Here is a 52990-nt window from a genome sequence, read left to right as displayed (position 1 = left end):
TATGACAAAATTGCCACTAAGCATAAGAGAATGGCAATGTCCTGACTGTGAAACAGTGCATGATCGTGATTTGAATGCAAGCTTGAATATACGCAATTTCGCTTTAGCTGATGCACTAGGACATAGTGCTGTATAAAGAGTTCCTGTACCGCCATACTGTCAGCGCAGTGCGGTATCGAAAGGTGCAATCTCTAAGATTGCATGGGTCGCAAAGATTCCCCCACCATAGCTCTTAGCTTGGTGGTGGGAGTATGTCAACTTGTCTGAGTGGGCACTGAAAAATAAAGGATTAATCTTTTATTTTATGATTCTGCTGGGCATCGTTGGGATATTTTCTTATTCCAAATTGTCGCAGAGTGAAGACCCGCCATTTACCTTTAAAGTCATGGTGATTCAGACCTATTGGCCTGGTGCAACAGCCAAAGAAGTTTCGCTACAGGTCACCGATCGGATTGAAAAAGAACTGATGACCACGGGGCAGTATGAACGCATTATGGCATATTCACGTCCGGGTGAATCCATGGTGACCTTTGTGGCCAAGGACAGTTTACGTTCGCAGCAAGTCCCCGATGTTTGGTACACCGTGCGTAAAAAGGTCAATGATATTCGCCATCAATTACCATCTGGTGTGCAAGGTCCTTTCTTTAATGATGAGTTTGGTGACACCTTCGGTAATATCTATGTGCTGACCGGCAAAGACTTTGACTATGCCACCATGAAGGAATATGCCGACCGTTTACAGCTCCAGTTACAACGGGTCAAAGACGTTGCGAAAGTGGATTTGATTGGTCTACAAGATCAAAAAGTTTGGATTGAAATTTCCAACACCAAAGCTACGCAAATGGGCATACCTGTGACGGCGATTCAACAAGCCTTGCAGCAGCAAAATACGGTTGCCAGTGCCGGCTTTTTTGAAACCAATTCAGACCGGATTCAAGTGCGTGTCAGTGGTAATTTACAAAACATTGATGAACTGCGTCAGATGCCCTTATTGGTGAATGGACGAACGATTCAATTGGGTGATGTGGCAGATGTACATCGTGGCTTTAGTGATCCACCGCAGCCTCGTATGCGTTTTATGGGCGAAAATGGTTTAGGCATTGCCGTGTCGATGCGTAAAGGTGGCGACATTCTGGCTTTGGGTAAAAACCTAGAAACAGAATTTGCCCGCCTGCAAAAAACCTTGCCCTTGGGTATGGAACTAAAAAAAGTGTCGGATCAGCCTGTAGCCGTGAAGCGCAGCGTCAATGAGTTTATGAAAGTCCTCGCTGAGGCGGTGATTATCGTACTGTTAGTGAGTTTCTTCTCTTTGGGTTTCCGTACAGGTCTTGTCGTTGCATTTTCCATTCCATTGGTCTTGGCTATGACCTTTGCCGGTATGCAGATGTTTGATGTCGGTTTGCACAAGATTTCTTTGGGAGCATTGATTCTCGCACTCGGTTTATTGGTGGATGATGCGATTATTGCCGTCGAAATGATGGCGATCAAAATGGAGCAGGGCTATAGCCGGTTACAAGCCGCTGGACATGCATGGCGGACCACTGCATTTCCAATGCTGACAGGCACACTGATTACTGCGGCTGGCTTTTTGCCGATTGCCACAGCCGCATCGAGCACAGGCGAATATACCCGCTCGATTTTCCAAGTGGTCACTATTGCATTGGTGGTGTCATGGTTTGCAGCAGTGCTGTTTGTACCCTATTTGGGGGATAAATTACTACCCGACTTCAACAAAGACTTGGTACAAAAAGCCCCTTGGTATCAGCGCCTGTGGGCACGTTTGCGCAAACAACCTGAACCTCAGCCGATGGTGCATCATGCCGGCGAACATCACGATCCTTATCAGTCGCCGTTTTATCAACGTTTCCGTGGGTGGGTCGACACTTGTGTGACCTATCGTAAGACGGTGATTGCAGCGACGGTTGGCATCTTTGTGTTATCGATTTTAATGTTTAAAACTGTACCACAGCAGTTCTTCCCACCGTCAAACCGTGCTGAAATTTTAGTGGATTTAAAGCTCGAGGAAGGTGCATCTCTGAAAGCCACAGAAGCGGCCGTAAAAAAAGTCGAAGCGTTCTTGTCGAAAAAACAAGGCATTGATAATTTTGTGGCTTATGTGGGGACAGGTTCACCGCGGTTTTATTTACCTCTAGATCAGCAGTTACCCCAAGCCAGTTTTGCTCAGTTTGTGGTATTGGCTTCATCTTTAGATGATCGCAATGAAATTCGTCAGTCATTAGCAGAAGAAATCCGTAAGCTCTTACCTGAAGTACGTACTCGCGTTTCACTTTTAGAAAATGGCCCACCTGTGGGTTATCCATTGCAGTTCCGCGTGTCGGGTGAAGATCTGAGCTTGGTGCGTGAGTGGGCACAACGGGTGTCTGCAAAAGTCAGTGAAAACCCGAACACCACCAATGTGCATTTGGATTGGGGTGAACCAAGCAAAGTCATTAAACTGGACATCGACCAAGATCGCGCACGTCAAATGGGGGTCTCCAGTCTAGATCTGTCCAATTTCCTGAATAGTTCAATCAGTGGTGCAGTGATTAATCAGTATCGTGAGAAACGAGAGCTGATTGAAATTCGGATGCGTGGTGATCAAGCCGAGCGATTGGATGTCGGTTCTCTCAGCAGTTTGGCTGTACCGACCAGCAATGGTGGTTCAGTGCCATTGGCGCAGATTGCGAAAATTGAGTATAGCTTTGAAGAAGGTTTGATTTGGCATCGTAACCGTTTACCGACCATTACTGTGCGCGCGGATATTCGCAGTAAATTGCAACCTGCAACGGTGGTGGGTGAGTTAAAAGATTCATTTGATCAGTTACGTGCAGAGATGCCGAATGGATATCTCCTCGAAGTAGGCGGTACTGTGGAAGAGTCAGCACGTGGTCAAACTTCTGTAAATGCGGGCATGCCATTATTCCTCGCAGTTGTCATGACTTTGTTGATGATTCAATTACGCAGCATGTCACGGGCGATGATCGTATTTTTAACTGCACCTTTGGGCATTATTGGCGTGGTGTTATTCCTGTTATTGTTCAATAAACCCTTTGGTTTTGTGGCAATGCTCGGCACGATTGCACTGTCAGGAATGATTATGCGCAATTCGCTGATTTTGATTGATCAGATTGAACAAGATATTCAGTCTGGGGAGTCGGCTTGGGATGCGATTATCAATGCGACGGTACGTCGTTGCCGTCCAATTGTGCTGACTGCATTGGCCGCTGTATTGGCGATGATTCCACTTTCTCGCAGTATTTTCTTCGGTCCAATGGCCGTGGCGATTATGGGTGGATTGATCGTGGCGACCCAGCTGACCTTGTTCTTTTTACCTGCGTTATATGCACAGTGGTTTAAAGTGAAAAAAACTCAGCAGAATCCTTAAAAGTGTCATAATATTGGGTGCGAAATATTGAATTTTTCTCTATAGTAGCACCTGATCTACAAAGACATTTTTAAAAAGTAAAACAACCACAAGTGCAGCGCGGCATATTGTGGTGTACGGGGTTGAATCACAGATGACAGCAGAGAGTTTAGCTAAGTATCGCCGTTATGTTGCGATTTCTTATGTCTTCATGTTTTTCGCTTTATTTACCCTGATTAGTGGTGTATTTGCCTACGGCTTTGCACGCAAAGTGACTCAAATCGATTCTGCAGAAATTTGGCTCCAAGCTCAAGCGCTTTGGGTCATGCGCACCGTTGTGATTTATTCGATGATGGCCATTTTTGCCGCACTGTGGTTTATTCCTTTATTCTTCTATTATTGGGACACCTATCTTTGGGTGACTGCATGCACAGTAATTGGTGTGGTCTTTGCTGCAATTGCCTTTTTGTATTTATTAAATGCATGGATCCAAGGTCTATCTAAATTCGTTAAAAATAAAGCTGTTTTCTAAGTCGATTTATTTTTTTCCTGCCTACCCCTTGAAAAAATGGTTTGATTCCCCAATTTCAGACCACAGTTAAGTATTAAATTAAATTCCGTGAGGAGCATCGCCAGACATGGCTAAACGTGATTATTATGAGGTTTTAGGTGTATCTAAAACCGCAAGTGATGATGAAATTAAAAAAGCCTACCGTAAGTTGGCGATGAAGTATCACCCTGACCGTAATCCAGATAACCCAGAAGCTGAAGAAAAATTCAAAGAAGCTGCAGAAGCATATGAAGTTTTATCGGACAGCGAAAAACGTAGTATGTATGACCGTATGGGACATCAAGCTTTTGAAGGCGGCATGGGCGGCGGCGGTGGCTTCGGTGGCGGTTTTAGCGCAGAAGATATCTTTAGTCAGTTTGGTGACATATTCGGTGGCGCATTTGGCGGTGGTGGCCGTGGTGGTCAGCAACGTGCACGCCGTGGTTCAGACTTACGCTATGTTATGGAGCTTACCCTTGAGGAAGCTGTAAAAGGCGTGAAAAAAACCATTACCTTTACTGCGCCAGCGCCATGTGATGCCTGTGATGGTAAAGGATCTAAAAATCCAAACGACGTCGAAACCTGTAAAACTTGTCATGGTGCAGGTCAAGTGCGTATGCAACAGGGCTTCTTCTCTGTGCAGCAAACCTGTAGCACATGTCGTGGTCAAGGTAAAATTATTAAGAACCCATGTAATAAATGTCATGGTTCAGGGGTTTCTGACCGTCAGCAAACTTTAGAGGTGACCATTCCTGCAGGTGTGGACAATGGCGACCGCGTACGTTTAAGTGGCAAAGGCGAGGCGATCCGTGATGGCCAAGCAGGCGACTTATATGTAGAAGTGGTGGTACGTGAACACGAAATCTTCCAACGTGATGGCGCTGACCTATATATGGATGTGCCTGTAAGCATTGCAGATGCTGCATTGGGTAAAGAAATTCAAATTCCGACACTCGATGGTCGTGTGAGCTTGAAAGTACCTGAAGGGACTCAAACTGGTAAATTGTTCCGCTTACGTGGTAAAGGTGTGAAGCCTGTACGTACCAGCATGACCGGTGACTTACTCTGCCGTATCGTGGTGGAAACGCCTGTGAACTTAACGGCTCGTCAACGTGAATTGTTGAAAGAGTTACAAGACACGATGGATGGCGATGACAATAAATCATCTCCGAAGAAAAAATCATTCTTCGACCGTTTGTTTGATTAATTGAAATGATTTGCTTGAGTTCGCTGTGATGTGAACTCAGGTATAAAAAAGCCTGCATAATTGCAGGCTTTTTTATTGAGCGTTTTAAGGTTTCGGCTGTGCTGTAGGCGGTAATAAACTCTCATAGCTCATGTCGAGCCTATAGATATTTTTAAGACGCTGTAGCTGATGACGTGCTTCAGCCTCACGACCATTAAATGCCAATAAACGTGCATATTTAATGATGTGGTATTTCGCTGGATAGCTGCGAACCAATTTTTCAGTATCCTGAATGGTTTGTTCAGAAACGATGGAATATGGATTTAAACGAATAATCGCTACCCGATGTCTAAATTCCGTGAGTAAATAGATCGGCGCATGGTTGGTGATTTTCTCCGGTGTTTTTTCATATTTTGATGCCTGACCCAGCTGAATCGCTGCATTGGCATAATCGCGATAAATCACCGTAATCAGCACGGCGCCAATCACGAAAACAATGCGGATAAACCACGGAGACAGACTCAATGTAGCCGTCTCTGGCTTCGCTGCTTGAAGAATGCCGATAATAAAACCCGCAGGCAGTAAGAAGTATGCGTAGTTTTGCGGAAACTCCAACATGGCATGAATAACGAAGACACCGACCATCAATAGGCCAATCACAGATAATGCAGACTTGGCTAACTTCTGTAATTGGATGCCCCAATAAGCGAAATAGGCCAAGAACGGCACACCAATAATGGCGCCATTCCACAATAAGAAATCCAAAATAAAATTGTGTGAGCTACGAATCCATACAGGCCCTTGTACCGTGTCAGAGATCGAGACAAAAGCGCTACTGGTTTGATGCCAACCATAGCCAAACCAAGGCTGTGCAGCCACGGCATGCGCCATTTGTTGCCAAATGGCTAAACGAGACATATCGCCACCAGCACGTTTGACCACGTCACGACTTTCTTGAATATTCATGTCGGATATTTGGCTCATGATTTGACTTAATTTTGGCATCAATACAATCAGTGCCACAAAGCCGATAAACCATGCCAAGCTGTAAAACCAGCGAAGACGGATATAATCTTTGTACTGTGCATAAGCCAAATAGATTAGGACGCAGATACTTGCCACCCAAGAGGTGCGAGATTGGCTGAGCGCGACCCCAATTAAAATAGGAATTGCACAAGCGACCAAATAGCGGGTTTTAACTTTTTGCTGTTCATAAACATATAAGCAGGCTAACAAGGACATGAGCAGAAACGTGGCCATGTTATTTGGCTGAGCAAAGTTTGCAAATGGGCGCGTAGTTCCACTAATTTTCATCACAAAAGGAAGAAACGAGTCGAAATCTAACCACTGACATATTGCGATGAGCCCTGTCATGACCCCAGAAGCAACAAAGGTATAGCTCAGGAATAGGAAGGTTCTTTCGCGTTTTTCCGTACCTTGAGATAGGCTAAAACCAAGATTGATACACAGCCAAAAGCTGAATACAAACAGCATACAGAGCAAGGCGATACTAAAATAATACACCTGCCCAAAAGCCAATTGGACGAAGGGAATCAGCGCTAAGAGCAACAGGGGCAAGGAAATTTTTGCCACCATGAGCTTTTCTTTAAAGAACGTTGCCGCTAAAGCAAACAGGGCAAAGAAGGTATAAAGCTCACCGGTATATGTGGCCCAAGGTCGGTAATGAATCGGAATCAGCCATGCCAGTGCAATACAGACTGCCGCACAAAGATACAATAGGGTTTTCATGAATATTCAAGATCAATAGAACGCGCCTATCATACCGTGAAAATGCTCAAACTTGGTGAGGGAATAGTCAGCGTCTGTCGTAGAGCTTGATTTGCAAAAGTCTTTCGGAAAATGCAGGATTTTTTTGTTTGTAACTTAGCCTGCGCATGGAGTTTTGATATAGTAAGACCAATTTCGAATCAACATTAGGAAAATGTTATGTCAGCAGCTCCACGTATTGGTATCTTGGGCGCAGGCGGTCGTATGGGACGCATCTTAATTCAGGCGGTTCAGCAAGCTGGCTATCAATTGGCTGCTGCGGTAGAACGTCCTGAAAGTAGCTTAGTCGGTGCGGATGCCGGTGAACTTGCAGGGATTGGCGCGGTTGGCGTAAAGGTTGTCGGTAACCTTGCTGAGGTTTTAAAAGATTGTGATGTCGTGATCGACTTTACTGCTCCTGCAGCAACGGCACAGCATCTTAAACTTTGCCGTGAAGCAGGCGTTGCGATTGTCATTGGTACCACAGGTATGAATGATGAGCAAAAAGCTTATCTCGATGAAACAGCTACAGAGACTCCAGTGGTCTATGCAGCGAACTATTCTGTCGGTGTAAACGTTTCAATTAAACTTCTAGAACTCGCATCAAAAGTGTTTGGCGATACTGTGGATATTGAAGTGATTGAAGCTCATCATCGTCATAAAGTTGATGCACCATCAGGTACAGCGCTAATGTGGGGCGAAGCCATTGCCGGTGCTTTAGGACGTGACTTAAAACAAGATGCTGTGTATTGCCGTGAAGGTCATACGGGTCCACGTGAACGTCAAACCATTGGCTTCCAAACGATTCGTGGTGGTGACATTGTGGGTGAACATACTGCGATGTTTATTGCGGATGGCGAACGTGTTGAAATTACCCATAAAGCGACTAACCGTATGAACTTTGCCTCTGGTGCAGTACGTGCAGCTGCATGGGTAGTTGGCCGTGAAGCACGTAAGTACGATATGAAAGATGTACTGGGTTTTAACGATATTGACGTATAAAAGCGCGTTAAAATCCGTTATAACAACAGCATAAAATTAAAATAAGACGATCAATGGAATGAAAAAAGTCATCTTTATGGCCTGTGCTGTCGCATTCACTGCGGCAGTACAAGCGAAAACTATGGATAATGCCAAACTCACGATTAATAAAAATAATATTAAAGTTTGGACCTACCAAAATGCTCAAAATCCTGTCTTTCAATACAAAGCTGAAACCAGTTTTGATGTACCCATTGAAAAAGCGGTTTCCCTGATTTTAGATGTGGAAAATGCAGTGAATTGGGTCCCTTATATGGGCAGTGTCAAAGTATTATCCCGCGATGACCAGAAAGGTGAATTCAGTTTATATATGGTGTTGGATTTTCCTTTTCCCTTGAAAGACCGTGATTTGGTGGTACAAGGCAAAATGCGTAAAGATGCACAAGGCATTATTAGCATCCAAAATAAAGCGGTGAAAAAAGGTTATCCGATCAATCCCAATTATGTACGCCTAACCGACTATGAGGGCGATTGGACCTTCCAGCGTTTAGGCAATCAAAAGGTCAAAGTTTCGACCTATGGCTACGCCAATCCGGAAGGTTCCATTCCGCTCAGTTTCGTGAATATGTTCGTGCAGCAACAGCCTTATCAAATGCTACAAAAAATGAAAGTGCAGCTGGGTAAAAGCAAAACTGTTGAGACCTTTCCCGAAATTTTAAAATAAGCACCAGTAATGATTCAGTTCAATATGAACGATCAATGACTTCGCTACTCAGGCAGGCGAAATGCAGTCAACTGCTGCATGTGTTGTGTTTCTGGAAGTTCGATACTGAGTAAGGTCTGTTCTGGAAATTGATGCGGATGTAACTTGATTTGAAATTGCCGCGCAGTCAATTGTTCACAGGCAAAGCGAAGTTTGGCTTGCTGCGGCATGATATTCATGCCGTTTTCAGATTTGGCTTTATAAATATATAGCTGCTGATGTAACCCGCCGCTAGTGATCGGTTGGATCTGCTCAAGTTCATATTGCGTCAGTTTTTGGGCACTCAAAAAACCTTGAATTAAAGATTTACAGATAAAATTTTGTTGGCTTTGAGCTTGAGTGTGCTGCTCGGGTTGGCACGCCATAAGCGTGAGTGTACTGATGATGATTAAACCCGCTCGAAACTGCGTGAAGTCATTCATTTAATTGTCCCCCTATCGTTATTTTTGAGATATCAACCTGATGCATTCAGCTTAAATCTGTTAACTTAATGGGTACAGATACAAGAATGATTAAAAAAAGGGTACAGATGGCTTTTCAATATCAGCAGCTTGCGCAGCAGTTGGCACAGAAAATTTATAGTGGTGAATTGGCCGCAGGGCAGCGTCTGTATGCGCTACGTCAATTTTCACAGCAGCATCAGATCAGTTTAAATACTGCGAAACGCTGCTATGAATTACTTGAAGCCAAAGGCCTGATTTATGTCAAAGAAAAGTCTGGTTATTTTGTGAAATCCTCACAGAAAGCCCAGCAAATTGCCGTGCCGAATCATCCTGATTTTGATTCCCGACCTCGTGAAATTTCGAATTTAGAATTGCAAATTCAGATCCATGAAGCATCTGCAAATAGTCGCCTGATTCATTTGGGTTCAATTCAGTTGTCCCCCAATTTTGTTCCTGTTGAAGCAATCAGACGTTCAATCCAAAGGGCATTAAAGCATTGTAAACCAGAAGATTTTTTATATAACAATCGGCAAGGTCATCCACAATTGCGTGAAGCTTTGTCGGCACATTGGGCTGAAGATGGTTTTTACATGCCTAAGGATGATATTTACATCAGCAATGGTTGTATGCCTGCTTTGTCAGTGATGTTGCAAAATCTAAGTGCGGAAGGGGAGAGTGTCATTGTTCCGACGCCGAACTATAACGGGCAATTGCAATTATTGGCTTTATTGAAGCGGAAAATTGTTGAAATTCCTGCCAATACGGAAGGTTTTGATTTAGATCGTTTAGAGCAGGCGATGCGGGATTCAGGCGCGAAAGTATGCTTATTGACTGCAAATTTTCAAAATCCTTTGGGTTTTTGTTTAAGTAATGAAGATAAGGAACGAATTGCACAACTGGCTGAAAAATATCAATGTTATGTGATTGAAGATGATATTTATGCTGAGTGTAGTTTCAATGCAAAGCGACCATTGCCTATCAAATATTGGGATCGGGCGGGCTATGTGATCTATTGTGCGTCGATTTCAAAATCTTTATCGCCTTCTTATCGGGTGGGGTGGTTTTGTCTTCCACCACATTTGCAACATTTGCGTCCCAAATTACTTTTGCAAAATGATTCGGTGAATACGCCTTTGCAGTTAGGACTTGCCGATTTGATTTTTAGTCGTGCGTATCGCCAACATCTTGCTGAATTGCGTCCTAAATTAATGGTGCAAGTCGAGCAGTATCGTCAGTATATTTACGATGCTTTTCAAGGGGTTGATATCCGTCTAAATCGACCTCAAGGCAGTTATGCTCTGTGGTTGCAGATGCCTGAACAAATAGACAGTTTGGCGCTGTATTACCATGCGCAAAAACATGGCATCAATATTGTGCCAGGTTTAATTTTTGGTGAGGACAATCGTTATAACAATTGTATTCGCCTAAATGCAGGGCATGAGCTATCGACAGAAATTCAGCAGGCCATTTTATTGCTTGCAGATTGGGTGCGTAAGGAATGCAGAAACACAAATGTCATCTAGATTAATGAGTCCATAAAGCATACAAAAAAAGCCTGCATGCAGCAGGCTTTTTGGGCTTAGATTTTTGCCGTTAAAAATCAGCTTTCAACACGATACGATAACGCACGTTTCCTGAATGCAAACGTTCAATCGCTTCATTCACCTGAGACATTGGATACATTTCAATTTGAGGTGCAATATTTTGACGTGCGGCGAATCGAAGTAATTCACGCAGTGCTGCAGGAGAGCCTGTTGATGAGCCAGTGACAGATTTAGCACCACTGATCAGCATACCTGCGGGGATTTGCATCGGCTCAAGTGCTAGGCCGAGCATGTGAACGCTTCCATTCGGTGCCAAAGTCGAAAGGTAGGCTTGCCAATCCAACGTCACATTGACCGTGCTTAAAATCAAATTGAACTTACCACGTTGTGCTTTAATCGCGGCAAGATCACGACTATTCACCACATGGTCAGCCCCCATAGCTTTAAGTTCATCAGTTTTATCTAAGTTTGAACTGAATGCGGTAATTTCACAGCCCCAAGCTTTGAGCAATTTAATCGCCATATGACCTAAACCACCAATGCCGATCACGGCAACATGGTGAATGGCCTGAATTTGGTGCTGTAAAATGGGATCAAATACCGTAATCCCGCCGCAGAGCAGAGGGCCAGCACTGGTTGGGTCGAGATCATCCGGAAGGGGAATAACCCATTGCCAGCCTGCACGCACTTTGTTGGCAAAGCCACCTGCATGACCGACGATTGTCGCCGTCTTGGTTCCAGTACATTGCACTTGGCGACCATCGATACACGAGTCACAGTGTTGACAACTTTCTGCTGTCCAGCCTATGCCCACACGTTGTCCGATTTTCAGTCCTTTGGCTTCGCTGCCGAGTTGGGTAATGGTTCCAATCACTTCATGCCCTGGGACCACAGGATAAACCGAAGATTTCCAATCATTTTGGATAATAGAAATATCTGAGTGACAAAGCCCGCAATACTCAACTTTAACTTCGACCTGATGGGCTTGTAATTCACCTGCATCAAATTGATAGGGAACAAGGGCTTCACCACTGTTCATTGCTGCATAGGCGTGGATTGTATTGTCACTCATTATTCTATCCTTTCTGTTCTTGAGGTCATTCTTCGTGCGTGTATTTAAAGTCACAGTGATTTTCATGATCATTGACCATGCCGATAGCTTGCATCAGAGCATAGCAAGTCGTCGGGCCGACAAATTTAAAACCAAGCTTTTTTAATGCTTTGGACATTGCCTGACTTTGAGCGGTTTGTGCAGGGGCGCTACGATATTCAACTACATCATTATTGGCAATTTGACCTTCGACAAAACTCCAAAGAAATTCCACCGGATGAATCCCTTGGGCTTTTAACTGTTGCCATGCTTTTGCATTATCTCGAATGGCAGTGAGTTTGCCGATATGACGAATCAAACCTGAATCTTGTAATTTTTCTTGTAATTGTAGGTCACTCAACGCTGCAATTTTGGCAATGGGATATTGAAAAAAATGCTGCTGATAACAAGCCCGCTTTTTCAGCACAGTGATCCAAGACAGCCCCGCTTGTTGTCCTTCAAGACACAGCATTTCAAAGAGATGCTGCTCATCAAAACTAGGTTTAGCCCACTCAGTGTCGTGGTAGGCAATATACAAAGGATCTTCGGAGCACCAAGCACAGCGTTGTATCGTCATGTTGAATGCTCCTTTTGACTTAAATTTTAAAGACAGTCCATTGATCGTTTTTATTGTCCCAATACAACAGTTCCGCTTGATCGAGATCGGCAAATTGAATCCATACATCTTTACCTGATTTGTCTGCGTAGCCGGTGCTGATGAGTAATGCTTCTTCAGTGATCTCCATGATCCAGCCCTGATAAGACTGTCCATTGAGGCTGATTTTTTGTTGATTACCAGATTCTGCAAATTCCACCAGACGATTGATCAACGCTTCTGACATGTATGTTTCCTAAAATTAACGTAAATACGGATAGGGGTTAACGGCATTGCGACCTTTACCACCCAAGTAAATGCCATAATGCAAATGTGGTGCAGTATGTCGAGCATTGCCAGTATTACCTACATAGCCAATGACATCACCTTTTTTGACATAGTCGCCGACGTTTAAGCCACGTTTATGACCATCAAGATGCGCATAATAATGCCAAGAACCTGCGGGCCCCATAATCCATATCACTTTACCACCCAAATTGTTATTACGTAAGTCAGCAACTAAACCTTCTGTAGCACTGAGGACTTTTGTTCCACGTGGAACAATAATATCAATACCTTCGTGGCTTCGTCCTTGGCTACGCGCTGCGCCCCAAGTATCCTTGAGCGCACTCCGTTTGACTTGATGAACTGGAACAGGCAATTGATTGGATAAACGCATGTTTTGTAATTTTTTCACTTCATGAGCAGGCAATGTACTGCCAGATGGTTTGGGTGGAGCCGACGTACATGCGCTGAGTAAAAGCAAAATAAAACCAATACCGCAGAACAACCCTCTACGAAGCTGAAAAAATCCTTGAGTCACATTTGTCCCTATTCAATTGATGAGCAGTTCAAAACTATGGCATAGAATGGCTTTCGAGTTCTAGCGTAGAAATGAGTTTTTTCATGGCAGTAGGAACACCGAGAGCAGTGGCTTGTATCGGTGTAAACCACTGTGCGTTGCATTCAATCGCTAAATGCTCTTTTTGATCGGCAGCAACAGTAAATACAGTAGCTTCTAAAAGCCAAGTGAAGTGGGTAAAACTATGCGATATTTGCACTTGAGTGGTGGTAGGTTTCAGTCCAAGCTGCTGAGTGTGGGATTGAAACTCATGGGGTTGATCAAAAATAGGTAAACACCACAGACCACCCCATAGCCCGCTATTCGGACGTTGTATCCACAGCCATTCTCCTGCAGATTGAATCAGCATGACTTGAGCTTCTCTTACAGGAACAGGCTTTTTAGGCTTTTTATACGGTAATTCAGTTTCTAAACCTTGAGCATGTGCTTTGCAGTGCTGTTGCATGGGGCAATATAAACAGAGCGGCTTTTTCGGCGTGCATACCGTTGCACCAAGATCCATAATCGCTTGGGTATAATCGTGGTTGCGTTCCATGGGGCAGAGCTCTGTCGCCAGTTGCCACATGGCCCGTTCATGTACAGGTTTCGATAAATCATCTTCAATAGCAAAGAATCGAGACAATACTCGCTTGACGTTGCCGTCCATAATCACGCCATATTGTCTTAAACCCAAAGACATCAGCGCACCTGCGGTAGACGGGCCGATGCCTGGTAGTTCCATCCACTGCTCAAGATTGCTTGGAAAATGTCCCTGACGTGCAACAATTCCTGCGGCTTTGTGTAAGTTCCGAGCCCGTGCATAGTAGCCTAAGCCAGCCCAATAGGGCGCCACATCATCCCAAGAGGCATGGCCTAAATCTTCAACAGTCGGAAATCGTTGAATAAATCGATCAAAATATTGTAAGACGGTTTTGACTTGAGTCTGTTGTAGCATAATTTCTGAAACCCATACTTTGTAAGGGTCATCCTTCACTTGCCACGGTAAGTCATGACGACCATGGACATCAAACCAGTCGAGAAGGGCATCAGAAAAGTTAAACATGCAATACAGTCAAAATTGAAAAAACCTGCCTAGTATACATCTTTCAATAGGCATTCTTTTTGTTCAAAACGAAAACTGTATATCAGGGGAAATGCAAAAATAGTGGCCATCAAAAAAGGAGCCGAGGCTCCTTAGTGAGTGTAAATTTAAAGTTTAGCTTTTAAAGCCCCAGCGGGTATCGAGCGCCAATGTTTGGTTTTCATAACGTGGAATAATGTGAATATGCACATGTTCAGTGGCTTCGCCAAAAACTTGTCCATCATTAAACCCAATATGAAAGCCAGTAGGTTGATAGCGTAAATTTAATTCATTACGCGCTTGTTCAAGTAAGGACATTAAACTTTTACGTTCTTTATCAGTAATTTCAAAAAATGAACCAACATGACGTAGCGGGACAATGACAGCATGCCCTTTAGACAGTGTATGTGGTTCAGGAAGTACAACACCAAAATCATTTTTTGCAATCACGTCATATTCGTCAAAATTGCAATATGGACAATTGAGTTCTGTCATTGTGCTCTCCTCATTTTTATAAATTAAATATTGGTATTGGTTCTTATGGCTTTAAGAACCAAGCTGGCGTGCTAACAAGGCATACATGGCCGCTAAACTTTGCTGTTCTGCAGCAGCGTTATAAGCTAAATCTACGCCGTTGGCTTTGGCGCGTTCATCCGCCATCGGGTTGCTAAAGCCATGTTTTGCACCTTCAAAAATATTGATTTGATACTGCACTTGGGCAGCATCCATTTCATTTCTAAAGGTTTCAACATCATCTAAGCTCACCATCGAGTCGAGCTCACCATGTTGCACTAAAATCTCTGCTTGGACTTGTCCTGTTTGTGCAGGAGTCGCTGTAGCAAGTGTTGCATGGAAGGTCACCACAGCTTTTAATGCAGCACCTGAACGAGCTAAATCCAGCACGACTTTTCCGCCATAGCAAAAGCCTATAGCTGCGAGTTTATCTGCATTTACTTCTTTTTGCTGTGCCAAAGTGTTTAATGCAGCAGACGCACGGGTCACAATGGTGTCGGCATGATCAAAAGTTTGCATCATCCATTCATAAGCTTGCTTGGCATCTGTGGTGACTTTTTTGTCACCATACATATCCAAAGCGAAAGCAGCATAGCCTTGTTCAGCCAATTCGCGCGCACGTTGTTCGGTATATTCATTGCGTCCCCACCATTCAGGGGCAACTAACACACCTGCGACTGCAGTGTCTGACTCTGGTGCGGCAAAATAGCCAAAAAGTTGAGTTCCATCAGCTGCTGTATATTGAATTTCGCGAGTCTTAATTTTAACGGTCATGGTCAAATCCTTATGTGCGGCTACACAGTTGATGGAGATTTAAAATAAAGGGAAATTGGTTTTTGTGAAATAAATATAAGATATCAATGTGAATTTTAAGTCAAATCAATCAAAAAAATTGTAAAAGAAAATAATGGAACGATGAAATATTGAGGAGCAACGAGATTTGTCGATGCTCCTGAAAGGAGTGTTGTTATTTAGGGAGAACCTCAATGAGTTCTACATCAAAAATCAGTGTGCTGTTTGGCTCAATGACGTCTGCTGAACCAATTTGACCATAGCCTAAATTTGCAGGAATGAAGAAGCGATATTTTGCACCTTCTTTCATCAACTGTAGACCTTCTGTCCAACCCTGAATGACTTGGCTCACTTGGAACATCGCAGGTTGGTTGCGTGCAATTGAACTATCAAAAACAGTGCCATCAATTAAGCGACCTTCATAGTGAACTTTCACTGTTGAATTGGCTTTAGGTGACTTACCTTTGCCGGCTTGAATGACTTGATATTGCAGGCCAGATTTCGTGACCTGAATGCCCGGTTTTTTGGCATTTTCAGCAAGGAAAGCTGAACCAATGGTGGCATTCGCATCCGCTTTTTGCTTCAGTTCAATCAGTTGTTTCGCTTCGGTTTGCTTTTTATATTGAGTTAAGGCACGGGTCATTTCTTCATCTGTTAGTGACGAAGCTTGACCTTTAGATGCTGCCTTTAAACCTGCAACAAATGCATCAATATCTAAGTCTTTAATGGATTCAGCATTACTGCGTCCCATTAAATAACCAAAACTATAACCGACTTGTTCTGCAGCACTACTTTTATTACTGACATCTTTGGCAAATACAGTGCTTGAGCAGAGTGCCAAACACAACATACTGATCTGTAATTTCATGACCGAGTCTCAAAATAAAGCAGGAGAGCGAAAAGCTCTCCTGTACCGGTTTTATTATTTAACTTCAATGAGTTCTACATCAAAAATTAAAGTACTGTTCGGTGGAATCGTTCCTGGAACACCTTGAGCACCATAACCTAAGTTTGAAGGAATATATAAAGTGGCTTTACCGCCTTCTTTCATTAACTGTAGACCTTCAGTCCAACCTGGAATTACTTGGTTCAATGGGAATTCAATTGGCTCGCCGCGCTGTACTGAACTATCAAATACTGTGCCATCCACTAACTTACCTGTGTAGTGAACTTTAACAACTGATGTGGCTTGCGGTTGTTTACCTGTACCTTCTTTCGTTGTTAGGTACTGTAAACCAGAAGCAGTGGTTTTAACCCCAGCTTTACTTTTGTTTTCTGTTAAGAAATTATCGCTGCTACTTTGTGCTTGCTTATTGCTTTCGAGCTGCTTGTTTTGCATTTCTTGCTGGAACTCAGCATATGCTTTTTGTAATTCTTCTTCAGTATATGCAGGTTTTGCACGAGCATGACCCGCACGAACGCCAGTGACAAAGCTATCAATATCTAATTCTGGAGGCGTTTGATGGGCAACTTCATAACCAAGTGCATAACTGATTTTAGCGACAGCAGAAGCATTTGCAGCTGGTTGAGTTGATGTTGCTGATTGCGTAGCAGGTGTTTTAGTTGCATAGTAAACAGGAACAAGTGCGGCACCGCCGAGTAATACAGCGACAGCGATAGGTAGGGCCTTACTCATATATTTTCCCACAATTATTTTATATGTAAAAAGTTGCTGAAATTCTAGCAGACTTTTCCTGTTCAGCGCTTACCTATCTCTATGATCAGGTAAGGTGCAGGAAAGATCATCATAGTCATGTTCTTATTTTTATACTATAACGGTATGAATATATAAAACATTTTTTATACAGAAAGATGCATGCAACATAAATTTCGCAAATAAAAAAAACCACCGTATTTGGTGGCTTTTTTGAATAGGCTTGAATCAGTCTTGGTCTTTTGAAGCTTTATAACCATAAGAATAGTTATAGCCATAACCATAACCAGCTGAGCTACGTTGAATGTCGTTTAGAATAATACCATTGACCTTCACACCTACTTGTTCAAAGCGGTTCACGGTTAACTCTAATTCTTTCAACTGAGTTTTCGCATAACGAGCAATCACCAGATTCACGCCAGCAAATTGAGAAATAATGATACCGTCTGTCACCGCAAGTACAGGAGGGGTATCAATGATCACATGATCAAACATCGGTGAAATCAAATCTAAGAATTCTTTGAATTTACCAGAACTTAAAAGCTCAGATGGGTTAGAAGGGCTCTTACCGCGAGTAATCACACTTAAATTTGGAATTTCAGTGGTTTTAATAATGCTGTCTAGATCACGCTGACCATTTAAATATTCAGAAAGACCTGGCTGGTTGTCATGATTGAAGTATTTGTTTAAATAGCCACGACGTAAATCAGCATCCACAATTAAAACACGTTTATCGCTTTGCGCAAGAATAGTTGCCAAGTTGGTAGAAATAAACGATTTACCGACTTCTGGTGCAGGCCCCGAAATCATGATCAGGTTATTTTTTGCAGATGACAGTGCAAAGTGAATAGCAGTACGCATACTGCGCAAACTTTCAATTGCAATATCATCGCTATTTTTAACTGCAAGAACTGGAATTGTTTTCTTCTTCTTCAAGAGTTTAATACGGCTTTCTTGAACAGGCGAACGTGGTACAGTGGCATAAACAGGAAGATCCAGATTGTTTTCAATTTCTGAAGAATCTTTAATTCCTGAGCGCAACATGTTACGAACAAGAGCAATTAATACACCAATAAAACCGCCTACAAATAACGATAAAATCAGAACAATTAATTTTTTCGGCTTAATTGGTTTTTCAGGTTCAACAGCCGTGTCGATGATACGGACATTGCCAATTTCACCAGCATTTGCAATTTTAAGCTGTTGATAGCTGTTAAGAAGCGATGTGTAAAGCTCAGTATTTACTTTGACATCACGATAAAGTTGTAAGTATAAGCGCTGTGTTTCTGGGAGTTGTTTAATGGACTTGTTTAATTCTTGAGTCTTTTGATTTAAAGAATTTACCTGTGCATTAATTTCAGCCATTAAAGGATGATCAGGTGTATATTTAGCAGACAACTCAGCTTGTTTCTGTTTTAACTCAATGCGCATTTTCTCAAGCTCAATATTTTGTTTGAGCATGAGTTCAGCTTCTTGAGTGACATCTACAGTATTGTATTTTTCACGAAATTCATTGAATTTAATTTCAGACTGTTCAAGTTGTTGCTTTAATTCAGGGAGTTGTTGATCCAAGAAATTGAGGGTTTGTTTGGATTCTAAAGATTTACGCTCAATATTTTGTTGATGATAAATTTCTAAAATATGATTCAGTACATTGGTAATGTGCTGTTTATCTTCTCCAGCATAATTTAAACCAATGACACCTGTCATTTTCCCTTTTTCAGCTACGGCATAATTTAATTTTAAATTTTTGACAGCAGAAGGCAGTGAGAGTTTAGATAAAATAAAAGCGTGTTCAAATGGCTGTGTACTTGAAATGTTAATTTTCCAAGTTCCATAGCCATCAACAAATTGATTCAGTTGATTTAAACGACCTTCAAAGATCACCTGATCTTTATGACTTAAGGTAAATTTAGAGTCTGCTTTGAAATCTAAAGTGAGTTTTTTATCCAAATAATAATCTGGAACATCAAACTCTTTAACTAAAAAATTATGTTGCTTGGTGCTATAACTAACGCCCTGGCCATCAAATTTCAATTGACCTTTTTCTGAAGATAGAAGTTTTTTAAAGAAGCTATTATTTTGATCTTTGATACTGATGTTCAGGTTGAGGTCATCAATCACTTTACCTAACACCATACGAGAATTTAAGATCTCAATCTCTGCATCTGCAGGGGATTTTTGACCGAGGCCGCCCGAGACTTCTTTGAGTTCACCTAGTAATGCGGCAGACGCAGCACTTTTGCCATCTTCGACTTGAACTAAAGCATCCGTAGAATATATGGAAGGTGTGGTTCGAATATAGAGTAGTGCACAGATTAAACTTAATATGATGCAAAGAGCAATAATTTTCCATTGAGCAATCAGAGAAAAAAAGAGCACTTTTAAATCAATAGTATCTTCTTCAGTTTTTGAGGTTTGAGTCATAGTTTAACAACTGATTATTCAATAATTTATATTAAAAATGTGGCAACCAATCCTGAACATATTTGCTTATGTTTTTGCAGGATTCATTAAAAAAGTCTTGATCGTGTTGATAAGGGTCAGGAACATTTTTTCCTTGCCAATGTCCTAATCGAAAGACTTTGCCTTTTGCAAACGGCCATTGTTTTTCTATATGTTGAGCCTGATTTGTGCTCATCACTAGAATTAAATCTGCTTGCTTAATTAAGGATGCATTGATTTGTTTTGCAATATGTGGACGCATATCAATATTGAACTGGTCCATACAATGGATTGCTTTTTCATCTGCTTGATGTCCGACCATTGCGGATAATCCTGCAGATTCAATCTGTTGATTTGGGCAATTCATTTTCAGGAAATATTCTGCCATCGGGCTACGGCAAATATTTCCGACACAGACAACGAGTATATTTTTAAATGCCATAATTATTTTCCAAGCTGATCAAAACTATAAAGTGCGCTTGAGAATGGAATGATTTGATTGACGACACGCTGCCAACGAGTCAAGCCAGTTGCATCAATGTAAACAATGTCATTCTTTTTCATGGAAAATTGATTGGCTAATGCTAGATTACCAATACTACTCAAATTTAAGTGATAGATAGTTGACTGCTTCTGATCTAAATCTGTACGCATCACATAAATTCTAGCTGCACTAGCTGAGTAAGGGTTGATCCCTTCACTTTCACCCAATACATCACTTAAAGACATGCCTTGATCACGTAAGTTAATCGCTTGGCTTTTACTTGATTCACCCATGACATAAAGTTTTTGATCTTGTTTTGTATTTACAAAAATTGTGTCATTCGGGCGAATTAATAAATTATGTAGTGATAAACCATTTTTTTCGAGTTGAATGGTATTTAAATTATACGTAGCACCATTTCGAATAAGTTGAATATTAGTGGTGTCGCCAGTTTTGGTATCAATACCACCGGCTTGACCTAGTGCGGTATAGAGGCTGATTGGTTGATCATTTAAAGTGTATTGGCCACTTTTAAGTACTTGACCATTTACGAAGTATCTTTTGCCTTCGTAAGATAACACTCTGACGACCACATCTGGGTGTTTTAAATATTTACTAAATTGACTACGCAAATATGTATTCGCTTGAGCAAGCGTTTTCCCAGCAATTTTAACTGACCCGACTAAAGGAAGCTGTACATTACCGTTTGGGTCAATGGGATAACCAACAGCTTTTACATTAGTTGCATCTTGAATTGGTGGTGTAATTTCGGGATAAGCCCAGAGTTGGATCGATAGAACATCACCTGCACTTAATTTATATATGGATTGCTGATGCTGAAATAGTGTTTGAATTTGATCAAAATTTTGTGAATTTGCTTGAGATATAGCAGGAATATTATTTTGTGTTAAAGGTACAACATTTAATTCAGCACCTTGATCTGTTTGGTAAGAACCTTGTTGTGGTAAATCATATGTCTGAAGTCCAGGGGTCATTGCACATCCTGTAATTCCTAAACTCAAAACCAGCATAACGCTATAACGATAGTAATTCACTCGAATATAAATCCTATTTATAAATTTGAATGTTTTTGAACGGGCCAATGAACCCTAATTGTACGTTTCAGACTGCAAAATTCTATACTATTCGTGCTATTTAATATAGCTATTGATGTTTTAAAACGTAATTCCATTAGGTTTTTTATAAAATATAAAATATGTACCTGAGACTTTGATCCTAACAAAATAGCATATAGAAAAAGGATCATAGATTTGATCTGTGTGAATCGGGAAGTATGACTTTTTATGTATGTTTAGAACATCATTACACAATCGAAATTTGATTTTCTGATATAATTTAACGCTATTTACAACATAACGATGATTGATAATTCATCGATGACATAGGCTTCAGTATGTTAAAACTCTCCGAATTAAAAATTGCCATAATCGGATTAGGTTATGTCGGTTTACCGCTAGCTGTTGAGTTTGGAAAAAAAGTTCCCGTTGTGGGTTTTGATATTCATCAAAAGCGTATTGATGAATTACGTAGCGGACGTGATCATACCCTAGAAGTTTCTCCTGAAGAATTAGCACAATCAGCTCAATTAAGTTACAGCGCAAATTTAGAAGACTTAAATGACTGTAATTTTTTTATTGTTACTGTTCCAACCCCGATTGATGAATATAAACAACCAGATTTAACTCCGTTGGTGAAAGCCTCAGAAAGCATTGCGAAAGTGCTGAAAAAAGACGATATCGTGGTGTATGAATCAACGGTTTATCCGGGTGCAACGGAAGAAGTTTGTATTCCTGTTTTAGAGAAGAACTCAGGTTTAACATTCAATCAGGATTTTTATGCAGGCTATAGCCCTGAGCGTATTAACCCGGGTGATAAACTGCACCGTGTGACCAATATTTTAAAAATTACTTCGGGTTCAACACCAGAAGTTGCTGATTATGTTGATACAGTTTATAACCTGATTATTGAGGCAGGTACACATAAAGCAGCCAGCATTAAGGTTGCAGAAGCAGCCAAGGTGATTGAAAACACCCAGCGTGATGTGAATATTGCCTTAATTAATGAATTGGCTTTAATTTTTAATAAAATGGGCATTGATACGGAAGCTGTATTACAAGCGGCTGGTACTAAATGGAATTTCCTTCCATTCCGTCCAGGTTTGGTTGGTGGTCACTGTATTGGTGTCGACCCGTACTACTTGACTCATAAAGCGCAAGCGATTGGCTATAACCCAGAAATTATTTTGGCAGGACGTCGTTTAAATGATGGCATGGGCACATATGTGGTGACGCAGCTTGTTAAAGCGATGCTGAAAAAACGCATTCAAGTAGAAGATGCCAAAGTCCTCATTTTAGGCTTAAGCTTTAAAGAAAATTGCCCGGATATCCGCAATACCCGCATCATTGATATTGTGAAAGAACTGAAAGAATATCATATCGATGCCGATGTCTATGACCCTTGGGTGGATGCGACTGAGGCAGAACATGAGTACGGTATTAGCCCTGTGCAGGCGCTGGAAAATGGCAAATATGATGCAGTAATTTTAGCGGTTGCACATGAACAGTTTAAAGCCATGGGTGCAGATGCGATCCGTGCTTTAGGTAAATCTGAGCATGTATTGTATGACTTGAAATATGTGTTATCTCAAGCCGAATCTGATTTGCGTTTGTAAGAGGACATATTTTTCATGAATCAATATCAACAGGTCTGTGAGCAATTGAAAGCACAGCCAAAAACATGGTTAGTGACAGGCGTTGCAGGCTTTATCGGCTCAAACCTTTTAGAAACACTACTGAAACTTGATCAAACCGTAGTGGGTTTAGATAACTTTGCCACAGGTCATCAGCATAATTTGGATGAAGTGCAAAGTTTAGTATCTGCTGAGCAATGGGCGAAATTCAGTTTTATTGAAGGTGATATCCGCAAATTAGAAGATTGCCAAAAAGCATGTGCAGGTGTGGATTATGTGCTGCATGAAGCTGCTTTAGGTTCTGTACCACGTTCGATTGCCGACCCAATTACCACCAATGACACCAATATTAGCGGTTTTTTAAATATGCTGACGGCTGCGCGTGATGTAGGTGTTGCCAGCTTCACATACGCAGCCAGCAGTTCGACTTATGGTGATCATCCTGCATTGCCGAAAGTGGAAGAAAATATTGGTAAACCACTTTCACCCTATGCAGTGACGAAGTACGTCAATGAGTTATACGCAGACGTATTTGCGAAAACTTATGGGTTTAAAGCAATTGGCTTACGTTATTTCAACGTGTTTGGTCAGCGCCAAGATCCAAACGGTGCTTATGCTGCGGTGATTCCGAAATGGACGGCATCCATGATCAATGGTGAAGATGTCTTCATCAATGGTGATGGTGAAACCAGCCGTGATTTCTGTTTTATCGATAACACGGTTCAAGCCAACATTTTGGCGGCAACTGCATCTGATGAAGCGAAAAATCAGGTCTATAACGTTGCTGTAGGTGACCGTACGACATTGAATGAATTGTACCGTGCCATTCAAGTGGCGCTTGCAGAAAATGATGTGCAGTTTGATCGTGATCCTGTGTACCGTGATTTCCGTGCAGGGGATGTACGTCATTCACAAGCGAGTATTGCCAAAATTCAGCAACATTTGGGTTATGCGCCTGAGTTTAAAATTGCCGAAGGCATTCAACTGGCGATGCGTTGGTACGTCAACAATTTAAAATGATCTTAAATAGATGATTGCGAAACTCTTCGCAAAGTATCAGTCGATCGGGCTGATTACCTTAAGTTTACTGGCAGGTGCGATAATGACATTTATCGCACTTCCTGTTTTAACGCGCCTCTATTCTGTTGCGGACTTTGGTGCATACGGCATTGCCTTAGCGATTGTCAGTGTTTTATCCACGGTGGCGAATTTACGTCTGGATCAAGCTTTATTGGTCGCTGAGGAACAGGATAAAAAAAGCCTGATCTTTGAAGGGGCAGTGTTCTCTACAGCTATTGCGATTGTCAGTGGCATTGTCATCAGCGTTATATTCAATGTTGAAATGGCAGGAGCGGTTGCTACAGGTGTGCTTGCCAATACCTTGATTCAAAGTCTTTATAATTATCAATTTTCCGCACATAAAGAATATTTTTGTGCAGGTTTAAATATTTTTAGAAGTGCGATTGTAGTATTTGTGCAACTCTCGTTGCCATTCGTGATGCAGATTAGTTTGGTCAACAGCTACAATGTTAGCTCGATCATCATGATTGTGGCGGTATTGATTTATTTACTAAAATATCAGTTGTATCAAGTCAGTTGGCATGCGTTTAAAAATTATCAAGATTTTATCTATGCCAATACCCCGCATGCCTTGCTGAATAGTTTTTCACATAACTTGCCATACTATGTGGTGTCGCATTTTGTGGGTGTGCAGGCGATGGGCTTTTATGCGATTGTCGAACGGACTTTACGTGTCCCAATCAATTTAATTTCACAAACCCTACGTCAGTTTTTTATCCGTAAGTTTAAAACTACAGATTCAAACAAAAATGCGTTAAAGGCAAGTATGCTTTTAAGTTTGGTATCACTGCCTCTTTTTGCAATTTTCTTTATCTTGCCTGAGTCGGTATATCTTTGGATTTTTGGCTCGGAATGGGTTGGTATCTCAACTTATTTCCAAATTTTAGCTCTAGGCTATTGGGCGGTTTTCTGTAATCCGCCAAGCTCAGCTTATTTAATTGCCAAGCGGAATAGCCAAATCTTATTTAAACTGCAAATCGTAGAACTCATCATTAAGTTCGCTTTATTTGCAGGCTTATATGTTTTATTTGCCGATAAAATTTATATGCTCTTGGCGGTGCCTGTGGCGCTGATCATTTATAACTTTGCTATTTTATATGTGGTGTGGAGTAACAAAAGCTGATGTTTTTTAAACTGTTAAAACTGATGAATTGGTTCACTGCACAATGCCGTCAGCAATTTTATAATATGGCTTTTGGCACGAAATTTCGTTATTTCGGTAAAGCCTGTACGGTTGATATTAGTGGTCAAGTGAAAATTGGTCAGAATGTTTATATTGGCGATCATGTCAGTTTAATTGTCGAGCAAGGCGCAAGCTTAGAAATTGCGGACAACAGTTTTATTGGTGAAAGTTGTTATATCAAATGCTTTGGTGGCAAGGTGTCGATTGGTAAAGATGTCAGTATCAATTCTAAGTCATTTATCAATGGCTGTGGTGGTGTGAGCATTGGCGATAACACCCGTATAGGCACGCAAAGCATTATCATTGCCAGTAATCATAAATTTGGTGAACCTGATCTTTTGGTAAAAGATGCAATTACTAAACAAGGGGTCAGTTTAGGCGAAAATATTTGGCTTGGTGCACGGGTGACGGTACTTGATGGTGTGAAAATTCCAAGTGATTCGGTGATTGGCGCGTGTAGCCTCGTCTCGAAACCTTTGGATGAATCAGGTGTCTATGTCGGTAGTCCTGTTAAAAAAATCAAATCGCTCTGATCTTTTTTTTCATCCTGCATCGTGACTGCGGTTTCCATATCGTAAAGTAGATTTTCAGCGTAAAATATTCAGCTTAATTTTCTCCCTTTTGATTTTCTGATCCTGACATAGGTCATGCGTATGGCATTTATGGTTTCTGCTTTTCGACAGCTGTTTGATCTTGCTTATTTTATGGCGAAGGGCAGTGTGGCTTATGCACGTAAAAAAGGTGTGAAAGTCGGTGAAAACTGCCGAATCTATATTAAAAGTTGGGGCTCAGAACCGTTCTTGGTTAGCATTGGCGACCATGTGACAGTCACTTCAGGGGTGAAATTTATTACCCATGATGGCAGTACCTGTCTAGTCAAAGATGAGCAAGGGAAGCGCTATCAACGCTTTGCCCCAATTCAAGTTGGTTCGCATGTGTTTATTGGGGTCAATACCATTGTAATGCCAGGCGTGAGCATTGGCTCAAATGTGGTGATTGGTGCAGGCTCAGTGGTGACAAAAGATATTCCTGATCATAGCGTGGCGATTGGTGTGCCTGCCAAAGTGGTATCCAGTTTTGCTGATTATCAAGCCAAAATTCAAAGCACCTGTGCCAGTGACAGTGAGCTTGCTGGCATCACGGATTATCGTGAGCGTGTTGAGCGTGCCATGGCGATTCAAGCCTCAAAAATACTGCATTAATATTCTCCCATTTTAAAATTTAGGTCTGCATATGTTGAATAAAGTCATGTTCTTTTTGCCGAGCTTGGGCGGTGGCGGTGCAGAACGTACAGTCATTCAACTCGCCAACAGCTTTGCGGAACAAGGTCTAAATATTCATTTGGGCGTGTGTAATGTCACAGGTGATAAAGCTAAGCTGTTGCCTGAAGTCAGCCCGAAAATTCAATTGGTGAATTTTAATTGCGGTCGGGTGATGAATAGCATCAAGCCTTTAAAAATAAAAATGAAAGCTGAGCAATACGACTGCTTAGTCGCAACGCAAACCCACACCAATATTGTGGCAGGTATTGCGAAAAGACTCGCAGGTGTTAAAACGCGATTAATCTTCCGTGAAGTATCTACGCCGTCCAAAAACTTAAAATTGCAAGGTCTTGCCAAATTTTTGCTGAAAACTTTGGTGAATTGGACTTATCCCATAGCACAGCAAGTGGTTTGTGTCTCTAAAGGCGTAGAAGCCGATTTTCGTGAATATTATGGCTATAAAAATAATAATCTGAGCACGATTTATAACCCTGTATTGGACGATGCCTATTTTGAAAAACTCAAAGCGCCAGTCACACACAAATTTTTAAATGGTGACCATAAAGTGATTTTGGCAGTGGGGCGTCTCACTGAAGCAAAGAACTTTGGTTTTCTGATCCGCTCCTTTAAAGCCTTGCATGATCAGCATCCTGAAACCCGATTATTGATTTTAGGTGAGGGCGAATTGCGTGCAGAGTTTGAGGCTTTAGTTGCTGAATTGGGTTTAAAAGACGTGGTGGATTTGCCGGGCTTTGATGCCAATCCATACGCTTATTTTAAATATGCATCGCTATTTGTTTTAAGCTCGAATTGGGAAGGCTTGCCGGGTGTACTTATTCAAGCCTTAGCCTCTAAAGTGAAAGTGGTGAGTACCAACTGTCCAAGTGGACCAATGGAAATTCTAGAAAACTCTAAGTTTGGTTTATTGGTTGAATGTAATGATCAGGCAGGTTTAACCCAGGCGATGCAGCAAGCGATATTTGCAGATTATGTGCGATATCAAGAAGCTGATTTTGAAGCGCATATTCAGAAATTCCACAAGGCAACGGTATTGAAGCAGTACTTAAACATGATGGAGTCTGCAACATGAGCAAACCGTTGATGGTACATGTGATCACCAACTTTGCAGGCGTGGGTGGTGCCGAAATGATGTTGGCACGCTTAATTCAGCAAACTGAACATGACTATCAGCACGTGATCATTGCACTGATGAAAACTTCCAATGTGTATCAAAGTACTTTAGAGCGTTGTCAGTCGCATTATGCGCTCGGTTGGAATGGTTTAAATACGCTGAGTACGGTGAGTCAGCTGCGCGCATTACTCAAAAAGCTACAGCCCGCAACGGTGCAATGCTGGATGTACCATGCCAATGCATTGACCAGTCTCAGTGTTATTGGTTTAGCGAAAAAACCAAAGGTCGTATGGGGTATTCATCATTCTCTTGCTTCTCCTAAAGATGAATCAATCAGCACCAAGATTGCCTTGGGCATAAGCAAAATACTGTCACAGCAACCTTGTGCTATTATTTATTGTGCGCATTCGTCTATGCAGCAGCATCAGGCCTTCGGCTTTAAAAATGGCAATAGCCAAGTGATTGCCAATGGCGTGTTTCTCGATAAATTTCAGCCTAATCCCCAATTGCATGAACCAATCGTGATTGGTTTTGCAGGGCGTTATCACACGGCCAAAGGCTACCCCTATTTGTTTGAAACGATGGGCTTACTCAAGGATCAAGACATCATCTTTAAAATTGCAGGTAGCGGCGCGAGTTTAGAGAATCCTGAAGTAAAGGCTTTATTCGATCAATATCAATTGGATAGTCAAAAAGTCCATTTATTGGATCAAATCTCAGATATGCCTGCTTTTTATCAATCGATTGATGCATTCCTCATGACTTCAATTACCGAAGGTTTTCCGAATGTGTTGGTGGAAGCAATGGCATCGGGTTTGCCTTGTATTAGTACCGATGTTGGTGATGCGCAATATATTGTGCAAGAGCTTGGCGAAATTGTACCGCCGCGCAATTCGGCTGTATTGGTGCAAGCAATTTTAAATTATGTGCAGCAAAGCAATGATGAAAAATTGCAGTTGAAACAAGCCGTGCGTGAGCGCGTAGAAGCACATTTCAGTATTGAGAAAGTGAGTCAGCAATATATGCAAGTTTGGGAGCAAAGCCGTTGAAATTTCTGATGATCAGCAGTTTTTTGCCATCGGTACTCAATTTTCGTGGCAAGTTATTAGAAGCGATTTCTGCCCGAGGTTATGAAATTCACATCATGGCACCTGAGTTTGCCAGCTTTCCTGAAGAACAGCAAAAACTGCAAGCCCTTGGCTATCATCTGCATGAAATTCCCATGCAGCGCACAGGCACCAATCCGCTGTCGGATTTAAAACTGTTAAAACATCTCTATCAGAAGATCCGTCAAATTCAGCCTGACTACGTACTGTCCTATACGATTAAGCCTGTGATTTATGGCACGCTCGCGTCATGGCTTGCGAAAGTACCGCATCGTTTTGCTTTAATTACTGGTCTGGGCTACGCGTTTCAAAATGTGGAATCTGGCAAGCGCAGTGTATTCCAAAAAATGGTGCATGGCTTATATGCACAAGCGCTCAAACGTAGCGATAAAGTCTTTTTTCAAAACCCAGACGATTTAAAGCTGTTCCAAGACATGCACTTACTAGATCCTAGTAAGCCGACGGTGGTGGTGAATGGTTCAGGGGTGAATGTGCAAGACTTTGATGTCTTGCCCTTACCGCAAAATGATGTGGGGACAGTTAAAGCCTCATTTTTACTTATTGCACGGCTTTTGGGTGATAAAGGTGTGCGCGAATATGCTGAATCGGCGCGCATCATCAAAGCACAATATCCTGAATCGGAATTTCATTTGGTCGGTTGGATTGATGATAATCCATCAGCTATTTCTCAAGCCGAACTCGATGAATGGATTGCCGATGATCGCCTCAAATATTGGGGCAAACTCAGTGATGTCCGTCCTGCAATTGCGGAAAGCTCGGTCTACGTGTTGCCCTCCTACCGTGAAGGCACGCCACGTACGGTATTAGAGGCGATGGCGATGGGACGTGCGATTATTACCACCGATGCACCAGGTTGTCGTGAAACGGTATCGCACGGTGTGAATGGTTATTTGGTCGGAGTGAAGTCTGTAGATGATTTGGTGCAATGCATGCAATACTTTATTGAAGATCCAAAACTGATTGAGTATATGGGACAGCGTTCACGTGAAATCGCGCTGAATAAATATGATGTGCATCAAGTGAATAAGCACATGATGGCTGAAATGGATATCCATTAAAGGCGATTCATCCAATTTTAGAGACGATCCAAATGACCTTCAAATATATAAAAAGTGATTTATACCGTTATACCGGTAATCTTGATTTTAAATCATTTTTGAAAACTTATTTTTTCAATCGCGGTTTTAATTTTTCATTTTGGCTGCGTTTGGCCAGTGCAAAATCTTTTTGGGCGAAGTTGGCTTATCCCATTTATTATTATAAAAAAAAGCAGTACGGCATAGATATTCATACCACAACTCAAATTGGATATGGTCTGTTTATTGGTCATGGCGGGCCGCTGGTTGTTAACCCTACGACTGTGCTTGGCAATAATGTAAATTTATCGCAATTTACCACCATTGGTGCAAATGGCGGCCGTCAAGCAGCAGAAATTGGTGACAATGTTTATATTGGGCCGAATGTTTGCATCATTGAGCATGTCAAAATTGGCAATAATGCCACTATCGGTGCGGGCAGCGTTGTGACGAAAGACATTCCTGAAAATGCAACTGCGGTAGGAAACTACGCGAAGGTGATCAGCATGAATAACCCGGGTCATGCAGTCAATCGTCGTTGGACCGATCTCTAAACGACTATATTTTCGGGATCTTTTGGAATGGGCAATACTTGAGTCCCTTTGACGGTTGAAATATTTTACAAATCTGATGGTCTCGAACAGGGTATAATCATTGCTATAAATGGATACCATTCCCCCATCTTCATCTAATCTTAAGAGTGAACCATGTTAAAGCGTTTATTGGATATTGTGATTGCATCATCTGCGCTGGTGCTGCTGTCTCCTGTTTATGCTTTGGTGGCTTATAAGGTGAAAAAGAATTTAGGTTCTCCTGTTTTATTCCGTCAGCTACGTCCGGGTCTGCATGGTAAGCCTTTTGAAATGGTGAAGTTTCGCACTATGAAAGATGCACTCGATCTCGATGGCAATCCATTACCAGACAGTGAGCGTCTGACCGCATTTGGTAAAATGCTTCGTGCCACCAGTTTGGATGAAATGCCTGAACTGTGGAATGTGATTAAAGGCGATATGAGTATTGTCGGACCACGACCATTATTGATGGAATATTTACCCCTCTATAATGAGCAACAAGCCAAACGTCATAACGTGCGTCCGGGCATCACAGGACATGCTCAAGTGAATGGTCGTAATGCCATTTCATGGGAAAAAAAGTTTGAACTCGATACGTGGTATGTGGAAAATCAGTCTTTATGGCTCGATTTTAAAATCATGTTAAAAACCGTGAAAAAAGTGATTGCTAAGGATGATATCAGTGCCGAAGGTGAAGCCACCACGACCAAATTTACCGGCACACCGGAACAAAAATAATGACAACACTCTATGCGATTTACGGAGCTTCAGGTTGTGGGCGCAGTTTAATGCCTGTTGCACGCCAGCAATTAGCACGTGAAAGCGATGCTTCAGAAATCGTATTTATTGATGATGCCTTAGAATCGGTTGCAGACGTAAATGGTCATCGTGCCATGAATTACCTCGCATTTTTAAATGAAACGGCTTCAGAAAAATACGTACAAATTGCCATTGCCAATAGTCATGTGCGAGAAAAGATCGCTCAGCGTTTAAAGATGGATGGCATTCAGCTTTGGTCGATCATCGCGGACAATGTGGTTTTAATGGATCAAATTGAGCTTGCTAAAGGCTCTGCTTTAAGTCCATTTGTCACTATTGGCTCAAATGTCAGAATCGGTAAGTGTTTTCAAGCCAATTTATACAGTTATGTTGAGCATGATTGTGTGATTGGGGATTTTGTTACTTTTGCGCCAGGCGTAAAATGCAACGGCAATATTCATGTTCATGACCATGCCTATATTGGCGCGGGTGCGATGATTAAGCAGGGCACACCTGATCAGCCTTTAGTGATTGGTGTAGGTGCTATTGTTGGTATGGGTGCTGTCGTGACTAAAAGTGTCCCAGCAGGCGCAACAGTGGTGGGCAATCCTGCCCGTATTGTGACGAAAAAATAGATTTTTAAACTCGATTTTGAGACTAGGAAAACTCCATGTTAAACAGTGCATTTGAACCTTGGCCAAGCTTTACTCAAGCAGAAGCCGATGCGGTATCAAAAGTCCTTTTATCTAATAAGGTGAATTATTGGACCGGTCAAGAATGCCGTGAATTTGAAAAGGAATTTGCACAGTTTGCAGGAACCAAGCATGCAGTTGCCGTGGCCAATGGTACAGTTGCGCTGGATGTAGCACTCAAAGCCTTAGGTATTGGCGCAGGCGATGATGTGATTGTTACCTCACGCACGTTTTTAGCTTCGGCAAGCTCGATTGTGACTGCAGGTGCCAATCCTATTTTTGCCGATGTAGAGCTGGATTCACAGAATATTTCTCGCCGTAGCATTGAAGCAGTGATAACACCGAATACCAAAGCGATTATCTGTGTGCATTTGGCAGGCTGGATGTGTGATATGAACCCGATCATGCGGTTGGCTGAAGAAAAAGGCATTTTTGTGATTGAGGATTGTGCCCAAGCGCATGGTGCAATGTACAAAGGAAAATCAGCTGGTTCCATCGGTCATATAGGCGCATGGTCTTTCTGCCAAGACAAAATCATGACCACGGGCGGTGAAGGTGGCATGGTCACTACCAATGATGAAAGTTTGTGGAAAAAAATGTGGTCGTATAAAGATCACGGTAAAAACTTTGATAGCGTGTATAACAAGCAACATCCGCCGGGATTCCGCTGGCTGCATGACTCATTTGGCACCAACTGGCGCATGATGGAAATGCAGGCGGTGATTGGCCGTTTACAGCTCAAACAAATGCCAGAATGGACTGCAAAACGTAATGCCAATATGGCGCGTATCCAAGCGGCGTTTGAAAATAGCCCTTATTTTACTGTAGCAAAACCATCTGTTGAATATGTGCATGCAGCCTATAAATGCTATGTTCAAGTCAATGTCGATGCATTACCCAACGGCTGGTCGCGTGATCGAATCATGGCTGAAATCAATGCATTGAATGTGCCTTGTTTTAGTGGCTCGTGTTCAGAAGTGTATTTAGAAAAAGCTTTTGATGATACGCCTTGGCGTCCTGCGCAGTCTTTACCGCAAGCTAAACAGCTCGGTGCAACAAGCTTAATGTTCCTTGTACACCCAACATTGTCTGAGCACAGCCTGCAGAAAACCGTGGATGCGATCCAAGCGGTGATCGCAAAAATCTAAACCTGAAAAGAGCGTATAATATGCGCTCTCATTCGCTTTACTGACCCCATTTGAGCATCTTGTGAAAGACTTTATCCGTTCTATAGCATCATTACCGCGTCGCCAAAAACAAATCGTTTTGGTGCTGATGGATATTTGTGTTTTACCGTTAATGATGTGGCTGGCTTATGCCATACGTTTGGCACGCCCGAATGTACAGGTCATGCAAGGACTGGATGCTTGGTACATATATGTCGGTGTGGTTGGCATTCTGATTTTTGCTTTGCTTGGTATTTACCGTGCAATTGTGCGTTCATTTAATGAAGACTATTTGCTGCGAATTTTAATCGGAACATTTATTCAAATCGTGGCCTTATACACGATCAAAAAATTGAATGTTGCATTTATTCCCATGAGTATTCCACTGATGTATGGCTTTATGCTGTTTTCATACATGTGGTGGAGCCGTGCAGTCATTCGCTACGCTACTCTTAAAACCTTTGCCAAAAAGCAAAGCCGTAAACGTGTGGCAATTTATGGGGCAGGGCTGGCAGGTCAGCAAATTGCAGCAGCGCTAAACCGTTCAGATGATTATTTACCTGTGTGTTTTATTGATGACAAACGCTCTTTACATGGACAGTCACTGAGTGGTTTAAAAATTTATGCACCCCAACGTGCAGCAGCTAAATTGGGTAAATTTGGTATTGAAGAAGTATTACTTGCCATGCCTTCCGTTGGTCGTGCACGGAAAAAAGAGATTATTGAGTCTTTTGATTCAGCAGATGTCAAAATTATGGAGCTGCCAGGGGTAACGCAACTGGTGGATGGGCAAGTCCAAGTTTCAGATATTCGCGAAGTGGATATTATTGACTTATTAGGCCGTGATCCTGTACCGCCGAAACCTGAACTGTTAGAAAAAAATATTAAAAATAAAGTGGTCATGGTGACAGGAGCAGGGGGGTCGATCGGCTCTGAGTTATGTCGTCAGATTGTGAAGCATCAGCCTAAAATGTTAGTGCTGTTTGAAATGTCTGAATTTGCTTTGTATTCAATTGATCGTGAATTGCAGGCTTCTGATATACAAATTATTCCAGTGCTAGGTTCTGTCACCAATCAGCAAAAATTAGAACGTATTATTCAAGAGTACAAAGTGCAAACAGTTTATCACGCCGCAGCTTATAAACATGTACCACTTGTTGAAGCAAACCCATTTGAAGGTATTTATAATACGTCCATTGGCACACAGCGTAGTGTAGATGCAGCGGTGAATCAAAATGTTGAAACTTTTGTTTTAATTTCAACCGATAAAGCGGTACGTCCAACCAATGTGATGGGGGCGTCTAAACGCATGGCAGAATTGTATTGTCAGGGCCTAGCGTCGACGAATCCAAAAACGCAAATTAGTATTGTACGCTTTGGCAATGTACTTGGTTCGTCAGGTTCTGTCGTCCCTTTGTTTAAAAAGCAGATTGCTCAAGGCGGGCCTGTTACAGTAACGCACCCAGAAGTCACGCGTTATTTTATGACGATTCCTGAGGCAGCTCAGCTTGTGATTCAGGCAGGTGCGATGGGGACTGGCGGTGATGTATTTCTGCTTGATATGGGCGAGCCAGTTAAAATAATAGACTTAGCTAAACAAATGATTCGTTTGAGTGGTTTTCGAGCTATAGATGAAAATGGTATAGGTGATATTGAGATACAATTTACAGGTCTACGTCCGGGTGAAAAGTTATATGAAGAGTTGTTAATTGATGCTGAAAATGTAAAAAAAACGGATCATGAACGGATATTAAAGTCTTATGAAAAATATTATGGATATTTAGAGGTTGCTGAAATATTTATACAGCTTAAAAGTTACAAGCATCGTGATGATTTAAATGAATTATTTACGATACTAAAAAAATATGTGGATGGTTATTGCTCAGCATCTATAGATAAGTAATTTTAATAGTAGTATTAAAATTTAATTTAACTGGATGATATAATTAAGGATAACAAAATTAAAGCTATACCTTAATACAGTGAATTTTAAAATTTAGGATATTTATGAAGATTATAGTAACAGGTGGAGCAGGTTTTATTGGTTCTGCCGTGATTCGACATATTATTAATCATACTAATAATGAAGTATTAAATATTGATAAGCTGACTTATGCTGGCAATTTAGAATCTTTAGAAAGTATTGCTGATAGTGAGCGTTATCAGTTTTCTCAAACTGATATTTGCGATCGTATTGCATTAGATCAAATCTTTGAAAGTTTTCAACCAGATGCTGTGATGCATTTGGCAGCAGAGTCCCATGTAGATCGCTCAATTACAGGTTCGGCTGCATTTATTGAAACCAATATTATTGGTACATATCACTTGCTGGAAGCTACCCGTCATTATTGGAACGGTTTAAATCAAAATAAAAAACAAGCATTTCGTTTTCACCATATTTCAACAGATGAGGTTTATGGTGACTTAGAAGGTACAGATGACTTGTTCCTGGAGACAACACCCTATGCTCCGAGTTCGCCATATTCGGCAAGTAAGGCCAGTTCAGATCATTTAGTTCGAGCTTGGCATCGAACTTATGGACTACCAACAATGATTACCAATTGTTCAAATAATTATGGTCCTTATCATTTCCCTGAAAAATTGATTCCTTTAGTGATTTTGAATGCTTTAGAAGGTAAGGCACTTCCAATTTATGGTAAAGGTGATCAAATTCGCGATTGGTTATATGTAGAAGACCACGCTAGAGCATTATATAAAGTGGTGACTGAAGGCATTGTGGGAGAGACGTACAACATTGGTGGACACAATGAAAAACAAAACATTGAAGTCGTAAAAAAGATTTGTAAGATTTTAGATGAGTTAAAGCCCCAGTCGAATGGACAAGCTTATGATTCACTGATCACATTTGTACAAGATCGTCCTGGTCATGATTTGCGATATGCCATTGATGCAACAAAAATTGGCCATGAATTAGGCTGGAAACCTAAAGAAACGTTTGATACAGGTATTCGAAAAACAGTTGAATGGTATTTAAGTAATTTAGAGTGGTGTCGTCGTGTTCAAGATGGCAGTTACCAAGGTGAAAGATTAGGTGTGAATGCATAATGAATACAAAAGGTATTATTCTCGCAGGTGGATCGGGTACACGTTTATACCCAATTACAAAGGGTGTATCCAAACAACTACTCCCAATTTACGACAAGCCAATGATTTATTATCCAATTTCTGTACTTATGTTGGCAGGCATTCAGGATATTCTGATTATTACGACACCTGAGGATAAAGAGAGCTTTGAACGCCTGCTTGGTGATGGTTCACAGTTTGGTGTTCGTTTGCAGTATGCCATTCAACCTAGTCCGGATGGGTTGGCTCAAGCGTTTATTATCGGCGAAGAGTTTATTGGTGATAGTAATGTGTGCTTGGTACTTGGCGATAATATTTTTTATGGTCAGGGTTTTACACCAATGCTGAAGCAGGCTGTAGCTCGCCAAAAAGGCGCTACAGTTTTTGGCTATCAAGTAAAAGACCCTGAGCGTTTTGGTGTAGTTGAGTTTGATGAGCATAAACGCGCAATTTCATTAGAAGAAAAACCTAAGCAACCAAAATCAAATTTTGCAGTGACAGGTTTATATTTTTATGACAATGATGTGATTCAAATTGCAAAAGAAGTTAAACCTTCTGACCGTGGCGAATTAGAAATTACGACAGTGAACCAAATGTATTTGGAGCGTGGTGATTTAAATGTTGAGCTCCTGGGCCGAGGATTTGCATGGCTCGATACTGGTACACATGCAAGTTTGCTTGAAGCAGCCCAATTTGTAGAGACCTTAGAAAAGCGCCAAGGCTATAAAGTCGCATGTCTTGAAGAGATCTCTTTAAATAACGGTTGGTTGAGTAAAGAGCAAGTTTTGTCCATTGGTCGAAGCATGAGTAAGAATGATTATGGTCAATATCTGATTTCTTTGGTAAATGAATAAAATGAGCTTAGTAAAGTTAATTGATTTGCCGAACTTTGGTGATGAGCGTGGTGGGTTAGTGGCTATTGAGTCCAATCAGTCCATTCCCTTTGACGTTAAGCGTTTATATTATATTTTTAATACTGTAGATAAGCCTCGTGGTTTTCACGCACATCTTGATTTAAAACAAGTGGCTATTTGTTTAAAAGGGAGTTGTCGGTTTATTTTAGATGATGGTCGTCAAAAGGAAGAAATTGTATTAAATTCGCCTGATCAGGGCTTACTTATTGAAGGTTTGATTTGGCGAGAAATGCATGATTTTTCTGAGGACTGTGTTCTACTTGTTTTGGCAAGCGATCATTATGATGAAAGTGATTATATTCGTGAATATGAGCAATTTACTAATTATAGTATATTAAAGTTAGTTGAATATAATTATGGATTCCTCGAAAAATCATGGGATTGGCTAAAAGACGAAGAATTAAAATATTTAACAATGACGCCTGGTTTTACTAAGAGACAGCAAGAAGATTTTTTTGAAAGCCTTCCTACAAGAAAGGATTATTATATTTATGGTATCTCTTTTAAAGAGGTTGCAATAGGGGCTTGTGGGTTAAAAAATTTAATAGATGATAAAGCTGAATTATGGCTCTATATTGGAAATAAGGAATATTGGGGAAGGGGCTTAGGAAAAAAAGTAATGGCATTATTAGAAAATGATGCTTTGGAAAAAGGTATAAAAAAATTATATCTCAAAGTTTTGAAAGAAAATAAAGTTGCTATCAATTTATATAAGAAACTTAACTATGTTGATATCGAAGAGTATGATGAATATATAGTTATGGAGAAAATACTGTGAGCTTCCAGATAACGAAATATACGAATGCTGATAAAGGCGTATGGGATGATTTTTTATTAAATTGTAAGAATTATCACTTTATGTTTCATCGTGATTTTATGGAATATCATTCAGATCGTTTTGATGATTTTTCTTTAATTGTTAGGGATGAGAAGAATAAAATAGTAACTTTATTACCTGGTAATATAAGTGATGGTATATTTTATAGTCACCAAGGTTTAACTTTTGGTGGGTTTCTAATGGATAAAAATATTCACGCAATAGATATATTGAAAATTTTTGATGAACTTAAATTTTTTTTAAAGTTACATAATATTAATAAAATCATTTATAAGTGTATACCTGTTATTTATCATCAATATCCAGCTCAAGAAGATCTATATGCATTATTTAGGAGTGATGCACAACTCTATAGAAGAGATATAAGTTCTTCTATATTAATTTCAAATGGTTTTAAATACTCTAAAGGTCGAAAGTGGGGGGTTAATAAGGCAAAAAAGGAAGGGGTTTTTTGTAAAGAAATTGATAAACCTAGTGAAGTATGGGCATTAATAAGAGAAGTTTTAGCTGGTCACCATGATGCAAAACCTGTTCACAGTGAAGTTGAAATTGATTATTTAAAGGGAAAGTTTCCCAAAAATATTAAGGCTTATGCTGCTTTTTTAGATGAAAAAATAGTTTCGTGTTCAGTTACGTTCGAAACTACTGAAGTTGTTCATACACAATATTTAGCCTGCAATCAAGTAGGTAGAGATATTTGTGCGTTGGATATGTTGATTGATTTTATAATCTCTGAAGCATCAAAATACGCAAAATTTTTTGATTTTGGAATTTCAAATGAAGACAATGGGAAATATCTAAACAATGGGCTGATTAGTCAAAAAGAAAGTTTTGGTGCCCGAGCAATTGTTCATGATTTTTATAGTGTAGACATTTTATGATTTCTTTCCTAGATTTAAAAAATATTAACCAGCAATATAGAGTAGAGTTAATAGAAGCCTGTACCCGCGTAATCGATTCTGGTTGGTATATCTCAGGTAAAGAACTTGAAAATTTTGAACAAAACTTTGCAAGCTATTGTGGGGTTAAATTTGCGATTGGCGTGGCCAATGGTTTAGATGCATTAATTTTAACCTTACGTGCTTGGAAAGAGCTAGGTAAACTACAGGATGGCGATGAAGTCATTGTCCCTGCAAATACATACATTGCAAGCATTCTAGCGATTACGGCTAACAATTTAACACCAGTTCTAGTTGAGCCTAATCTGCAAACCTATAATATTGACCCTTTAAAAATTGAAGCTGCAATTACATCTAAAACTAAAGTCATTTTACCTGTCCATTTATATGGACAATTGGCTGCAATGCCTAAGATTATGGATATTGCCAATAGATATAATCTCTTAGTTTTAGAGGATTCAGCTCAGGCTCATAGTGCAGAAATCCATGGCAAAAAAGCTGGAAACTGGGGCGATGCTTCTGGATTCAGTTTTTACCCGGGAAAAAATCTAGGCGCACTAGGTGATGCTGGGGCAATTACAACAAATGATGCTGAATTGGCACAAACGTTAAGGGCCTTGCGCAATTACGGATCACACGAGAAATATAAAAATTTATTCGCGGGTGTGAATAGTCGATTAGATGAAATCCAAGCAGCAATGCTCGATGTCAAATTAAAATATTTAGATGCTGAAGTGAAACATCGTCGTACAATTGCAAAAATGTATCTTGAAGGGATTAAAAACCCTGAATTAAGCTTGCCTTTGACAGATACAGATGCTTCGCAATATGACCAACATGTTTGGCATTTATTTGTCGTTCGTTCAGAAAATCGAGAAGCATTACAGCAATATTTAGCAGAAAATGGCGTACAAACGTTAATCCATTATCCAATTCCCCCACATAAACAGCAAGCATATAAAGAATGGAATAATTTGAGTTATCCGATCTCTGAGAAGATTCATGATGAAGTAATGAGCTTACCAATGGGGCCAACGTTGAGTTTGGAGGATGTGGAAAAAGTAATTCAGCTTTGTAATAGTTTTAACGCCTAAAATGAATTTGCTTAAGACCAGTGTACTAAATGGAGTGGCTGTTTTAATCAAAACAGCCACAATGTTTTTATTGAATAAAATATTAGCCGTATACGTCGGACCTGCTGGTTATGCTGCTATTGGTCAATTCCAAAACTTTATTCAAATGATCACGACATTTGCAGGAAGTGCGGTGAATACTGCTGTTATTAAGTATACTGCCGAATACCATGAAGATGAAAAGAAGCAAAGAGCTGTCTGGAAAACGGCCGGAAGCATTGTTTCAATCTTTAGTTTTATTTTCACTTTTCTTGTATTCACTTTTCATCAACAGTTGTCATTTTGGATATTTAAAACGGGAGACTATGGCTCTATTTTAATATGGTTTGCCGTATTTCTGATTTTTTTTAATTTAAATGCGCTTTTGTTAGCGATCCTGAACGGTAAAAAAGAAATACTCAAGCTAGTTGTTGCCAATATTGCCGGCAGCTTATTTTCTTTGGTGATCACAGGGCTGCTTGCAGTAAATTTTGGACTATATGGCGCACTGGTTGCGCTAAGCATCTATCAGTCTCTTAACTTTATTGTAACTTTGTTTTTGAGTTGTAGATCTGAATGGTTCAATTTTTCATACATATGGGGAAGAATTGATCCTGAAATTGCAAAAAAAATTGCTGCATTCGCTGCAATGGCCTTAGTCAGCGCCATTTGTGTACCTTTATCCCAAATTGTCATCCGTGGCTATCTCGTTCACGAATATAATGCTGTGTATGCTGGTTATTGGGAAGCAATGATCCGCTTAAGTGCTGCATATCTGATGCTAGTCACTACAACATTAAGTGTTTACTATTTACCAAGGCTGTCTGAGCTGACAAATATTCAGGAAATAAAGAAAGAAGTTTATTTGGGCTATAAATTTATTTTCCCCTTAGCTGCACTTGGCGGTACTGCAGTATATCTGCTAAAGGATTGGATTATCCCGCTGCTTTTTAGTGCTGCATTTTTGCCAATGCGAGAGCTGTTTTTATGGCAGATGATTGGCGATTCACTTAAGATTGGCAGTTGGATTTTAGCTTACCTGATGCTGGGTAAAGCAATGACAAAGTTATTTATAAGCACTGAAATTATTTTTGCATGCAGTTCCGTTGCTTTAACTTATTTATGCACACAATATTTTGGTTTTAAAGGGGTTTCCATTGCTCACCTGGTCAATTATGCATTGTACTGGAGTGTAATGGGGTATTTTGTATTTGATGTATTGAAAGATCGAGAGAATAGTTTTGGAAAATGATAATCAGCCTTTAGTTTCTGTTGTTATTGCATGCTATAACCATGAACATTTTGTGCAAGATTGCATACAAAGTATTATTGATCAGACATATGAAAATATTGAACTGATTATTATAGATGATGGATCAAAAGATAGATCTGTAGAAAAAATACAAGAAATGATTCCTGCTTGCAAACAGAGATTTGTTAGATTTGAGTTTCGATACAGACCTAATAAAGGGTTAAGTGCAACTTTGAATGAAGCATTGGAATGGTGTGAGGGGACGTATTTTTCACCAATTGCTTCAGACGATATATTATTGATTAAAAAATTAGAAAAACAAGTTTTTCTTATGGAGGCCAATACTACTTGCAAAGGTATTTTTGGAAATATGATTTTGATTGATGATAAAAATAAGGAGTATTCATATGATTTTAAAGAAGAAAAGAAATTCTTTTTTAAAGATTTATTTAAATATAGTGAATATTTACCAGCACCCACTCAAATTCTTAGGCTCAATGATATCAAGAGTATAGGAGGGTATAATGAAAAATTTATTATAGAAGATTGGTATATATATTTAAAACTAATTGAAAAAGGTGGTTACTTTTTACGAACTGAAGATTTTTTCACTAAGTACAGATCACATGCTGATAATTTGTCTAAAAAAAGGGACTTAATGGTGATCGGTAAGTTACAAATTGCAGATTACTTTAGACAATATGAGGAAGATGCAAATAAGTTAATAATGGAAGTATATTTATTTGCATTCATAAAAATATTGATATCAAATCCATTGTTAATGTTTCGGATTTTTTTTGAAAAAATTGTAAGAAGATTAAGAGGATATTTATGATTCCTAAGATTATTCATTACTGCTGGTTTGGTGAAAAGCCTATGTCTCCTTTAATTCAAGCATGCATCTTAAGTTGGAAAAAATATTTGCCAGATTGGGAAATTAAAGAGTGGAATGAATTGAACTCTCCTATTGACCACCCATTTGTAAAGAAAGCATTACAAGATAAAAAATATGCTTTTGCAGCTGACTATGTTCGTTGTTATGCACTTTATGAATATGGTGGAGTTTATTTAGATACGGACATGGAAATAATTCGGGATTTAAGTCCTTTGTTGATATATGACTTTTTTTCTGCTTATGAAGATTCAGACAAGAGTAAGGTGAGTTGTGGTGCTATTGGATCACTCAAGGGAAATATTTTGATGAATAAAATGTTAAAATATTATGATCAAAATAGTACGATGTATATTGCAATGCCTCAAATTTTAGGAAGAATTTACAATGATTCAAAGTTTTCTAACTTTAAAATATTAAAATCAGACTCATTTTATCCTTATAATCCATTTGATGAATCAAAGCCGGTAAAACAGCTTATGTTTAATCAAATCGTAGATGAAACATATGGCATACATCATTGGGGGTACTCTTGGAAATTTAATTATTTTGAAAGGATAATTAATAAGTTAAAAGTAATGTTGAAAGGATTATAGTATTGAGTTTTTTGTTACAATTGAATAGAAAGCATCTTACTAATTGTATGTGGGTGTTTTTTTTGTTCATATATATATTTAATATAGCTATTTTTTTTAAATTTGGTTTTTTGATTTTTTTATTTTCTTTTTTAGGTTTGTTTTTTGCTTTAAAATCACTTGATGAATTCAGAAAAATCGATTTTTATATTTTAATTTTTTTAATTTTTGGTTTTTTTATAAATACTATATCAGCTTTATTTAATAACAATCTAGATTATAGCTACTATTATGAGGTTTATTTATTTGTTTATTTTCAGGTTTTAGCTTTAATTGGTATATTTAGGTTGGGTGATACTAATTTAGATTTTATTAGAGTGGTTAAGTTTAGTGCGATTGCTGTCCTATTTCAACTAGTTTTGTCTGCGTTGATTAGTTTTTCTCCTACTCTTGAGAAGGTATTTTATTCAGTTGTTTATAATAATTTGTCAGATTTATCTAGGCTTGATGATTTGAAACTTGAGCGAATTGTTGGGGTTGGTCGTTCCTTTTTTGCTTCAGGAATTATTAATTCTTTTATATTAGTTTGTTTAAGTCAAATTATAAAATATGAAAAAAAACATATAATGTTTTGGTTATTTATTTACTTTATGATAGCCATTATTGGAATGATGAGTTCTAGAACAACTTTAGTTGGATTTGCTATAGGTTTCTTATTATTGTTTTCTAGCTTTTCTATAACCCAGATAAAAATATTATTTTCAGGATTGTTTTTGCTATTTATTGCTGTTGTTTTATATATTTTTTATGGGAGGGAGTTTTTAGACTTTCAATTATTTAAGTTTGGTTTTGGTTTGTTTTTGAGTAATGGCGACTCAGATGCTAATAATTCATTTAATACACTATTAAGTATGTTTTCAAAGTTACCTGAGAGTTATAAAACTTGGGCTATTGGTGATAATATGTATAACTTGAAAAGTGGTTATTACATGAATACTGATATTGGCTATTTTAGGATAATTTTTGCTAATGGTTTGCTAGGTCTTAGTGTTTTTTTAATTTTCAATATATATTTAATATTTCAAATAAAATCTCCATTTGTTGATCTTAAATTTAAAATAGCACTGTTAGTTTTACTGTTAGTTTTACTAGCTAAAGGTATTACTGTTTTTGTTTCTTTATTGATGTTGTTGATTTATGCATGTAATTCTATAAAAAGGTGTAAAGTTGAAAAAAATACTGTTTATTATTAACTCTCTTAAGAGTTTGTCAGGTAGTGAGCGAGTAGCTTGTATACTTGCAAATGAACTTGCTGAGACACCTAATTATAAAATTACTTTAATTAATAGAGATGTTGATTTCAATAATACTGCTTATGAGTTGCACTCAAGTATTCATGTGGAAAAAATTTCAGGATCACTGTTTCAGTTTTATCAAGGTTTAAAGAGCTTTATTTTAAATAAAGCCCCTGATATTGTTATAGTACATAATATGGGTAAGCTTTCATTGTTATGTGCATTTATCCCACAAATTAAAAAGCTTGTAAGTCTAGAACATGTATCTTTTATAAGTCGACCTAAGGTTGTACAATTACTAAGTAAATTATTATATAAAAAAATTGATCAGGTAGTGACTTTAACTTCAATTGATAAAAGTTTTTTTAGTGATTTTCATGATAATGTATTGATTATACCAAATTTTTCTCCTTTTCCAATCTCTAATACGATAAATCGATCACAAAAGCAAATAGTTGCAATAGGGCGATTAACTGATCAAAAAAACTATATCCATTTGCTAAAAGCATGGAAGAAAATATTCAATCAACTTCCTGAGTGGCAACTCTCTATTTTTGGTGACGGCGAGCATGAAACCTTGTTAAATGAATATATTCAGTCAAATGCGATCGGAAATGTTTATTTAAAAGGAGCTACCTCTGATATAAGGAGTGTTTATGAAGCATCTAGTTTTTTTGTGATGTCATCAAAATATGAAGGTTTACCTATGGTTTTAATCGAAGCTCAAAGTTTCGGTTTGCCTATTGTTTCTTACGATTGTCCTAATGGACCAAGTGATATTATTAAAGATAAAGTGAATGGTTATTTGGTTGAGGATCAAAATATTGATCAACTAGCAGATCGTATTCTTTTACTTGCTAGTTCTCCATTGGATTTGGTTAAATTCTCACAGAATTCTTTAAAGAATGCAGAAAATTATCAACCTGAAAAAATCTTGCATCTTTGGTCTGAACAAATTTTTAAAGGTTAATTGTATGTTCTCGGTTTTAATATCTATTTACTATAAAGAAAAGCCTGAACATTTTAATGCTTGTATGAAAAGTATATGGGATCAGCAAACTTTAAAACCAACAGAAATTGTTTTGGTGGAAGATGGTCCTCTAACAACTGAACTATATGAGTCAATTGCTGTATGGTCGGAGCGTTTACAACAAACTTTACGAATAATTAAGCTTCAAGATAATGTAGGTACTGGGAAAGCAAAAAATATCGGTCTTCAAAATTGCCAATACGAAATTGTATCTATAGTTGATACTGATGATATAAGTGTATCTGATCGTTTTGAGAAACAGATTAAATGTTTTGAAGCAGACAGTGAGTTAGTCATTTTAGGGGGGCAAATTACCGAATTTGTCGATGATATAACATCCCCATCAGGTATGCGGATTGTGCCATTAGATAATCCGGCTTTGAGACAATATGCAAAAAAGCAAAGCCCCTTTAATAACATGACTATATCTTATAGAAAGTCTAAAATTATGGAAGTGGGTGGTTATCAACATCACTTATGGATGGAAGATTACAATTTATTCCTTAGAGTCATTGCTAAAGGCTATAAAATACAGAATTTGCCTGATGTACTCGTTTATGCGCGAATTGACAATGGAATGCATGCGCGCCGTAAAGGTTACGAATATATTAAAAGTGAAAAACAATTACTAAATTTAAAAAAAGAACTCAAAATTCAAAACCCAATACATGCTAATATTCTCTTCCTAATAAGGTCTGCTTTTAGGCTGATGCCTAGTTCATTGCTAGGTAAAATTTATAATACTTTTCTACGAAAAAAAGTTCATAAATAAGAGTGGTATTTTTAATTATGAAACGTTTTGTTGATGTTGTCATCTCACTAATAGCACTAATCCTCTTATCACCAATTTTTTGCTTAGTTGCTTTTAAGGTCCGTAAAAACTTAGGTTCTCCAATATTTTTTCTGCAAGAACGTCCGGGTAAAGATGGCAAGCTTTTTAAAATGATTAAGTTCCGGTCGATGAAAGATGCAGTGGATAAAGAAGGCAATCCCTTACCAGATGAACAGCGTATAACGCCTTTTGGACAAAAACTTCGTTCCACTAGTTTAGATGAAATGCCACAACTCATAAACGTCTTAAAAGGGGATATGAGTATTGTTGGTCCACGTCCTATGCTTAAAGACTTTGTAGCATTATATTCACCAGAACAAGCTCGTCGCTTGGAAGTTAAGCCTGGGATGACAGGCCTAGCACAGGTGAGTGGTCGAAATGAACTTGATTATGAAGAACGCTTTAAATGCGATGTTTGGTATGTAGATAACCATAATACTTTGGTTGACTTTAAAATCATGTTCAAAACAGTTGGTGTGATGACCAAACGAGAAGGTATTAATGCACCTGGTCATGTTGGTCCTTCTTTATTTCAAGGAAATGATCCTGAAAAAATTAAAGATAAAATCAAGTCATAAATTTTTATTAGTGAACTATTTGTAATGATCAAAAAAGCCATTCTCCCTGTTGCCGGTTTAGGTACACGTTTTTTACCTGCGAGTAAATCCATTCCCAAAGAAATGGTCACCGTGGTTGACCGACCAGCGATTGAATATGTAGTTAAAGAAGCAATTGCTGCTGGTATTGACCAGATTATTTTGGTCACACACAGTTCAAAAGCATCAATTGAAAATTATTTTGATCGAAATTTCGAACTAGAAACAACCTTAGAAAATAAGAAAAAAAATGATTTATTAAAAGAAATTACCGAGATTTTACCGCCACATGTGAGTGTAATCAGTGTGCGTCAACCTCAGCCTCTAGGTTTAGGCCATGCGGTTTTATGCGCTAAAGCGGTTGTTGGTGATGATGATTTTGCGGTACTTTTACCCGATGTATTAGTCAAAGATTCATCAGAGCGTAATGATTTAAGTTTAATGATTCAACGTTTTGATGAAACCCATGCATCACAAATTATGGTTGAAGCCGTACCAGATCACATGGTAGATCAATACGGCATTGTCGATGTTGCATCGACACCTGCAGAAGGTCAAAGCATCCAAATGCAAGGGATTGTAGAAAAGCCAGCAGTCGGTTCAGCACCGTCAAATTTATCAGTCGTTGGTCGCTATATTTTACCTGCCAAAATTATGCAATTACTTGAAAACACGCCTAAAGGGGCAGGTAATGAAATCCAACTCACCGATGCAATTGCAGCATTGCAAGCGACCGATACAGTGGAAGCCTATCGGATGAAAGGTCAAACATTTGATTGCGGCAGTAAACTGGGCTATCTCAAAGCAGTTTTACATTATGGCGTAGACCATCCAAAATTAGGTGAGGAATTTAAAGCGCTGATCAAAGAACTAAAACTATAAAAAGAGATTGATATGAAGGTTGCAGTATTTGGACAAACACTTTTTTCAGGTGTATTTGCTGCTTTGCTAGCAGAATGCGGTCATCACGTTTTTTGGTATGAACCACTGAAAACGTATGAAAGCGAACCAATGTATATGCAAGATGAAGCTGTAAAAAATCTACTCAATAAACAAAAAAGTAATTTTTTAAAATACTGCAATTTTAATGATATTCCACTAGATGTAGATGCTTATTTCTTCAGTTTTAACCCAGCTGAAGAAAAGCAATGTATTGAAATTCTTCAAAACATCAAACAACGTCCCATTATTCACCCTAAACTGATGATCAATGCTTCTACTTTAGGACTGCATGGGACAGAAAAATTTGTAAAAATTTTGCATGAAGATGAGTGGGTCTACTTACCCGACATGATTCAGGAAGGAAACGCTTTACTAAGCTTTGCCCAAGCCAAGCAGTTGATTGTTGGGGCTGGATCGGATGTTGCTCAAATTAAAATTAAGGAACTCTTACGCCCTTTATTCCCACGTCAGCAGCAATATTTATTTATGCCCATTTTAGATGCTGAATTTACCAAGTTAAGTATCTCTGGCATGTTGGCGACACGAATTAGTTATATCAATGACTTGGCAATGGTTGCTGAGAAATTAGGCATTGATATTGAGTCAGTTCGTCAGGGGATGGCTGCGGATAATCGTATTGGAGGATCTTATCTCTATCCTGGTGCAGGCTTTGGTGGAGAAAACTTTTCACATGATATTCAGACCCTAACGCATACGGTGTCTGGTGTGGGTGCAAATAGCCAACTCCTTGCTCAAGTTTGGGACATTAATGAGCAGCAAAAAGAAGTTTTATTTCGCAAATTATGGAATTATTATCATGGTGATTTAAAAGGGAAAACTGTTGCAATATGGGGCGCTGCATTTAAAGAAAAAACCTCCAGTACGCGACAATCTCCTATTCATGCCATGTTGGCAGCACTATGGGCTCAAGGTGTAAAAGTTAAATTACACGACCCTCAAGCCTTGGAAGAAATTAAAAAAATATATGGTGAGCGACCTGATCTTATATATTGCACAGAGCAATATGAGGCAGTGCAAGATGCACATGCTTTGTGTTTATTGACTGCATGGAAACAATATTGGAGTCCAAATTATACCGAATTGCTTAAAACCATGCAGTATCCACTTATTTTGGATGGGCGCAATATTTATGATCCAGCATATGTGAAGTCTCAAGGTTTTGCATATATGGGGGTAGGACGTTAATGGCTATTAAAACTCAACCCTATACGGTCGAACATTTAGATTCAGTTTTAGGCAGTCTTCATAGTTTGAAAACTGAATTTGAAAATAAGCATTTAACAGAACTCTTTGCTGAAGACCCTCAGCGATTCGAAAAATTCTCTGTAACTTTAGAGCCGGTGGTTTTTGATTTTAGTAAACATAGAGTCAATCAGCCCGTTGTCAAAAATCTAGTCCAGTGGGCACAGACACAAGATTTAACGTTGTGGATGAAACGTTTATTTTCTACTGAAGAAATTAACTATACCGAACAGCGTGCAGCCATGCATTGGGCGCTACGGTTACCTAAAGATGATCAGTCTCATCCTGAATTAGCAGAACAAGTGCATACACAACTTGAGCGTATGTATGCTTTGGTAGAAAAAATTCATGCCGGCCAGTGCCGCGGTGCAACGGGTGAAGTCATTCAAGATGTGGTCAATATTGGTGTCGGAGGGTCAGATTTAGGACCACTGATGGTGAGCCATGCCTTATCTGATTTCAAAAAATCCACATATAAGCCACTCGATGTACATTTTGTTTCAACTATTGATGGTAGTCAGCTTTCAGATTTATTGCATCAACTTCGCCCCGAAACCACGCTGTTTATTATTTCTTCAAAATCGTTCGGGACCATTGATACCTTATCTAATGCGCAAACAGTGCGTTTATGGCTTGAAAAAGCACTTGGTCAAGAATCACAAATTTTAAAGCATCATTTTATTGGCGTATCTACCAAAGCAGATAAAATGACAGAATGGGGTATTGCAGCCGAAAACCAATTTTTGCTCTGGGATTGGGTCGGCGGTCGCTATTCACTTTGGTCATGTATCGGTTTACCGATTGCACTGACAATTGGAGTTGATGGCTTTAAACAACTGTTAGCTGGCGCATATGCGGTAGACCAGCATTTTCAGACGGCACCTTTCGAACAAAATATTCCTGTATTAATGGGCTTATTGGGTGCGTGGAATAATAATTTCCTTGATATTCAGACCCATGCAGTACTGCCATATGATGGGCGTTTGAAATATTTCGCCTCTTATTTGCAGCAGTTAGAAATGGAGTCGAATGGTAAATCGATTCAGCGTAATGGTCAAAAAGTGGATTGGGATACTTGCCCGATTATATGGGGGGAAGTGGGACCAAATGCGCAACATGCTTTTTATCAATTACTGCATCAAGGCAGTCAAGCAGTGAGTTGTGATTTCATTGCGCCAGTGCAGCGCTATCAGGCACAACAATTTACCTATGTCGATAATGCAGAGGCGCTGGTGGAACAGCATCATTTGGCCTTATCCAATTGTTTGGCTCAATCGCGCTTACTGGCATTTGGTAATCAAGCTTTAAATCAACATGAAGTACAAGATTTGCCGGAATATAAACAATATGAAGGCAATCAACCAAGTTCAACCATTTTATTGCAAGAGCTAAATCCATATAGTTTGGGCATGTTGATCGCAATGTATGAACATAAAGTTTTTGTACAGTCGGTGCTTTGGAACATTAACCCGTTTGATCAATGGGGTGTAGAAAAAGGCAAAGAAATTGCCAATCAGCTACTTCCAATATTAAATGGTGATCGAAAGGATATTGCGGATTTAGATGGTTCAACGCAAGGCTTACTACAAATATTATTAGGAAAAACCAATGGCTAAAATTTTAGTAACAGGTGGTGCAGGTTATATTGGTTCACATACTTGTATTCAACTTTTGAGCGCAGGGCATGACGTTGTTGTACTGGACAATTTATCCAACAGTTCTGTCGAATCTTTAGCACGTGTTCAAGCGTTGGCAGCTAAAAAATTAGATTTTGTTGAAGGTGATATTCTCGATCAGCAAATTTTAGATCAAATTTTTAAGCATCATTCTATTGATGCAGTGATTCACTTTGCAGGTTTAAAAGCTGTGGGTGAAAGCCAAAAAGAGCCTCTAAAATATTTTGAAAATAATATCTCAGGTTCTATTAGCTTAGTTAAAGCGATGGAACGTGCCCAGGTTTTTAAATTGGTCTTTAGTTCATCGGCAACAGTCTATGATGAAGCCAATATTTCACCCTTGAATGAAACCATGCCTACAGGTATGCCAAGTAATAACTATGGCTATACCAAACTGATTGTCGAGCAATTACTAGAGAAATTAGCATTAGCAGATGAGCGCTGGTCAATTGCATTGCTGCGTTATTTTAACCCTGTAGGGGCACATCAAAGTGGTCAAATGGGTGAAGACCCACAAGGGATACCCAATAATTTGATGCCTTATGTCACACAGGTGGCAGTCGGCCGTCGTGATAAGTTGTCAATTTTTGGCAATGATTATGACACGGTAGATGGTACAGGTGTGCGTGATTATATTCATGTAGTTGATTTGGCCAATGCACATTTATGCGCATTGAATCATCGTTTAAAAACGCAAGGATGCCGCGCTTGGAATATTGGTACAGGCAATGGGATTTCAGTAAAACAAATTCGAGATACTTTTGAGAAGGTAAATGGTATTGAGATACCCTTTGAATATGTACCTCGTCGAGAAGGTGATGTTGCAACCTCATTTGCTGATAATGCCCGTGCTGTCGCAGAGTTAGATTGGCAGCCTCAATATGGTTTAGAAGATATGTTGAAGGATAGCTGGAACTGGCAAAAGCAAAATCCAAATGGATACAACTAAGATTTAAATTTAGTATGTAAATTCATTAAAGACAGTATGGCAAATTTTGTATTTGTCATACTTCTAACTATTTAACTTAAGTATTGAATCATGTATTGATTGTGCAAAAATGATGATAGATCTTATCTTTTGTTTGAAAAAAATCGTTATCATATGTGAAAGATAAATTGACTGAAATAATATATGAAATATCAATATCTTAGGGTTTTATCATTTGCCATTTTTTCTTCTCTAGCTCTGCCGGTTTACGCTCAAGGGATCATTTTGAATAATGATGGTCTACGTACAGATCTAAATTGGCTGAACCAACAAGGTGTGATTCAAATCAGCACTTCGACTTGGCCATTGAGTGGTGAAGAAATTCAGCGTGCATTATCTACTGCCAAAATTGAAAATAATGCTCAGCAGAAAGTTGTCAGTTCGGTTATGGCAAATTTAGAAGCAGAAAATACCTCTATTAAGCTCGCTTTATTTGCTGAAACAGATCCACAAAACATTCCACAAAAATTTGCAGATGAGCAAAAATCGCAATATCAAGCGGCACTTGAATTGAATGCAGGTGGAACGCAGTGGGATGCAAGACTGCGAGTCAATGCTGAAAAAGATCAAATCATTGACCATGGACAAGATGTAAATGTAGAAGGTTCTTATATTGCAGGAAAATTGTGGAATCAATGGTTGATTGCGGGACAAATCCCAACCTATTGGGGACCTGGACATGAAGGAAGCCTAATCCGTGGTGATGCGAGTCGCCCTGTTTATGGTTTTACTATGCAGCGCGCTGAACAACTAGCATTTGAAACAAAGTGGCTGTCATGGATTGGTCCTTGGCAATATCAAGCCTTTGCAGGTCAATTAGATGATTACCATGCAATTCCAGATGCCAAACTATTAGGGCTGCGTCTAACTGCACAGCCATTGCCGTACTTGGAGCTAGGTGCTTCTCGAATTCTTCAATGGGGAGGTGAAGGGCGGTCAGAAAGTTTTGACTCATTATGGAATGCAATTAAAGGTAATGACAACTTTTATGATGGCGATCTAGATAAGTCTAATCAAATTGCGGGTTTTGATGCACGCCTTAATTTAAACCACTGGAGTGGTGTGCCGATTAGCCTTTATGGGCAATATGTCGGTGAAGATGAAGCTGGGCTTCTTCCTTCAAAAAAAATGTATTTAGCAGGTGTCGATTATTCTTCACAATTGAATAATTTACCTTTGCAGGTGTATGCAGAATGGGCTGATACTCGAACCAATGGAGACGTACAAGGTATTTCCTATAATCACTATATTTATAAAGATGGTTATTACCAACACGGCTTCCCGTTAGGGCATGCCATGGGTGGGGATGGTCAAATGCTAAGTCTCGGTGGAGACATTCGCTTTGATGTTATGAATCGCTTAAATGGTCGAGTAATGATGGCCAAAGTGAATCAGTCAAATTCAATAAATAATCATGCATTTGCGCAAAAAGATGAAATTAAAGCTTTAGATCTTACTTGGACACATTACTTAAAACCAAATGCGCCATTGAAGCTGAATGGATGGGTGAGTGATTCTGATGTCTATGGTCAAGATGCGGGAGTGTCTATCGGAGTCGAAATTCCATTGGATCGTTCATTATTTTAATAAGTTGTCAGCTTAAATAGAATTTCTTTCTAGTTGAGCTAAGAAAAAAACCATTCAACTTAATGAATAAGTTGAATGGTTTTTTTTATTGGAATGCAGAACAATACTAACCTTGAATCAGCTGTGTTAATTCATCGACATAATCTTGCATTGGTTTTGGATTTTGATCTTTTCGGCTTTCAATATTTAAACGTAAAAGTGGTTCAGTATTCGATGCTCGAACATTGAAGCGCCATGCACCAAAATTTAGACTGACACCATCCGTTTCATCAATCGCAGGATTTTGATCGGCAAAGTGATCAAAAATCTTTTGAATGGTGGCTTGAGTATCCGCAACTTTAAAATTGATTTCACCCGAACAAG

The 52990-nt window shown here is 39.5% G+C and carries 52 protein-coding genes (1 of these 52 running past the window's edge); 37 read left to right on the top strand and 15 right to left on the bottom strand.

The annotated features are described in order from the left end of the window. Position 1 precedes the first annotated feature (1 nt). From FTT85_RS03745 to dnaJ, 4 genes are all read left to right on the top strand, one after another. Entirely contained in the window at positions 2 to 136 is a 135-nt protein-coding gene (locus tag FTT85_RS03745; protein WP_180042060.1) for a zinc ribbon domain-containing protein, read from the top strand. Between the two features lie 123 nt (positions 137 to 259). Continuing rightward, positions 260 to 3385: an efflux RND transporter permease subunit gene (locus FTT85_RS03740; protein WP_257232075.1), complete on the top strand. Its 3126-nt coding sequence runs from the start codon at positions 260 to 262 to the stop codon at positions 3383 to 3385. Positions 3386 to 3518: 133 nt separating this feature from the next. Further along, complete coding sequence (locus tag FTT85_RS03735; RefSeq protein WP_180182906.1) at positions 3519 to 3896, top strand: hypothetical protein; 378 nt, start codon at positions 3519 to 3521, stop codon at positions 3894 to 3896. Positions 3897 to 4002: 106 nt separating this feature from the next. After that, positions 4003 to 5121 (top strand): molecular chaperone DnaJ, encoded by a 1119-nt coding sequence (dnaJ, locus tag FTT85_RS03730; RefSeq protein ID WP_111885156.1) that lies wholly within the window; start codon positions 4003 to 4005, stop codon positions 5119 to 5121. Positions 5122 to 5205: 84 nt separating this feature from the next. Here dnaJ and FTT85_RS03725 read toward each other — a convergent pair whose 3' ends face one another. Next, positions 5206 to 6849: a PglL family O-oligosaccharyltransferase gene (locus tag FTT85_RS03725; protein WP_180182905.1), complete on the bottom strand. Its 1644-nt coding sequence runs from the start codon at positions 6847 to 6849 to the stop codon at positions 5206 to 5208. Positions 6850 to 7047: 198 nt separating this feature from the next. Between FTT85_RS03725 and dapB the strand changes: the two genes are divergently transcribed. Together dapB and FTT85_RS03715 are read left to right on the top strand one after the other, a co-directional pair. Then, positions 7048 to 7869 carry a 4-hydroxy-tetrahydrodipicolinate reductase gene (dapB, locus tag FTT85_RS03720; protein ID WP_078194102.1) on the top strand — a complete coding sequence of 274 codons (822 nt, stop codon included), beginning with the start codon at positions 7048 to 7050 and terminating at the stop codon, positions 7867 to 7869. 58 nt (positions 7870 to 7927) lie between these two features. Next, positions 7928 to 8572, top strand: coding sequence for an START domain-containing protein (locus FTT85_RS03715; protein WP_180042057.1), 645 nt, complete (start codon positions 7928 to 7930; stop codon positions 8570 to 8572). A gap of 44 nt (positions 8573 to 8616) precedes the next feature. On the opposite strand, the gene FTT85_RS03710 is transcribed toward FTT85_RS03715, so the two are convergent. Then, positions 8617 to 9033, bottom strand: coding sequence for a hypothetical protein (locus FTT85_RS03710; protein ID WP_257225224.1), 417 nt, complete (start codon positions 9031 to 9033; stop codon positions 8617 to 8619). 107 nt (positions 9034 to 9140) lie between these two features. Between FTT85_RS03710 and FTT85_RS03705 the strand changes: the two genes are divergently transcribed. Then, on the top strand, positions 9141 to 10577 hold the full coding sequence (locus tag FTT85_RS03705) for a PLP-dependent aminotransferase family protein (protein WP_180092049.1): 1437 nt from the start codon (positions 9141 to 9143) through the stop codon (positions 10575 to 10577). Positions 10578 to 10647: 70 nt separating this feature from the next. Here the strand turns inward: FTT85_RS03705 and FTT85_RS03700 are convergent, their stop codons facing one another. From FTT85_RS03700 to FTT85_RS03645, 12 genes are all read right to left on the bottom strand, one after another. Further along, positions 10648 to 11670 carry an NAD(P)-dependent alcohol dehydrogenase gene (locus FTT85_RS03700; RefSeq protein ID WP_180182904.1) on the bottom strand — a complete coding sequence of 341 codons (1023 nt, stop codon included), beginning with the start codon at positions 11668 to 11670 and terminating at the stop codon, positions 10648 to 10650. Between the two features lie 25 nt (positions 11671 to 11695). After that, positions 11696 to 12265: a DNA-3-methyladenine glycosylase I gene (locus FTT85_RS03695; protein WP_180182903.1), complete on the bottom strand. Its 570-nt coding sequence runs from the start codon at positions 12263 to 12265 to the stop codon at positions 11696 to 11698. Positions 12266 to 12284: 19 nt separating this feature from the next. After that, positions 12285 to 12530, bottom strand: a complete 246-nt coding sequence (locus tag FTT85_RS03690; RefSeq protein ID WP_078191630.1) for a hypothetical protein — start codon at positions 12528 to 12530, stop codon at positions 12285 to 12287. A 15-nt stretch (positions 12531 to 12545) separates the two neighbouring features. Then, a complete protein-coding gene (locus FTT85_RS03685; RefSeq protein WP_180003663.1) occupies positions 12546 to 13073 on the bottom strand; it encodes a M23 family metallopeptidase in 528 nt (175 codons plus the stop codon). A 67-nt stretch (positions 13074 to 13140) separates the two neighbouring features. Continuing rightward, entirely contained in the window at positions 13141 to 14187 is a 1047-nt protein-coding gene (gene mutY, locus FTT85_RS03680; RefSeq protein WP_180182902.1) for an A/G-specific adenine glycosylase, read from the bottom strand. Between the two features lie 153 nt (positions 14188 to 14340). After that, on the bottom strand, positions 14341 to 14700 hold the full coding sequence (locus FTT85_RS03675; RefSeq protein ID WP_078191628.1) for an HIT family protein: 360 nt from the start codon (positions 14698 to 14700) through the stop codon (positions 14341 to 14343). 51 nt (positions 14701 to 14751) lie between these two features. After that, positions 14752 to 15492: a dienelactone hydrolase family protein gene (locus tag FTT85_RS03670; RefSeq protein WP_180182901.1), complete on the bottom strand. Its 741-nt coding sequence runs from the start codon at positions 15490 to 15492 to the stop codon at positions 14752 to 14754. 193 nt (positions 15493 to 15685) lie between these two features. After that, a complete protein-coding gene (locus FTT85_RS03665; RefSeq protein ID WP_180011068.1) occupies positions 15686 to 16378 on the bottom strand; it encodes an FKBP-type peptidyl-prolyl cis-trans isomerase in 693 nt (230 codons plus the stop codon). Between the two features lie 54 nt (positions 16379 to 16432). Further along, on the bottom strand, positions 16433 to 17146 hold the full coding sequence (locus FTT85_RS03660; protein ID WP_078191625.1) for an FKBP-type peptidyl-prolyl cis-trans isomerase: 714 nt from the start codon (positions 17144 to 17146) through the stop codon (positions 16433 to 16435). Between the two features lie 246 nt (positions 17147 to 17392). Then, positions 17393 to 19591, bottom strand: coding sequence for a polysaccharide biosynthesis tyrosine autokinase (locus FTT85_RS03655; RefSeq protein ID WP_180182900.1), 2199 nt, complete (start codon positions 19589 to 19591; stop codon positions 17393 to 17395). A gap of 31 nt (positions 19592 to 19622) precedes the next feature. Next, positions 19623 to 20051, bottom strand: a complete 429-nt coding sequence (locus tag FTT85_RS03650; protein ID WP_180182899.1) for a low molecular weight protein-tyrosine-phosphatase — start codon at positions 20049 to 20051, stop codon at positions 19623 to 19625. A 2-nt stretch (positions 20052 to 20053) separates the two neighbouring features. Beyond that, complete coding sequence (locus tag FTT85_RS03645; RefSeq protein ID WP_200224773.1) at positions 20054 to 21124, bottom strand: polysaccharide biosynthesis/export family protein; 1071 nt, start codon at positions 21122 to 21124, stop codon at positions 20054 to 20056. 383 nt (positions 21125 to 21507) lie between these two features. On the opposite strand from FTT85_RS03645, the gene tviB reads away from it, so the two are divergent. The 30 genes from tviB (at position 21508) to FTT85_RS03495 (ending at position 52627) form a co-directional block, all read left to right on the top strand. Next, positions 21508 to 22785 (top strand): Vi polysaccharide biosynthesis UDP-N-acetylglucosamine C-6 dehydrogenase TviB, encoded by a 1278-nt coding sequence (gene tviB, locus FTT85_RS03640; protein WP_180182897.1) that lies wholly within the window; start codon positions 21508 to 21510, stop codon positions 22783 to 22785. 15 nt (positions 22786 to 22800) lie between these two features. Continuing rightward, positions 22801 to 23823, top strand: coding sequence for an NAD-dependent epimerase/dehydratase family protein (locus FTT85_RS03635; protein ID WP_180182896.1), 1023 nt, complete (start codon positions 22801 to 22803; stop codon positions 23821 to 23823). Positions 23824 to 23833: 10 nt separating this feature from the next. Then, positions 23834 to 25006 (top strand): oligosaccharide flippase family protein, encoded by a 1173-nt coding sequence (locus FTT85_RS03630; RefSeq protein WP_180182895.1) that lies wholly within the window; start codon positions 23834 to 23836, stop codon positions 25004 to 25006. Between the two features lie 23 nt (positions 25007 to 25029). Then, complete coding sequence (locus FTT85_RS03625; protein ID WP_257232074.1) at positions 25030 to 25599, top strand: DapH/DapD/GlmU-related protein; 570 nt, start codon at positions 25030 to 25032, stop codon at positions 25597 to 25599. A gap of 120 nt (positions 25600 to 25719) precedes the next feature. Then, on the top strand, positions 25720 to 26268 hold the full coding sequence (locus tag FTT85_RS03620) for an acyltransferase (RefSeq protein WP_180182893.1): 549 nt from the start codon (positions 25720 to 25722) through the stop codon (positions 26266 to 26268). Between the two features lie 31 nt (positions 26269 to 26299). Continuing rightward, positions 26300 to 27418, top strand: coding sequence for a glycosyltransferase (locus FTT85_RS03615; protein ID WP_180182892.1), 1119 nt, complete (start codon positions 26300 to 26302; stop codon positions 27416 to 27418). After that, positions 27415 to 28509 carry a glycosyltransferase gene (locus FTT85_RS03610; protein WP_180182891.1) on the top strand — a complete coding sequence of 365 codons (1095 nt, stop codon included), beginning with the start codon at positions 27415 to 27417 and terminating at the stop codon, positions 28507 to 28509. The genes FTT85_RS03615 and FTT85_RS03610 overlap by 4 nt, the downstream gene beginning before the upstream one ends. After that, positions 28506 to 29645: a glycosyltransferase family 4 protein gene (locus tag FTT85_RS03605; RefSeq protein ID WP_180182890.1), complete on the top strand. Its 1140-nt coding sequence runs from the start codon at positions 28506 to 28508 to the stop codon at positions 29643 to 29645. Before FTT85_RS03610 ends, FTT85_RS03605 begins: the two co-directional genes overlap by 4 nt. A gap of 32 nt (positions 29646 to 29677) precedes the next feature. Continuing rightward, positions 29678 to 30217: a serine O-acetyltransferase gene (locus FTT85_RS03600; RefSeq protein WP_180182889.1), complete on the top strand. Its 540-nt coding sequence runs from the start codon at positions 29678 to 29680 to the stop codon at positions 30215 to 30217. Positions 30218 to 30370: 153 nt separating this feature from the next. Continuing rightward, positions 30371 to 30973 (top strand): sugar transferase, encoded by a 603-nt coding sequence (locus FTT85_RS03595; RefSeq protein ID WP_180182888.1) that lies wholly within the window; start codon positions 30371 to 30373, stop codon positions 30971 to 30973. Next, positions 30973 to 31629 (top strand): NeuD/PglB/VioB family sugar acetyltransferase, encoded by a 657-nt coding sequence (locus FTT85_RS03590; RefSeq protein WP_180182887.1) that lies wholly within the window; start codon positions 30973 to 30975, stop codon positions 31627 to 31629. Before FTT85_RS03595 ends, FTT85_RS03590 begins: the two co-directional genes overlap by 1 nt. Before the next feature lie 35 nt (positions 31630 to 31664). Then, positions 31665 to 32834, top strand: a complete 1170-nt coding sequence (locus FTT85_RS03585; RefSeq protein ID WP_180182886.1) for a DegT/DnrJ/EryC1/StrS aminotransferase family protein — start codon at positions 31665 to 31667, stop codon at positions 32832 to 32834. A gap of 61 nt (positions 32835 to 32895) precedes the next feature. Continuing rightward, positions 32896 to 34755, top strand: a complete 1860-nt coding sequence (locus FTT85_RS03580) for a nucleoside-diphosphate sugar epimerase/dehydratase (protein WP_180182885.1) — start codon at positions 32896 to 32898, stop codon at positions 34753 to 34755. Positions 34756 to 34859: 104 nt separating this feature from the next. Further along, positions 34860 to 35918 carry a dTDP-glucose 4,6-dehydratase gene (gene rfbB / locus FTT85_RS03575; protein WP_180182884.1) on the top strand — a complete coding sequence of 353 codons (1059 nt, stop codon included), beginning with the start codon at positions 34860 to 34862 and terminating at the stop codon, positions 35916 to 35918. Then, positions 35918 to 36790 (top strand): glucose-1-phosphate thymidylyltransferase RfbA, encoded by an 873-nt coding sequence (rfbA, locus tag FTT85_RS03570; protein ID WP_180182883.1) that lies wholly within the window; start codon positions 35918 to 35920, stop codon positions 36788 to 36790. The genes rfbB and rfbA overlap by 1 nt, the downstream gene beginning before the upstream one ends. Before the next feature lies 1 nt (position 36791). Continuing rightward, positions 36792 to 37628, top strand: coding sequence for a GNAT family N-acetyltransferase (locus FTT85_RS03565; protein ID WP_180182882.1), 837 nt, complete (start codon positions 36792 to 36794; stop codon positions 37626 to 37628). Then, positions 37625 to 38569 (top strand): GNAT family N-acetyltransferase, encoded by a 945-nt coding sequence (locus FTT85_RS03560; RefSeq protein WP_180182881.1) that lies wholly within the window; start codon positions 37625 to 37627, stop codon positions 38567 to 38569. The genes FTT85_RS03565 and FTT85_RS03560 overlap by 4 nt, the downstream gene beginning before the upstream one ends. Then, positions 38566 to 39681, top strand: coding sequence for a DegT/DnrJ/EryC1/StrS aminotransferase family protein (locus FTT85_RS03555; protein WP_180182880.1), 1116 nt, complete (start codon positions 38566 to 38568; stop codon positions 39679 to 39681). Before FTT85_RS03560 ends, FTT85_RS03555 begins: the two co-directional genes overlap by 4 nt. Position 39682: 1 nt before the next feature. Further along, a complete protein-coding gene (locus FTT85_RS03550; protein ID WP_180182879.1) occupies positions 39683 to 40951 on the top strand; it encodes an O-antigen translocase in 1269 nt (422 codons plus the stop codon). After that, complete coding sequence (locus FTT85_RS03545) at positions 40941 to 41786, top strand: glycosyltransferase (RefSeq protein WP_180182878.1); 846 nt, start codon at positions 40941 to 40943, stop codon at positions 41784 to 41786. Before FTT85_RS03550 ends, FTT85_RS03545 begins: the two co-directional genes overlap by 11 nt. Continuing rightward, positions 41783 to 42439, top strand: a complete 657-nt coding sequence (locus FTT85_RS03540) for a glycosyltransferase family 32 protein (protein ID WP_180182877.1) — start codon at positions 41783 to 41785, stop codon at positions 42437 to 42439. Before FTT85_RS03545 ends, FTT85_RS03540 begins: the two co-directional genes overlap by 4 nt. 47 nt (positions 42440 to 42486) lie before the next feature. Beyond that, entirely contained in the window at positions 42487 to 43671 is a 1185-nt protein-coding gene (locus FTT85_RS03535; protein ID WP_218955422.1) for a hypothetical protein, read from the top strand. Further along, on the top strand, positions 43646 to 44683 hold the full coding sequence (locus FTT85_RS03530; protein WP_180182875.1) for a glycosyltransferase family 4 protein: 1038 nt from the start codon (positions 43646 to 43648) through the stop codon (positions 44681 to 44683). The genes FTT85_RS03535 and FTT85_RS03530 overlap by 26 nt, the downstream gene beginning before the upstream one ends. A gap of 4 nt (positions 44684 to 44687) precedes the next feature. After that, positions 44688 to 45515 (top strand): glycosyltransferase, encoded by an 828-nt coding sequence (locus tag FTT85_RS03525; protein WP_180182874.1) that lies wholly within the window; start codon positions 44688 to 44690, stop codon positions 45513 to 45515. Between the two features lie 17 nt (positions 45516 to 45532). After that, the gene (locus FTT85_RS03520) at positions 45533 to 46153 is read left to right on the top strand and encodes a sugar transferase (RefSeq protein ID WP_180182873.1); all 621 of its coding nucleotides are present in this window, start codon (positions 45533 to 45535) and stop codon (positions 46151 to 46153) included. 24 nt (positions 46154 to 46177) lie between these two features. Then, a complete protein-coding gene (gene galU, locus FTT85_RS03515) occupies positions 46178 to 47053 on the top strand; it encodes a UTP--glucose-1-phosphate uridylyltransferase GalU (RefSeq protein ID WP_180182872.1) in 876 nt (291 codons plus the stop codon). Between the two features lie 12 nt (positions 47054 to 47065). Beyond that, on the top strand, positions 47066 to 48319 hold the full coding sequence (locus FTT85_RS03510; protein ID WP_180182871.1) for a nucleotide sugar dehydrogenase: 1254 nt from the start codon (positions 47066 to 47068) through the stop codon (positions 48317 to 48319). After that, positions 48319 to 49992: a glucose-6-phosphate isomerase gene (gene pgi / locus FTT85_RS03505; RefSeq protein WP_180182870.1), complete on the top strand. Its 1674-nt coding sequence runs from the start codon at positions 48319 to 48321 to the stop codon at positions 49990 to 49992. Before FTT85_RS03510 ends, pgi begins: the two co-directional genes overlap by 1 nt. Beyond that, entirely contained in the window at positions 49985 to 51001 is a 1017-nt protein-coding gene (gene galE, locus FTT85_RS03500; RefSeq protein ID WP_180182869.1) for a UDP-glucose 4-epimerase GalE, read from the top strand. The genes pgi and galE overlap by 8 nt, the downstream gene beginning before the upstream one ends. A 183-nt stretch (positions 51002 to 51184) precedes the next feature. Continuing rightward, the gene (locus FTT85_RS03495; RefSeq protein ID WP_180182868.1) at positions 51185 to 52627 is read left to right on the top strand and encodes a capsule assembly Wzi family protein; all 1443 of its coding nucleotides are present in this window, start codon (positions 51185 to 51187) and stop codon (positions 52625 to 52627) included. A gap of 106 nt (positions 52628 to 52733) precedes the next feature. On the opposite strand, the gene FTT85_RS03490 is transcribed toward FTT85_RS03495, so the two are convergent. Continuing rightward, on the bottom strand, positions 52734 to 52990 hold the end of the coding sequence (locus tag FTT85_RS03490; protein ID WP_180182867.1) for a phosphomannomutase CpsG. The gene runs 1114 nt beyond the window's last position; 257 of the gene's 1371 nt are visible here — the last part of the coding sequence; its start codon lies beyond the right edge, outside the window — the gene reads right to left on this strand; it ends in the stop codon at positions 52734 to 52736.

This window comes from Acinetobacter sp. YH01020 (genome assembly GCF_013420275.1).
Classification (GTDB): Bacteria; Pseudomonadota; Gammaproteobacteria; order Pseudomonadales; family Moraxellaceae; genus Acinetobacter; species Acinetobacter amyesii.
The sequence above is the reverse complement of the archived record's forward strand: the minus strand, read 5'-3'. Positions and strand labels throughout refer to the sequence as shown.

Bases quoted from the DNA above. Each gene is read 5' to 3' on its own strand.
- FTT85_RS03565 (WP_180182882.1), top strand. From the start codon at position 36,792: ATGAGCTTAGTAAAGTTAATTGATTTGCCGAACTTTGGTGATGAGCGT.
- FTT85_RS03595 (WP_180182888.1), top strand. From the start codon at position 30,371: ATGTTAAAGCGTTTATTGGATATTGTGATTGCATCATCTGCGCTGGTG.
- pgi (WP_180182870.1), top strand. From the start codon at position 48,319: ATGGCTATTAAAACTCAACCCTATACGGTCGAACATTTAGATTCAGTT.
- FTT85_RS03745 (WP_180042060.1), top strand. From the start codon at position 2: ATGACAAAATTGCCACTAAGCATAAGAGAATGGCAATGTCCTGACTGT.
- FTT85_RS03510 (WP_180182871.1), top strand. From the start codon at position 47,066: ATGAAGGTTGCAGTATTTGGACAAACACTTTTTTCAGGTGTATTTGCT.
- FTT85_RS03585 (WP_180182886.1), top strand. From the start codon at position 31,665: ATGTTAAACAGTGCATTTGAACCTTGGCCAAGCTTTACTCAAGCAGAA.
- FTT85_RS03725 (WP_180182905.1), bottom strand. From the start codon at position 6,849: ATGAAAACCCTATTGTATCTTTGTGCGGCAGTCTGTATTGCACTGGCA.
- FTT85_RS03665 (WP_180011068.1), bottom strand. From the start codon at position 16,378: ATGAAATTACAGATCAGTATGTTGTGTTTGGCACTCTGCTCAAGCACT.
- mutY (WP_180182902.1), bottom strand. From the start codon at position 14,187: ATGTTTAACTTTTCTGATGCCCTTCTCGACTGGTTTGATGTCCATGGT.
- galU (WP_180182872.1), top strand. From the start codon at position 46,178: ATGATCAAAAAAGCCATTCTCCCTGTTGCCGGTTTAGGTACACGTTTT.
- FTT85_RS03650 (WP_180182899.1), bottom strand. From the start codon at position 20,051: ATGGCATTTAAAAATATACTCGTTGTCTGTGTCGGAAATATTTGCCGT.
- dapB (WP_078194102.1), top strand. From the start codon at position 7,048: ATGTCAGCAGCTCCACGTATTGGTATCTTGGGCGCAGGCGGTCGTATG.
- galE (WP_180182869.1), top strand. From the start codon at position 49,985: ATGGCTAAAATTTTAGTAACAGGTGGTGCAGGTTATATTGGTTCACAT.
- FTT85_RS03710 (WP_257225224.1), bottom strand. From the start codon at position 9,033: ATGAATGACTTCACGCAGTTTCGAGCGGGTTTAATCATCATCAGTACA.
- FTT85_RS03600 (WP_180182889.1), top strand. From the start codon at position 29,678: ATGACCTTCAAATATATAAAAAGTGATTTATACCGTTATACCGGTAAT.
- rfbA (WP_180182883.1), top strand. From the start codon at position 35,918: ATGAATACAAAAGGTATTATTCTCGCAGGTGGATCGGGTACACGTTTA.
- FTT85_RS03675 (WP_078191628.1), bottom strand. From the start codon at position 14,700: ATGACAGAACTCAATTGTCCATATTGCAATTTTGACGAATATGACGTG.
- FTT85_RS03555 (WP_180182880.1), top strand. From the start codon at position 38,566: ATGATTTCTTTCCTAGATTTAAAAAATATTAACCAGCAATATAGAGTA.
- FTT85_RS03655 (WP_180182900.1), bottom strand. From the start codon at position 19,591: ATGACTCAAACCTCAAAAACTGAAGAAGATACTATTGATTTAAAAGTG.
- FTT85_RS03550 (WP_180182879.1), top strand. From the start codon at position 39,683: ATGAATTTGCTTAAGACCAGTGTACTAAATGGAGTGGCTGTTTTAATC.
- FTT85_RS03670 (WP_180182901.1), bottom strand. From the start codon at position 15,492: ATGACCGTTAAAATTAAGACTCGCGAAATTCAATATACAGCAGCTGAT.
- FTT85_RS03620 (WP_180182893.1), top strand. From the start codon at position 25,720: ATGGCATTTATGGTTTCTGCTTTTCGACAGCTGTTTGATCTTGCTTAT.
- dnaJ (WP_111885156.1), top strand. From the start codon at position 4,003: ATGGCTAAACGTGATTATTATGAGGTTTTAGGTGTATCTAAAACCGCA.
- FTT85_RS03690 (WP_078191630.1), bottom strand. From the start codon at position 12,530: ATGTCAGAAGCGTTGATCAATCGTCTGGTGGAATTTGCAGAATCTGGT.
- FTT85_RS03615 (WP_180182892.1), top strand. From the start codon at position 26,300: ATGTTGAATAAAGTCATGTTCTTTTTGCCGAGCTTGGGCGGTGGCGGT.
- FTT85_RS03705 (WP_180092049.1), top strand. From the start codon at position 9,141: ATGGCTTTTCAATATCAGCAGCTTGCGCAGCAGTTGGCACAGAAAATT.
- FTT85_RS03715 (WP_180042057.1), top strand. From the start codon at position 7,928: ATGAAAAAAGTCATCTTTATGGCCTGTGCTGTCGCATTCACTGCGGCA.
- FTT85_RS03540 (WP_180182877.1), top strand. From the start codon at position 41,783: ATGATTCCTAAGATTATTCATTACTGCTGGTTTGGTGAAAAGCCTATG.
- FTT85_RS03525 (WP_180182874.1), top strand. From the start codon at position 44,688: ATGTTCTCGGTTTTAATATCTATTTACTATAAAGAAAAGCCTGAACAT.
- FTT85_RS03660 (WP_078191625.1), bottom strand. From the start codon at position 17,146: ATGAGTAAGGCCCTACCTATCGCTGTCGCTGTATTACTCGGCGGTGCC.
- FTT85_RS03695 (WP_180182903.1), bottom strand. From the start codon at position 12,265: ATGACGATACAACGCTGTGCTTGGTGCTCCGAAGATCCTTTGTATATT.
- FTT85_RS03495 (WP_180182868.1), top strand. From the start codon at position 51,185: ATGAAATATCAATATCTTAGGGTTTTATCATTTGCCATTTTTTCTTCT.
- FTT85_RS03610 (WP_180182891.1), top strand. From the start codon at position 27,415: ATGAGCAAACCGTTGATGGTACATGTGATCACCAACTTTGCAGGCGTG.
- FTT85_RS03645 (WP_200224773.1), bottom strand. From the start codon at position 21,124: ATGCTGGTTTTGAGTTTAGGAATTACAGGATGTGCAATGACCCCTGGA.
- FTT85_RS03520 (WP_180182873.1), top strand. From the start codon at position 45,533: ATGAAACGTTTTGTTGATGTTGTCATCTCACTAATAGCACTAATCCTC.
- tviB (WP_180182897.1), top strand. From the start codon at position 21,508: ATGTTAAAACTCTCCGAATTAAAAATTGCCATAATCGGATTAGGTTAT.
- FTT85_RS03625 (WP_257232074.1), top strand. From the start codon at position 25,030: ATGAATTGGTTCACTGCACAATGCCGTCAGCAATTTTATAATATGGCT.
- FTT85_RS03635 (WP_180182896.1), top strand. From the start codon at position 22,801: ATGAATCAATATCAACAGGTCTGTGAGCAATTGAAAGCACAGCCAAAA.
- FTT85_RS03535 (WP_218955422.1), top strand. From the start codon at position 42,487: ATGTGGGTGTTTTTTTTGTTCATATATATATTTAATATAGCTATTTTT.
- FTT85_RS03735 (WP_180182906.1), top strand. From the start codon at position 3,519: ATGACAGCAGAGAGTTTAGCTAAGTATCGCCGTTATGTTGCGATTTCT.
- FTT85_RS03700 (WP_180182904.1), bottom strand. From the start codon at position 11,670: ATGAGTGACAATACAATCCACGCCTATGCAGCAATGAACAGTGGTGAA.
- FTT85_RS03630 (WP_180182895.1), top strand. From the start codon at position 23,834: ATGATTGCGAAACTCTTCGCAAAGTATCAGTCGATCGGGCTGATTACC.
- rfbB (WP_180182884.1), top strand. From the start codon at position 34,860: ATGAAGATTATAGTAACAGGTGGAGCAGGTTTTATTGGTTCTGCCGTG.
- FTT85_RS03590 (WP_180182887.1), top strand. From the start codon at position 30,973: ATGACAACACTCTATGCGATTTACGGAGCTTCAGGTTGTGGGCGCAGT.